Below are 56,103 nucleotides of genomic sequence, written 5' to 3'. Positions count from 1 at the left end.
ACGAGGCGCCCGACCGCTGCGATGCGCAGCGGGCCCTCGTGGGGCGCGGGCGCGCGATACGGGAAGCGGTCGAGCTCGACCGCGTTCGGCACGAGGTGGATGCGCTCCGCGTACTCGGGCGCGAGCCTGCCCAGGAAGCGAGCGTTGAAGCGGCTCACGGTCGCCACGTAGCGGGCGCCGGCGATCTTGCAGCGCAGCATTTCGAGGTCGACGTCGTCGTGGAAGATGTCTTTCGCGTGGGCGGTGAAGGAGTAGGGGATGCCGGTGAGGAGGCTCGCGAGACGCGCTACGGTCGTCGCGCCGCTCGCGAAGTGCGCGTGCAGGTGCTCGAGACCCGCGCGGCGGGCGTGCGCGGCGAGGGCGACGGCCTGCACGGCCTCGTCGGCATCGGCCTCGAGCAGTTCGGGCAGCGTCCTGCCGATGGCCGCCGCGAGATGGGAGTCGGCGGCGGCCGTGCGGATCGTCTCCCAGAACGCCGACGGCCGTGTCGGTCGCGGCAGGTACGTGACGGGGGCGGCGACCCTCGCGAGCTCGGGGTGGAACCGGGGGTCATCGGACGGGCGCAGCGCGAACACCTCGAAGGTCTCTCCGGCGGTTTCGCGCGCGATGAGCTCGGAGACGATGAAGGTCTCCGAGAAGCGGGGGTAGACCTTCACCACGTATCCGATGCGTGCGCGGTTCGGCGCGAATTCAGACGGCAACTCGTTCGCCTCCTCTGCGCACACGCTCCCGGTTCCCCTCGAGCAGGGCGGTCGCGAGGTACGGGATGCGCGACAGGCCGTCGAGGGAGACGTTCTCCCGGGCCGCGGAACGGCCGACGTTGGCGGCGAGCCAGTCACCGATGCTGCCGGGGTCGATCCGGCTCGCATCGATCGTCTGGATCGCACCCGCGGCGGCGAGTGCGGCCGCTCGTATCCGCTGCTCGGCCCGTCGCCGGGTGCGCGGAGCGACGAGCGCCGGGGTGCTGGTGCTCATCACCTCGCAGATCGTGTTGTACCCGCCCATGCAGATCACCGCGGAGGCGCTCCGCATGAGCGGCAGAGCGTCGGGCACCCTGCGCACGACCGAGGCCTCGGGCCGAGCAGCGGCCGCGACGCGGGTACGGTCGGCCGTCGACATCTGGGGGCCCGTGACGACGAGGTGCCGGTGCCCGGAAGGCACGGGAGCTGCGGCTGCGGCGAGCGCCAGTTCGACGCCGTCGGATCCGCCACCGACGGTCGTGAGCACGAACGGCTCGTCGATCCGGTGGCGATGACCGGCGACTCTGCCGGTGGCGAGGTACCCGGTGTGGGTCACGAGGTCGCGCAGTCCGGCGGGCAGCTCGCCGTCGGCCGTGAGGTCGTGGATCCGCGGATCCCCGTACACCCACACGGCATCGAGCAGCGGTCGCAGGGCAGCGCTGCCGCCGAGTGCGCTCCATTCTGCGGCAGCGGCGGCCGGCGAGTCGAGCACCTCCCGCAGCCCCAGAACGATGCGGCAGTCCGGCTGCTCAGTCCGCAGCATGCGGAGTGCGGGCTCGAGCTCTCGCGCCACGCCGAGTGGATGACGATCGATGACGAGCAGATCGGGGTGGAAGGCGTGCACCGCGGCCCGGAACACGGATCCGCGCAGCGCCGCCGCGGTCTCGATGTCCACGTCGAGCGCGCGAGACGCGTAGCCGCCCGGTGCGTGCCGTACGCCCGGCAACACGAGCCAGTCCCAGCCGTCGGGGAGCGGGAAGCGCGTCGCCTCGGGGCGCCCCGCGACGAGCATCCCGGTCACCGGCTCGCCGCCGACTCCCGCGGTCAGCGCGCCCGCGAGCGCGAGGTTGCGGCGGATATGGCCGAGTCCCGCTGAATCGTGCGAGTACAGGACGATTCGGATCGACATGTCGGGCCCCTCCCGCACCGCGACTGAGGAGCACGATGCTCAGTCTCTACGATCCGGGGCGGGAGGGAGGCCGGCATGAGCGGCGGATGAGAGCTTTCTCATCGTCGCGCAGGATGACGGGCGGGTCGGCGCTCGCGCAGGATGACGAGCACCTCATAGTTGCGGCCGCTCATCCGACCAGACGGTACCCGACGCCGCGCACGGTCTCGATGCGCTGCTCGCCGAGCTTCGTACGCAGGTATCGCACGTAGACGTCGACGACGTTCGAACCGGGATCGAAGTCGTAGCCCCACACGCGGCTGAGGAGCTGCTCCCGGCTGAGCACCTGGTCCGGGTGCCGCATGAACTCCTCTGCGAGTGCGAACTCGCGGGCCGACAGCTCGACCTCCCGGCCCTCCACCGTCGCGCGCCGCGTGCGGAGATCGAGATCGATTCCGTTGACGGACGGCGTCGTGATCTCCGCCGGGCGCGAGGTGTCGCGGAGGCGCACACGCACGCGCGCGAGCAGCTCATCGACGCGAAAGGGCTTGACGATGTAGTCGTCGGCCCCGTCGTCGAGTCCCCGCACGGTGTCTTCCAGCGCGCCCCGGGCCGTGAGCATGACGACCGGAAGGTTGTTACCGGTCGCGCGCAGGTGGTTCAGCACCTCGAACCCGTCGATGCCCGGCAAGCCGACATCGAGGATCACGAGTGCGAACTCGGAAGATTCGACGAGGGCGAGCCCCTCTTCGCCGCTGGCCGCGATCTCGGCCGCGTGGCCGGCTGCGCGCAGCGCCTTCCCGATGAAGCTCGCGATGCGCTGCTCGTCCTCGATGATGAGGATCCTGCTCATCCGCCGCTCCTCTCGTCTTCCTGTCCCTCCGGTTCCTCCTGCGACGCGCCCGCGTTCCGAGGAAGCATGAGTGCGAAGACCGACCCCCGCCCCACTTCGGTGTCGAGCCCGATCCTACCTCCGTGGGCTTTCACGATCGCCCCGGCGATCGACAGGCCGAGACCCGATCCGGCGGTGCCGCGGCTGGACTCCGCCCGGCCGAACCGCTCGAAGATCCTGGCGCGCGCCGACTCGGGGATCCCGGGTCCGCTGTCTGCGACCCAGCAGCGAAGCTCGTCGCCCGCGAGAGCACTGCCGACCTCGATCGGCGCGCCCGAGGGCGAATACTTCGCGGAGTTGTCGGCGAGTTGCAGCCACGCCTGGGTGATCTGCGAGGGATCGATGAAGACCAGCCCCTCGGCGACGGAGTCGAGTCGCCACTCGTGGTCGCCGATGACCCGGGCCTTCTCGAAGACGGCACGGGTGAGGTCGCCGATATCGACCCACCGGGGCCTGTGCGCGGTGGTGCGCTCGGCGTCGGCGAGGTGCGCGATCTGCGCGATGAGGGCGGACATGCGGTTCAGCTCGTCGGTGACGATCGCGAGGCTCTGCCTGACGTCGTCGGGGTCGAGCGGATCGATGAGCTCCACGTGGCCGCGGATGATCGTCACCGGGGTGGCGAGCTCATGCCGTACATCGTTGACGATGCGACGCTGGCCGACGAACGCCTCCTCCAGTCGGCCGATCATCGCGTTGATGGTCTCAGTGAGCTCGGAGAGGTCGTCGTTGCCCCGCACCGGGATGCGCTCGTCGAGGGCGCCCGCCGAGATCCGGGCGGCGGTGCGCTGCAGACTGCGCAGCGGGTGCAGGAGACGCCCCGCCACGAACCACCCGACGACGCCGACGAGCAGCACGACGGCGGCCGCGACCCAGGCGTAGACGAGCATGGTCGATCTCAGATCGTCCAGGCGGGCGTCGACATCGATGGCGGCGACGAAGACCCCCTCGGAAGCGGATCCCTCCACACGCAGAGGGATTGCGAGGTAGCGCAGTTCCGCGCTGTCGAGCGAGACGGTGTCGAGCACGGTCGTCCCCGTCGTCGTCGCCGTGGAGATCTCATCGATGAAGGCGCGCGAGTCGAGACGAAGAGGGGTCGTGAAGCCGGGGGTGAAGCGAGCTTCGCCGTCGACGATGCCGAGCGTGCCGCCGCCGAGCGGGGGTGTGACCACGCGGACGGCCTCGTAGACGAGGTCGTCCGTCGTGGCGAAGGAGGTGTCGACCTGCGCCGCCTCGGGCGCTGCCGAGCCATCCTGAGGATCGTTCGGACTCCGACCCTCGACCAGCGCCCGCACCGTGGCGAACTCCTGCCGGAGCTCATCGTCGATCGAGGATGCGATGCGATTCTGCTGCAGTGCGAAGGCGATGCCGCCTGCGGCGAGGAGTCCCAGGGCGGTCACGGCGAGGATCGCCGCGAGGATGCGCACGCGTACCGGGTAGGCGCGTCTCGCCCGTGCACGCCCTTCTCCCCGCCCCGAAGTCATGCGCCCAGCCTAAGAGGTCGCGCCTCTCAAACCTGATCGCCTCGGAAGGCACCGCCTTTAACCCGCGCTCTGCATGGAGTCAACGGGTAGTTCTCCCCCGGGCGCGCGCGTAGCGTGGGCCGCCAGGACAGAGGAGGTTGAGATTGACATGACGGAGTCAGACAAGAACGAGATTCACCAGGAAACCCCGACGGAGGCCAGCAACGGGAAGGGCACCGCGACATCTCCGCCGAAGGGGGGTACGCAGGATCGTCCGATCCTCGATGGGGCCACCGTCGATTACGGGCGCGAGGGCAAGATCGATAACCCCCGTCACGGAATGGAGGATCCCGGACTGGTCCGACACCCGGAAACGGGCGAGAAGACTCCTACACCCGACGAGGAAGACTGAGGGAATCGGCGGGCTGTAGTTCTAGAGTTGAGGGGCGGGTCGCGGATCGCGATCCGCCCCTCCAGTTCATTCGACCAGCAAGGAACCCCGTGGCCGGTAGCTTCTTCGCCCTCCTCGACGACATCGCCGTGCTCGCGCGGGCCGCGGCTGCATCCGTCGACGACGTCGTCGCCGGAGCCGCCAAGGCCTCGGCGAAATCCGCGGGTGTGGTCATCGACGACGCCGCGGTCTCTCCGCAGTACGTGCAGGGGATCAGCCCGAAGCGCGAGCTGCCCGTGGTGTGGAAGATCACGCGCGGGTCGCTGATCAACAAGGCCGGCATCATCGTCGGCATCATGCTGCTCAGCGTGTGGGCGCCGTGGGTGTTCCCGTGGTTGCTGCTGGTGGGCGGCACCTATCTCGCGTACGAGGGCGCGGAGAAGGTGTGGCACTGGATCGGTACCCTGCGCGGGCACGGGCACGAACCCACTGTCGAGGAGGTCGTCGAGCGCACCGAGACCGACGAGAAGCAGATCGTGTCGAGCGCGGTGCGCACCGATCTCGTGCTCTCGATCGAGATCATGCTGATCTCGCTCGCCAACATCGATGAGGATTCCTGGCTGATGCGGCTCGCGATCCTCGTGGTCGTCGGCGTGCTCATGACGGTGGCCGTCTACGGCACGGTCGCGCTGCTCGTGAAGATGGACGACGCGGGGTTCTGGATGCGCCGGCGGCGTCCGCGCTGGGTGAAGGTGCTCGGCACGTGGCTCGTGAAGGCGATGCCGGTGGTCTTCCGGCTGCTGAGCATCGTCGGCGTCGTGGCCATGCTGTGGGTGGGCGGTCACATCCTGCTCGCCAACCTCGCCGAGGTGAGGGTGCCGTGGCCCTACGGAGTGCTGCACTCGATCACGCACGCGGTGCACGGCCCCGGCATCGTCACCTGGCTGATCGACAGCGGTCTCTCGGCGGTGTTCGGCCTGATCTGGGGTGCGGCGGTCGTCGCCGTGCTCGCGCTGATCGCACGGCTGCGGTTTAAGAGGCCCGTCGCGCGGTAGGCCTTTCTGCCGCGGACGACCGGCTCGATAGCATGACCGGGTGAGTGAGAACGCGACGAACCGGACCCCGCATCCCGAGCCGGCCTTCGACCGTGAGGCCCGGCACGCTCTGCTGGCCGAGCACTATCTTCCCGACGAACTGCTGACTCGCTTCCGCGAGCGCGCTGCGGTGCTCGACCGTGAGAATGGCTTCTGCGCCGACGACCTCGCCGAGCTGCGCGAGCGAGGCTACCTCGAGCTGTTCGTACCCGAGGAGTACGGCGGCCCGGGCCTCAGTCTGCACGAGGTATCGCGGTTGCAGCAGAGGCTCGCCGCCGCGGCACCGGGCACCGCGCTCGCGATCAACATGCACCTCATGTGCACGGGCGTGGCGCACGCCATGTTCGCTCGCGGCGACCGCTCGCTCGCTCGAGTGTTCGAGGAGGCGAAGGCGGGCGAGATCTTCGCGTTCGGCATCAGCGAGCCGGGGAATGACTGGGTGCTGCAGGGATCGGGCACGAGGGCCGAACCGGACGGCGGAGGCGGTTACCTCTTCACCGGGATCAAGATCTTCACCTCGCTCTCCCCGGCCTGGACCCGGCTCATCGTGCACGGACTCGACGAGAGCGATGCCGAGCAGCCCGCGCTCGTCTACGGCTTCCTCGATCGTGAGGGCGGCGGCGTCGCGGTGTCGGATCGCTGGAACGTGCTCGGCATGCGGGCCTCGCACAGCCGGGCGACCGTGCTCGAGAGCGCGCCGATGCCCGCCGATCGCGTGGTGCGGCGCATTCCGGCGGGGGATCACCCCGACCTCCTGACCTTCGCGATCGCCGGCAACTTCCAGCTGCTGGTCGCCTCCGTCTACGCCGGGGTGGCGAGGCGCGCGCTCGAGGTGGCCGCGCAGGGGCTCGAGCAGCGCCGATCCGCCCGTCGTGACACGAGCCTCGCCGAGATACCCGAGCACCGAGCCCGCCTCGCCGACGCCTACCGCGATTTCATGGCGGTGCCGGCGCAGCTCGACGCGACGACCCGCGACCTCGATGAGCTCGTCGACCACGGTGCGAGCTGGCCGCTCCGCTTCGTCAGCAGCCGGCTCAACGCGGGTGATGCGGCTCGGCGCTGCGCCGAGACCGCGCTCGTCTGCTGCGGCGGCGCGGGGTTCGACGCCGACCACGAGGCCGCCCGGCTCTACCGCGACGCGGCGGCGAGCCTGTTCCATCCGCCGGGCGCCGATGCCGCGAGGCCGATGTTCGCGGCCGCTCTGCTCGACACCTGATGCGTATGTGGGGCGGATCGCGGGGCAGAGAGCCCCGCCCCGTGCGATCGGAGAGCGGGAGTGTTACCGTGGGCGAGGATCAATCTGTCCGGAAACGGAAGTTGGGGGATATGGCGAGGAAGAACGCGGGGGCGTCGCGACGCGTTTTCGGCATCCTCGGCAGCTGCGTGATCGCTGCCGGACTGCTCGTCGGGGGGCAGGCCATAGCGACCCCGGCTTACGCGCTCGACCTTCCCACCTGGGAAGAGGTGCAGCAGGCGAAGAACAACGAGGCGGCAGCGGCCGCCAAGGTCGCCGAGATCGAGGGGCTCATCGCCGAGGGCGAGAAGGAGCTCGATCGCCTGCGCAACCTGCACGCGACAGCGTTCGAGGAGCTGCGAGTGGCCGAGGAGGAACTCGCCCGCGCCACTGAGAAGCTGCAGAACCTCGAGCGACAGGCCGAGGAGAGCCGCAAAGCGGCGGAGGAAGCGGCGGATCGCGCCGGCGTGATCGTCGCTCAGATGTACCGCTCCGGTGGGGTGGATCGCAGCATGGAGCTCTTCCTCGACTCCGACGGCAGCACGGCCGATGCGCTGCTCGAGCGCATGGCCTCGATGTCGAAGGCCACCGAGCGCAACACCCAGCTCTCCGAGGAGGCCGAACAGGCCGCCAATACCGCCGACGCGCTGAGCAAGCAAGCTGAGACCGCGCGTGCCGAGCGCGAGGTGCTGCGTCAGCAGCACGCCGAGAAGGAGAAGGCGGCGGCCGCCGCGGCGAGCTCGCAGGAGGAACTGGTGCGGGCTCAGGAGGCGCAGCAGCGCGACCTCGAGGTGAAGCTCGAAGCGTTGAAAGACGAGACCACCAAGACCGTCGAGGGCTATCAAGAGCGCCTCCGCATCGAGGAGGAGCAGCGCCGGAAGGCCGAGGAGGAGCGCCGCCGCGCCGAGGAGGAGGCGCGCAAGCGCGCCGAGGAAGAGGCGCGACGCAGGGCCAATGAGGGCGGCGGTGGCGGCGGAAGCACCGGTGGCGGTGGAGGCGGGGGCGGCGTCGTCGCGCCCCCGCCCCCCACGACCAGCAACGGCTGGGTGCTGCCGACCTCGGGCTACTACGTCTCCGAGGGGTTCCGCCCGCCCGGGCGCCCGGATCACACGGGCATCGACCTCGCGACCGGCTGTTGGACGCCGATCGTCGCGGCGGCACCGGGCACGGTGCAGATGTCGTACTGGGACGGCGGTGGCGGCGGCAACATGGTCAACATCAACCACCCGAACGGCTGGCAGACGCGGTACGCCCACATGATTCAGTGGGCGAGCGTGGGTGCCGGTCAGTGGGTCGAGGCCGGTCAGACCATCGGCTACGTCGGCAGCACCGGCGCGAGCACCGGCTGCCACCTCCACTTCGAGATGCGACCCAACCAGGACAGCGGCTGGTACGACTTCGTCAACCCCGCGTACTACATCAACTTCTAGGACGCGGGTACGAGAGAGGGGCTCGGGATCACGCGATCCCGAGCCCCTCTCTCGTGTTGCCGGCGGTGGAAACCGCCGCGAAGATCAGTGCCCCGCAGCCTGCAGGCGCTGCTGAGCTTCCACGATCAGCTGCTCGGCATCGGCGGCCGAGCCCCAGGCGTCGACCTTCACCCACTTGCCGGGCTCGAGATCCTTGTAGTGCTCGAAGAAGTGCTCGATCTCCTTGCGGGTGTACTCGGGGATGTCGGCGACGTCCTGGATGTGCTGCCAGCGCGGATCCTTGTGCTGCACCGCGATGACCTTGTCGTCGCCGCCGGCCTCGTCGCTCATCTTGAGCACGCCGACCGGGCGGACCTTCACGCCGACCCCGGGGAACACCGGGTAGTCGAGCAGCACGAGCACGTCGAGCGGATCGCCGTCCTCGCCCAGGGTCTCCTCGAAGAAGCCGTAGTCGGTGGGGTAGACGAAGCCCGTGTAGAGCACGCGGTCGAGGTAGACGCGACCGGTCTCGTGGTCGACCTCGTACTTGTTGCGGCTCCCCTTCGGGATCTCGATCACGGCGTCGAATGCTGCGGCCATGCGCTCCTCCGTTGCTTTCTGTCGCATGAGGCGGGGCATCCCGGCCTCGGTGTGTATTGCCGGTCTAAGGGTACCCGACGGGGTGCGGCCGTCCCGCGTCGTGGGGCGCCCTCAACGTCTCGACCCCGTGCTCGAGATGACGCAGGAGGTCTTTCGCGGGTGCCGGGTTGGCGGGGCGCGACCCCACGCCGCAGCGCGGTAGCGTTGGGGCATGGTGCAGCGCGCGATCCTCGAGACCAGGGCGGCGGTGCGGCGAGCGCTCGAGCATTGGCTCGCGGGTCCGGGGTCTGCGAGGCTCGAGGCGCCCGCGTCTCCGCTCGTGCTCGTGGCGCTCTCGGGCGGGGCCGACTCTCTGGCTCTCGCGGCCGCGACCGCCTACGAGGCGCCGCGCTCGGGTCTGCGCGCGGGGGCCGTGGTGGTGGATCACGGCCTGCAGTCCGGTTCCGAGACGGTCGCGGCGCGCGCGGCCGAGCGGGCCGCGGCCCTGGGACTCGACCCCGTGATCGTCGAGCGGGTGACCGTGAGCGGCGAGGGCGGCGACGGACCCGAGGCGGCCGCGCGATCCGCTCGGTACGCGGTTTTCGCCCGGTCGGCTGAGCGGACGGGGGCCGCCGCGATCCTGACCGCGCACACGCGCGATGATCAGGCGGAGCAGGTGCTGCTCGCCCTGGTCAGGGGGTCCGGATCGCGCAGCCTCTCGGGGATCCCGGCCAGGCGCGCGCTCGACGCCGGCGGCTCGGAGAGAGCCGTGATCCTGCGTCCCTTCCTGGGGGAGCAGCCGGCCGTGACCCGCGCTATCACCGAGGCGGCGTGCGCCGAGCTCGGGATCGAGCCGTGGCGAGACCCGCACAACGACGACGACGCGTACACCCGGGTGCGGGTGCGGCGGAGCGTGCTTCCCGCGCTCGAACGCGAGCTGGGGCCCGGGATCGCGGGAGCCCTCGCCCGCACGGCCGACCTCGCGCGCGAGGACGCCGACGCGCTCGACGCCCTCGCCGAGGAGACCCTCGAGGAGATCGTGGAGCACGCCGAGGCCGGCATCGCGGTGTCGGTCGCAGCGCTCGCCGCGAACCCGCCGGCGCTCAGGCACCGGATCATCAGACTCGTCGCGCGCGCCGAGTTCGGCGCCCAGCTCAGCCGGGAGCACACCCGCGCGGTCGCGCGATTGGTGACCGACTGGCGCGGGCAGGGCCCCGTCGACGTGCCGGGCGCCTCGGTGCGGCGCGAGGCCGGGCGCCTCGTGTTCCGGGCGCGGTGAAGCCGAACCCGCGGCCTCTTGTCCTCTTTCCGCTGTGCACCTCCCTGGCGCGGAGTCCCGTTTTGCTGTGTCGGCCCGTGCCGAAGCGGCAAAACGGGACTCCGCGACGCGAGGGGTGCCGACACTACGCGGCGGCAGTGGGAGAATGGAGCGCATGGACGCGAAACACCTGGGTGACGACCTCTCTGTCGTACTGCACACCGAAGCCGAACTGCACGACCGCCTCGCCGAGATGGCGCGCGAGATCGAGGCCGATTACGCGGACACTCCGCCGCTGCTGGTGGGCGTGCTGAAGGGCGCGGTCATGGTGATGGCGGATCTGGCGCGCGAACTGCGGTTCCACGCGCAGATGGACTGGATGGCCGTCTCGTCGTACGGTGCGAGCACGAAGTCGAGCGGCGTCGTGAAGATCCTGAAGGATCTCGACAGCGACATCACCGGGCGCGACGTGCTGATCGTCGAGGACATCATCGACTCCGGGCTCACGCTCGCGTGGCTCAAGGAGAATCTCGAGAGCCGCGGCGCGAAGTCGGTGCGGATCTGCACGATGCTGCGCAAGCCCGAGGCCCTCAAGGTGCAGGTCGACGTCGCCTACGTGGGCTTCGATATCCCGGTCGAGTTCGTGGTCGGCTACGGACTCGACTACGCCGAGGACTACCGCAACCTGCGCGATGTGGCGGTTCTCGCTCCGCACGTGTACGGCGGGGAGGCCGAGGCGCTCGACAGCGAGGTGAATCGCCGCTGAGCCGGGTTCGCGCGGGTCGCTGTGCTGCGAGGCCCGTGCGGCGCTCTGCGCCGTGAGCGTACAAACGCGCCCGACGCAGGTCGATGTCAGAGGTATTGGTTACGCTTGCAGCAGCGACCCGCACCGCCCGTCTCGAAAGGCCTTGACTTGGCAGAGAAACCAACGAAGAGCACGTCGAAGAGCCGCAAGCTCTTCCGCGGCCCGCTGCTCTATCTGATCGTCGCGCCGCTCATCGTGCTGCTCGGCTGGTCGCTGCTGTCGGGCGGCGACACCCGCGAGGTCACGACCGAGCGCGGGCTCGAGATGATATCGGACGGCCAGGTGAAGCAGGCCGAGATCATCGACGGCGACCAGCGCGTCAACCTCTCGCTCGAGAAGGTCGATAAGAAGGCCGGCACCGACGAGGTGTTCTTCTACTACGTGTCGCAGCGCGGCGAGGCCGTGGTCGACGCGGTGAACAAGGCCGATCTGAAGGACGGCTTCACCGACAAGGTGCCGCAGCCCAACCCCCTCTGGTCGCTGCTCGGATTCCTCCTGCCGCTGCTGCTCATCGGCCTGCTGATCTGGTGGATGCTGTCGTCCATGCAGGGCGGCGGCCGCGGCGTGATGCAGTTCGGCAAGAACAAGGCGAAGCTCGTCTCGAAGGACATGCCGCAGGTCACCTTCGCCGATGTTGCGGGCGCCGACGAGGCGGTCGAGGAGCTGCACGAGATCAAGGACTTCCTGCAAGACGCGTCGCGATTCCAAGCGGTGGGGGCGCGCATCCCGAAGGGCGTGCTGCTGTACGGCCCTCCCGGCACCGGTAAGACGCTGCTCGCCCGTGCGGTGGCCGGCGAGGCCGGGGTGCCGTTCTACTCCATCTCGGGATCCGACTTCGTCGAGATGTTCGTGGGCGTGGGCGCGAGCCGCGTGCGCGACCTGTTCAAGGAGGCCAAGGCCAACGCGCCCGCCATCATCTTCGTCGACGAGATCGACGCCGTGGGGCAGCGGCGCGGTCAGGGTATGGGCGGGGGCCATGACGAGCGCGAGCAGACGCTGAACCAGCTGCTCGTCGAGATGGACGGCTTCGATCCGAAGACCAACGTCATCATGATCGCGGCGACGAACCGCCCGGACATGCTCGATCCCGCGCTCCTGCGCCCCGGGCGCTTCGACCGGCAGATCGGCGTCGATGCTCCCGATATGCCGGGCAGGCTCAAGATCCTGCAGGTGCACGCGAAGGGCAAGCCGCTCTCGCAGAATGTCGACCTCGAGATCGTGGCTCGCAAGACCCCCGGTTTCTCGGGCGCCGATCTCGCGAACGTGCTCAACGAGGCCGCGCTGCTCACGGCCCGCTCGAACGCGCAGCTCATCGACAACCGGGCGCTCGACGAGGCGATCGATCGTGTCATCGCCGGCCCGCAGCGGCGCACGCGGGTGATGAAGGACCGAGAGAAGCTCATCACGGCCTATCACGAGGGCGGCCACGCTCTCGTGGCAGCCGGTCTCAACCACACCGATCCGGTGACCAAGATCACTATCCTGCCGCGCGGCCGCGCCCTCGGCTACACGATGGTGATCCCGCTCGAGGACAAGTACTCGGTGACGCGCAACGAGCTGCAGGATCAGCTCGCCTACGCGCTCGGCGGGCGCGTGGCCGAGGAGCTCGTGTTCCACGATCCCACGACCGGCGCGGGCAACGACATCGAGAAGGCGACCGGCACCGCGCGCAAGATGGTCACCGACTACGGCATGTCGGCCTCGGTCGGCCCGGTGAAGCTGGGGCAGGCGCAGCCCGGAGCCTTCCTCGGAGAGTTCGGCCAGAGCCGCGATTACTCCGAGGGGGTCGCGGTGTCGATCGACACCGAGGTGCGCGCCCTGCTCGAGCAGGCGCACAACGAGGCGTACGAGATCCTCGTGAAGAATCGGGATATCCTCGACGCGCTCGCCCGCGAACTGCTCGAGAAGGAGACGCTCGATCACCTGCAGATCGCCGAGATCTTCCGCGATGTCCAGAAGCTGCCCGAGCGGCCGACCTGGCTGTCGAACGACCAGCGCCCCGTCTCGGATCGGCCGCCCATCGAGGTTCCCGCAGAGGTGCGCACCGACGACCGGCACCCGGGCGATGTCGTCGAGGGCGATCCCGCTTCGGGTACTGCGGTTTCGCCAGAGGGTGGTTCCGGTGCTTCGCCCGACGCCGGCGCGCAGAGCTCGGCCGACGACTCGTCGGACCGGGCCGGCGGCCATGAGGCGGGCGAGCCGCAGGCTTCGGGCCAGGACGTCCCGCCGCGCGACGCCCCGCCTCGATCCGTTCCTGAGCAGGGTCCCCTCGCTCCGGGGGAGACGAGCCGTCCGCCCCGCAATCTCGGAGTCCGCGGCCCGTCCGACGACGACCGCGACGACCGGTAAAGCGCATGGCCGAGACCGTCGATCGTGAGCGCATCGCCGCGGCGGTGCGCGAACTGCTGCGCGCGATCGGATCCGACCCCGACAGCGCCGAGCTCTCGAGCACACCGTTCCGGGTCGCCGACGCCTACTCGGAGTTCTTCTCGGGGGTCGGGCAGGATCCGATGCAGCACCTCGTCGACTCGGTTCCGGTCGGCGACGAGACCGGCGAACTCGTGATGCTGCGCGACATCGAGCTGCGATCGGTGTGCGAGCACCACCTCCTGCCATTCCGGGGCCGGGCGCATATCGCCTACCGGCCGGGCGACCGCATTGTCGGGCTCAGCGCCCTGCCGAAGGTCGTCGAGACGCTCGCGGCGCGTCCGCAGGTGCAGGAGCGGCTCGGGCAGCAGATCGTAGAGGCCCTCGAATCGGGGCTCGCACCCGAGGGGGTGCTCGTCGTGCTCGAGGCGAGCCACGGTTGTGTGGCCGATCGCGGCGTGCGCCAGACCGAGGCCGTGACCGTGACCGTGGCATCGAGCGGAGCGCTCGCGCAGCCCGCCGCTCGGAGCGAGGTCATGGCGCTGATCGGGGGCGCTGCCGGGAAACACTCTTCGGGAGCCGACCGATGACCGGTTCCCCGCTGGTGATGGGGGTGCTCAACGTCACGCCCGATTCGTTCAGCGACGGCGGCCGCTTCTCCGCCGGCGACGCCGCGATCGCCAGGGGCCGCGAGCTCGTCGCTCACGGCGCCGACATCGTGGATGTCGGCGGCGAGTCGACGCGCCCCGGCGCGACGCCCGTGGCGCGCGAAGAGGAGCAGCGGCGCGTGCTTCCGGTGATCCGCGCGCTCTCCGCCGACGGTATCCAGACCTCGATCGACACGCTCCACGCCGAGACCGCGCAGCTCGCCGTCGCCGCGGGCGCGCGCTTCATCAATGACGTCTCGGGCGGCACTCACGACCCCGCGATGCTCGAAGCCGCGGCCTGGGCGAGCGCCGAGCACGGGGCGAGGTTCGTCATCGGGCACTGGAGAGGAGTACCGGATCCCGAGCATCAGCGGTCCGACTACACGGACGTCGTCGCCGAGGTGTGCGCGGCCCTCGCGGAGCAGGCGGAGGCGGCCCTGCGCGCGGGCGTCGACCGCTCTCACATCGTGCTCGATCCCGGTCTCGGGTTCGACAAGACCGGCGAGCAGTGCTGGCGCCTGCTCGCGCACCTCGGTGAGCTGACCTCGCTCGGCTATCCGGTGCTGGTCGGCGCCTCGCGCAAGCGCATGCTCGCCGAGGCGCTGGCGTCGCCGACGGGTGCCAACCGATCCACGACTCCCGAGCAGCGCGATCTCGCCACCTCGGTGGTCACCGCACTCTCCGCTCGTGCGGGGGCGTGGGGTGTGCGGGTGCACGACGTCGCCGGCAGCGTCGAGGCGCTCGCCGTGACGCGCGCCTGGAGCCGTGAGGAGAGCGGGGCCGCCGGGCCGGATGGGGGTGTTTCCCTGGCAGCCATCCGTATGGGATCTGCCGAAGATATGCCGGTAGCGGGCGGATCCGCCATACCTTTGGCCGATCCCATACCTACGGGAGGGTTCGGTGGGGACGACCCCGGGGGTGGGGACCAGGATCGGGCCGGGGCGGCCGACCGTATCGTGCTCACGGGGCTCGAGGTCTACGCCCATCACGGGGTATTCGATTTCGAGCGCGAGCAGGGGCAGCGCTTCATCGTCGACGTCGAAGTCTCGGTCGACCTTCGCGCCGCCGCCGCGGGCGACGCGCTCGAGCGGACCGTGCACTACGGCGAACTCGCGGAGGCGATCGTCGCGGCGGTCGAACGCGACCCGGTCGACCTCATCGAGACCGTGGCAGAGCGTGTCGCCGCGGTCGCTCTCGGCTTCTCGGGCGTGCATGCTGCGCGGGTGACGGTGCACAAGCCGGATGCTCCGATCGCCGCGACCTTCTCCGACGTGTCCGTGACGGTGGTGCGGCCGTGATCGCGCAGATCGTGCCGGTGCTGTTCGCCTTCGGCGCCAACCTCGGCGATCGCGGCGAGACGATCCGCGCCGCCCAGCGTGAACTCGCTGAAGCCAAGGGGATCCGCGACCTGCGCGCTTCCCCGCTGCGCGAGACGATCGCGCTCACTGCGCACGGGCCCGACCCCGACGCCCCCCGCTATCTGAACGGCGTCGCGATCGCCGAGACCGCCCTGCGGCCCCACGTGCTGCTCGACCTCATTCAGAGCATCGAAGCGCGGCACGGTCGTGTGCGCGACGAGCGGTGGGGGGATCGCACGCTCGACATCGATCTGATCCTCTACGGCGGGCGCGTGATCTCCGACGAGCGCCTCACGGTGCCCCACCCGCGCGCCCACGAGCGGGACTTCGTGCTCGCTCCCTGGCTCGCCCTCGATCCGGGGGCGGTGCTGATGGGGCATGGCCGGGTCTCGGATCTGCTGCTGCGTGTGGGCGATACCACACGACCCTTCGACGAGGCGGGAGCGGGCGATCATGCCGAGGGGTGAGCGCCCCGGCCTGGGCGCCCTCGCGGCCGCGGCGATCATGGGTGCGGCTGCCGGCCTGCTTGTGCAGTTCGCGCTCTCGAACCGCGGTCAGTCGCCGATGGTGCCCCCGCTGTCGCTTCCGCTGACGCTCGTGCTCGTGGCGGCGGTGCTGATCGTGTTCGCGCTCAGGCTGCGGCGCGCGCTGAAGAAGGGGCCGGGCGCCGTCAATCCCTTCCAAGCGGTGCGGCTGCTCGCCGCGTCGCGAGCCGGGCAGCTGGTCGGCGGCCTGCTCGGCGGGTTCGGCGGCGGTCTGGCGCTCTCGCTGCTCGGTCGCAGCGTGCCGGCCCCGACCGCGACGTGGCTGCCGATGCTGCTCACCCTCGTCGCCGGCGCGGTGCTGACGGGCTGCGCTCTGTACGCTGAGCACTGCTGCCGGCTGCCCCCGGGCGATGACGACCCGGAGTCGGGAGGCGCGGATCCCGCACCCGGTCAGGGCGCGGCCGACCAGGCGGCGTTCCGCGAGCGCTGAGCGGTCGACCGCACGCTTCCTGCGTGTCGGAGGCGGCCTCTACACTTGAGGGCGTGAACGACGAACAGCGAATCAGCAGTGACCTCCGGTGGCCGAACGGCGAGTTCGAGTGGCAGCGGGTCTCGCCGAAGTATGCCGTGGCCGATCTCGTGCTGAATCTGCTGCTCGACGCGGTGGTGCTGATCGTGCTCTTGGTGCTCCTCGTGGTCGTGAACGAGCAGCCACCGGTATTTGTCACCGTCGGCCTGAGCGTGCTCTTCGTGCTGCTGCTCGTCAATTCGCTGCTCGCGTTCCGCCGCGTGAAGGCGATCGGGTATATCCTCCGCGAAGACGATCTGCTGTTCCGCAGGGGCATCATGTTCGAGCGTGTGATCGCGGTGCCCTACGGGCGCCTGCAGATGGTCGATGTGACCCGCGGCCCGCTGCTGCGCTCGCTCGGACTGGCCACGCTCAAGTTCGTCACGGCCTCCGCCGCGACCGGCGTCAACCTGCCGGGGCTGCGCTTCGAGGACGCCGAGGCGCTGCGCGATCGCCTGGTCGAGCTCGCCGAGACGCGGAGGTCGGGGCTGTGACCGACGCGCACCCCGAAGACGGAGCGCCGGCCCAGGTCACGGTGCCCGGCGACTCGGTGCTGCCGGGCACCGCCGACGCCAAGGGCTGGCGCCGCCTGCACCCGCTCTCCCCGCTGCTGCGGGGCGGCCTGGTGCTGCTGGTGATCGCGGGTATCGTGATCGCGAACTTCCGGGATCGCCTCGTGGAGCTGTTCTTCGCCGACCGCGTGTGGAGCCGAGACGGCGTCGAGGTCGACCTGTCGCAGGAGGGCGGCGACATCGTCGACCTCTTCGAGTACCTCGTGGAGCAGGGCCTGCTGCTGCTCGTGCTGGGCGGCGTGCTCGGCGTCATCCTGCTCATCGTGCTGTTCTCGTGGATCGCGTGGCGCTTCCACACCTACCGCATCGGCGCCGAGGCCGTCGAGGAGCAGAGCGGCGTGCTCTTCCGCAAGCATCGCAGGGCTCCGCTCGAACGGATCCAGAGCGTCAATCTGCAGCGCCCTCTGCTCGCGCGCGCCCTCGGACTCACCAAGATCGAGGTGCTCACGGGCGGCCAGGGCGGCAAGGTCGAGCTGTCGTACCTCAGCCACCGCGACGCGAAGACGGTGCGCGAGCAGATCCTGCGTCTTGCGGCGGCGAAGCGCTCCGGCGCCACGTTGCGGCTGCCGGGAGACGCTCCCGTCGCTCCGGAGGCCATCGTCGCGCCGTCCCCGGTGGGCCCCGACGGGTACGTCTTCGACGGATCGAGCAGCGGGCTGACGGCGCGCGCTCAGGACTTCGTCGACGCCGACGTCGACCCCGAGGCCCTCGCCGCCCAGACACTCGTGAAGGTGCCCGTCGGGCGCCTCATCGGCAGCATCGCGCTCAGCTGGGAAGCGGTGATCACGCTGGTCATCATCGTGGGTGTCGTGGTCGGTGCGGCCGTGTTCGAACCCGCCGTCATCCTCGGTGTCATCCCGCTGATCATCGTCATGGCCGGTATCGTCTTCGGGCAGTTCAACAAGGGCTTCAACTTCACGCTCTCGCGCTCGGCCGAAGCCGTCCGCACCGGCGCGGGGCTCACCGCGACCGTCACCGAGACGATCCCATTCGGGCGCATCCACGCCGTCGAGGCGAGACAACCGCTCATGTGGCGCCCCTTCGGCTGGTGGAAGGTGCGCATCACGACCGCCGGCCACTCCGTGTCCCAGGGCGGGCAGAACACCATGCAGAACGTGGTGCTGCCGGTGGGAGGCGAGGAGGACGTGCTGCGGGTGATCGACACGCTCCTGCCGGGGGTCGGCGACGATGAGAGCGAGATAGCCGAGCTGCGCAACGGTCTGTCGGGCCGGGCCGAGGGCTACCTCGGGGCCGGGCCGAGGGGAGCCGCTGTGCTGCTCTGGGGCCGGGCGCGGGCCGGAATGCGGATCGCCGACGCCGGAGACGCCGAGGCGACGCTGCGCATCCGCCGCGGCGCGCTCACCCGTTCGTTCGCCGTGATGCCGGTGGTGCGCGCGCAGTCGGTGCAGTTCCGCAGGCCGCTGCTCCACAGACTCCTCGGCCTCGCCTCCATTCAGGCGCATACCGTGTTGGGGCCCGTGCGCGTGGAGATGCGCGGCATCGAGCTGCGCGCCGCGGAACGCGCCTTCGATCTGCTCGCGGCGACGGTGCTCCGGGTGCAGGGGGCGGAGTCGGTTCATCGCGCGGTTCCGGAGGAAGCCCCTGACGGCTCGCCTCGGCCCCGGCACGGGGAGTCGCTCGAGCAGGCCGCGGCTCCGGTCGAGTCGGATCGGGATCCCCGACCGTGAGCGCGGGGCAGCAGGCATCACGACTCGGCGTCGGCGTGGTCGGAGCCGGCCGCGTCGGCCCGGTGCTCGCTCGTGCCCTGGCCGGAGCGGGCCACGCGATCACCGGAATTTCGGCGATCAGCGATGAGAGCCGCGAGCGGGCCGAGACGATGCTGCCCGGTGTTCCGATCCTGGAGGTCGGCGAGGTGGTGCGCCGATCCGAACTGGTGCTGTTCGCGATTCCGGGGTCCGAGCTCCCCGACCTCGCCGCCGGCCTCGCGGCGACGGGTGCCTGGCAGCCGGGCCAGCTCGTCGTCCACACGGCGCCCGAGCACGGGTACGGCGTGTTCGGTCCGGCCCTCGCCGCGGGCGCGATCCCGCTCGCGCTGCACCCGGCCGTCGTCTTCACCGGCACGAGCCTCGACCTCACACGTCTCGTCGGCGCCACGATCGCGGTGACGGCTCCGGCTCCCGTGCTGCCGATCGGGCAGGCGCTGGCGGTCGAGATGGGAGCCGAGCCGGTGATCGTGGAGGAGCGGGATCGTGCGGCGTACGCGGAGGCCGTCGGCGCGGCTGCCGAGTTCTCGCGAGCGGTGGTGCGTCAGGCCGCGGGTGCGCTCCGCGAGATCGGCGTGGAAGGGCCCGACCGCCTCATCGGAGGGATCGTGCGCGCCGCGGTCGAGGAGGAGCTGCGCGTCGCCGGCGCCGATCCCGGTTCCGACCCCCTCCCCTGACGGATGCCGGGTAGGATGGATCGGTGCGCCGGAAACACCCGTGTTCGGCGTGCTTCGAGCCGACACCACGGAGGACCCGCCCCATGAGCGACCAGCCCGCAGCCAACGCGCCCCTCGAGACCGAGGAGGAGCTCTTCGAGCAGAAGCGCGTGCGCCTGGAGAAGCGGGACCGGCTGAACGCCGGCGCCGAACTCGGCGGCGGGGCGTACCCCGTGGAGGTGCCCGTCACGGCGACGATCCCCGAAGTACGCGCCAGGTGGGCCCACCTGGAGGAGACCCCCGACAGCCTCTCAGGCGAGATCGCGGGTGTGGCCGGGCGAGTGGTCTTCCAGCGCAATACGGGCAAGCTGTGCTTCGCGTCGCTGCAGGCGGGTGACGGCACTCGCATCCAGGCGATGGTGAGCCTCGCGGAGGTGGGCGAGGAATCGCTGGCCTCTTACAAGGAGCTCGTCGACCTCGGCGACCACCTCTTCGTGAGCGGCGAGGTCGTTTCGAGCCGACGCGGCGAGCTGTCGATCATGGTGCGGGAGTGGCGGATCGCGGCGAAGGCGCTCGCCCCGCTGCCGAACATGTACGCGGAGCTCAGCGAGGAATCGCGGGTGCGGCAGCGCTACCTCGATCTGATCCAGCGCGAACAGGCGCGCACGAACGTCGTGACCCGCGCGCGCACCATGGCGAGCCTGCGGCGCACCTTCGCCGAGAACGGCTTCATCGAGGTCGAGACCCCGATGCTGCAGACCATGCACGGGGGCGCCTCGGCGCGCCCGTTCGTCACGCATTCGAACGCGTTCGACACCGAACTCTATCTGCGCATCGCGCCCGAGCTGTACCTGAAGCGCGCGGTCGTCGGTGGCTTGGAGCGGGTGTTCGAGATCAACCGCAACTTCCGCAACGAGGGCGCCGATTCGACGCACAGCCCCGAGTTCGCGATGCTCGAGTCCTACCAGGCGTACACCGACTACAACGGGATCGCCGACCTCACCCAGCTGCTCATCCAGAACGCGGCCCTGGCCGTGAACGAGGGCACCGATCGCGAGGGCACCCACGTGGTGCGCTGGGCCGACGGCACGCTCTTCGATCTGGGCGGAGACTGGGACCGCATCTCGATGTACGGAACGCTCTCGGAGGCCGCGGGCCGTGAGATCACCCCCGAGACCTCCGTCGAAGAGCTGCAGGCCATCGCAGACGCCGAGGGCGTCGAGGTGAAGCTGCCGAACCACGGCAAGCTCGTCGAGGAGCTGTGGGAGCATTTCGTGAAGGACGGTCTCACGCGCCCCACCTTCGTCATGGACTTCCCCGTCGAGACGAGCCCGCTCACGCGTCATCACCGCTCGATCCCCGGGGTGGTCGAGAAGTGGGATCTCTACGTGCGCGGCTTCGAACTGGCGACCGGCTACTCGGAGCTCGTCGATCCGGTCGTGCAGCGCGAGCGCTTCGTGCAGCAGGCCGCAGAGGGAGCCCGAGGCGATGACGAGGCGATGCCCATCGACGAGGAGTTCCTGCGCGCTCTCGAGCACGGCATGCCCCCCTCGGGCGGCATGGGGATGGGCATGGACCGTCTGCTCATGGCTCTGACGGGGCTCGGGATCCGCGAGACGATCCTCTTCCCCCTTGTGAAGTAGCCTGCGCAGCGGGACTCAGGAAGAACCGGGGGAGGGCCGGTACTCTGGTGCACATGGACAACTGGTGGATGAACGCGATCTGGTCGCTGATCCCGACCGTGCTCATCGGAATCTTCTTCTGGCTGGTGATGCGCCTGATCCTGCGCGCCGACCGCACCGAGCGTCGCATCTACCAGCAGATCGAGAATGAGGAGCGCGCGAAGGCCGGCCTGCCGCTGCGCGATGATTCCTGAAGCCGCCTGATCAAGGCCGGGAGCGAACTCGGACCCGGCTCCGGGCGGCCCTCTCACTCGATAGAGTGTTCTCACTGGGGTGAGAACATCCCTGTGATGCGCAGGGAAGGCGGCGTGCATGGATCTGAGCTGGTCCGGGTTCAACTGGCCCTACCTGTGGACCCTCGCAGCGCTGATCGTCGACATCATCATCAGGATCGTGGCGCTGTTCGTCGTGCCGCGCAATCGGCGCCCGACAGCGGGGATGGCCTGGCTGCTCGCGATCTTTCTGCTGCCGGTACCGGGCCTGCTGCTCTTCCTCATCATCGGCAGCAAGCGGCTCCCCAAAAAGCGCGAGCGCAAGCAGGAGGCGGTCAACCAGTTCGTCGCCGAGGTCTCGAGCCGCGAGGACAACGGCCTTGTGACGCCCGAGACGGAGCTGCCGCCCGGCGTGGACAACGCGGTGAAGCTCGGCCGCTCGCTCGGCGCGCAGCCCATGCTGCTCGGCAATACGGCCTCGATCTGCATCGACTACGAGGAGTCGCTCGAGCGCATGGCCGAGGCGATCCGCGAGGCGCGCGACTACGTGCACGTGGAGTTCTACATCCTCGTGCACGACCCCACGACGGACTGCGTCTTCACCGCGCTGCGCGAAGCCATCGAGCGGGGGGTCAAGGTGCGCGTGCTGCTCGACCATATCTCGGCCGTGCGCAACCCGGGCGCGGCGCGGACCAGGCGGAGCCTCACCGAGATGGGGGCGGAGTGGGTCTACATGCTGCCGGTGCGTCCGTGGCGCGGCGAGTACCAGAGGCCGGATCTGCGGAACCACCGCAAGCTCATCGTGGTCGACGGCCGAGTCGGGTTCATGGGCTCCCAGAACCTCGTCGACTCGAGTTATAACAAGCCGTCGAACCGGCGCAGGGGGCTGCACTGGAAAGACCTGATGGTGCGGGTCGAGGGGCCGATCGTGCTCGGTCTCGAGGCGGTGTTCCAGGGGGACTGGTACCTCGAGACGGGGCAGTATCTCACCAACATCGCCGAGGGGTCGCTCGAGGTGGAGCGCCCCGGGGGGCTCGACTGCCAGATCGTGCCGAGCGGCCCCGGCTACGGGGCCGAGAACAACCTGCAGGTGTTCGTGTCGCTGCTCTACGCCGCGCACCGGCGCATCAGCATCACGAGCCCCTACTTCGTGCCCGACGGCTCGATCATGAACGCGTTGCGCGCGGCGACGGCGCGCGGAGTCGCGGTCGAGCTCTTCGTGTCCGAGATCGGGGATCAGGCCGTGGTCTACCACGCGCAGCGCTCCTACTACGAGGAGCTGTTGCGCGCCGGTGTGCGGATCTGGATGTTCCGGCCGCCGTACATCCTGCACTCGAAGCACTTCACCATCGACGGCGACGTCGCCGTCGTGGGCTCCTCGAACATGGACCAGCGATCCTTCGGCCTCAACATGGAGATCTCGATGGTGGTGCACGGCGCTGATTTCGTGCGGGATCTCGACGACGTCAACGACTACTACCGCGCGAATGCGCGCGAGCTGACCCTCGAGGAGTGGGAGCAGCAGCCGCTGCCCTCGCAGCTGCTCGACGGGCTCGCGCGTCTCACCTCGGCACTGCAGTAATCCGGGCTTCCTCGCGTCGATGGCGCGCTCGGACGGGGCTCGTTTTGGAATTCCGTCTCGGGTGTGCAAGCATGCCACTACCGTATTCGACGGAAGGAAACGCAATGGCGCGTAAGGCTACTTCCCCCCTGTCCGAAAACACCCCCGCCGCGGTGGCAGCGAACGCCACGGCACCGGGTGAACAAGCTGTGGCGGAGACGCCGGCTGCCGTGAAGGCGCCGACGAAGACCGCCACCGCGAAGTCGAGCGCTGCGAAGGCCGCGTCTGCCAAGGCGGCAGCCAAGCCGAGCACCGCGAAGGCCGCGTCGAAGACGACGTCGGCGAAGACCGCCCCGGCGAAGGCCGCGGGCAAGGCCAAAGCAGCCGCGAAGCCCCGCTCCGCCGCCCAGACCTCGGCTGAGAGCACCCCCGCTCCCGCTGCGAAGGCGCAGGCGGCGGCGAAGAAGTCGCTCGTGCGCCGCAAGCGTCCGCGCAAGGCTCCCGTGACGGGTCCGGTTGCGATCGGCCGCAGCGGGTTCACGAAGCTCAAGAACATCTCCGAGATCCGCCACTACCTGCGCACGAGCGACACTCCGGTGTTCTTCGTGGGTGCGACCGCGTTCAACCTGCTCGGCCTCGACCGCTGGGTGCGCGGCTTCTCGTTCATCACCTACTACGACAGCTGGGACGGCAACCACCCGCGGGTGTTCACGCCGACCGAGAAGCCGTACATCGAGTTCGAGAGCGGCGAGGAGATCAACAACTGGCTGCTGCGCAACCACGAGGTGCGCGCTCACATCGAGCGCCGCACGCCTCCCGGCGCGCGTCCGCAGATCGTCATGGTGTTCTTCAACGAGGAGACCGAGCGCATCTGCGAAGAGCTCGACTACGAACTGATCCTGCCGAGCCACGAGCTGCGCGAGCGGCTCGACTCCAAGATCGTCACCACCCAGATCGCCGACTCCGTGGGGGTGCCGAGCGTGCCGAACGCGCTCACCACGGTCAAAGACTGGGATGAGCTGGTCGAGGTCACCGAGAAAGCGGGGCTGGGGCAGGATCTGGTGATCCAGACCGCCTACGGCGACTCCGGCAAGACCACCTACTTCGTGACCAGCGAGGCGGAATTCGCCGCGATCGCGGATGAGGTCACCGACGTCGAGATCAAGGTGATGAAGCGGATCAACAATCGCCCGATCGCGATCGAGGCCGTACTGACCCGGCAGGGCACGGTGGTCGGCCCCTGCATGACAGAGATCACGGGGCACGCAGACCTGACTCCGTACCGAGGGGGCTGGGCGGGCAACGAGATGTTCCCGACGGTGCTCGACGACGAGAGCCGGCACGCGGCGATCGAACTCGTGCGCAGGCTCGGCGACCGGTTGGGCAAGGAGGGCTACCGAGGCTTCTTCGAGGTCGACGTGCTGCTCGACACCGACACCGGCGACGTGTATCTCGGGGAGCTGAACCCCCGGATCAGCGGGGCCTCGGCGATCACGAACGTCACGGCCGGCGCCTACGCCGACGTGCCGCTCTTCGCGTTCCACCTGCTCGAGTATTCGGGCGTCGACTTCGAGATCGATGTCGAGGAGATCAACCTCCGCTGGGAGGAGCTGGCCTCCGAGGACGAGTGGAGCCACATGGTGATCAAGCACACGAGCAGCACCGTGGAGCGCATCGACGCGGCGCCGCGCACCGGCCGGTACTCGCTCGACCACTACGGCAACCTCGTCTACACGCACCACGACTACGACTGGCACCTGCTCGGCAACGAGTCCGACGCGTTCTACCTGCGCATCTACCAGGAGGGCGACTACCGCTGGAAGGGCGCGGATCTCGGGATCCTTGTGACGAAGGCCCACCTCGAGGCGAGCCATGGTGGCCTCACGCTGCACGCGAAGTACCTGATCGATGCGATCCGCGGCATGTATCGCACGACCGTGGTCGAGGGCGACGAGCCCGCTCCGAGGCCGGCCCCCGCCAAGGGGAAGTGATCGGCGTGGGATACTGAAAGGATGAGCGCTGAGACTGGATACGGTTTGAACGGCCCTGCGCCGGGGTACATCGACGTCGTTCCGCCACTCGACCAGTGGCAATTCGCGCCCTACCTGCAGTGGTCGATGCAGAACATTCAGTCCTTTCTGCCGGTGCACGGGATTCGCCGAGGAGGGCGTGCCACGGAGTTCGCTCTCCGGCCGTCGGATCTCGGTGCGCTCAGCGTGCCGCACCCCTGGGACGATCGCAGCGCCACCTTCACGGAGGTCATGGGGGCGACCCATACCGACGGCTGGATGGTGACGCACCGGGGCGCGATCGTGGGCGAGCAGTACCTGGGCACCCTCGCTCCCGCGGGCATGCACCTGTTGATGTCGGTGTCGAAATCGCTCACCGCGACGACCGCGGGCCTGCTGTCGGCGAGCGGCGAGCTGAATCTCGAAGCTCCCGTCACCGACTACGTGCCGCAGCTCGCGGGGTCCGGCTATGAGGGCGCCCTGGTACGGCACCTCGTCGACATGCGCACGGGCGTGCACTTCTCGGAGGAGTACCTCAACGAGGACGCCGAGGTGCGGTTGCTCGAGGAGGCCATCGGCTGGGCGCCGAAGAAGCATCCCGAGGTGCCCGATTCGCTGCTGGGATTCCTCAGCACGCTCGGGCAGGACGGGCCGCACGGCGGACCCTTCGACTACAAATCGTGCGAGACGGATGCGCTCGGGTTCGTGATCCAGGGGGCGGCGGGGCGTCATGCCGCCGACGTGATGTCGGAGCGGCTGTGGCAGCCGATGGGGGCCGAGTTCGACGCTCACGTGGGGATCGACAGTGTGGGCGGCGGCATGTTCGACGGCGGCGTCTCGGCGGCGATGCGGGATCTCGCGCGCTTCGGCAACCTCTACGTCAACAGGGGCTACGCGCTCGACGGCGTCGCTGTGCTTCCGGAGTGGTGGGTCGAGGATACGTATGCGGGCGGCCCGGACTCTCGCGAGGCCTTCGCGAGTTCCGAGGACTCCGCCTATATGAGCGGCGGCATGTACCGCAACGGCTTCTGGTTCCCGGGCGAGAGCGGCGACGTGATGCTCGCGCTCGGGATCCACGGCCAGATGATCTACATGAACCGTCTCACGGGAGTGGTCGGAGTGAAGATGTCGAGCTGGCCCGCTCCGCAGGACGCCGAGAAGCTGTTCTGGACGGTGCGCGCCTTCGAGGTCGCCTCCTGGGCGCTCAATCGCGGAGAAGTGTAGGCCGACGATCCTGCACCGGGCCGGGGGCTGCGAACCGTTCGACGCGGGGCGCGGCCCCCGACTCGTGATCCCGGCTGAGCATCCAGATCTCGCCGTTGAGCACCCGGGGGAGCGGCGATCCCGCGATGCGCGAGAGGCTCCAGCGGATGAGTGCTCCGTGCGACACGACGACGCTGCCGGGGGCGGTCTCGAGCAGGCGCAGCAGCGCGGCCGCCCCGCGCTCGCTCATGTCTTCGAGCGGTTCCGACTCCGGGATGCCGCGGAGGCCCGGCCAGCGCGCGTCGGCGTCCGCGAAGTGCATGCCCTCGGCGAGACCGAAGTTGCGCTCCCAGATGCCCTCGTCGATCGTGGGCGCGGTGCGATCGATCGTGGATCCGATGATCTCCGCAGTCTCGACCGCTCTGCCGAGGGGCGAGCTGACGAGTCCCGCCCAGCTGCCGTGCGAGGCGAGCAGTCGCCCGGTCTGGGCAGCCTGCGCTCTGCCGGTGTCGTTGAGCGCGATGTCGGTGCGGCCCTGGATACGGCCGGCCAGGTTCCAATCGGTTTCGCCGTGGCGCACGAGCGCGATCGTATTCTCAGTGGAGAAACTCATGCCCTCACCCTAGGACGTGCGGGCTGAGCCTCTCCTGCTGCTGTCCCGTACCGTCCCTGCGAGGGCTGCGAGGAATCCTCCGCGCCTCGTCTCCCGGCCCCGATCCCGTATGTGCTCCCGGACCGCCGCTCGACGGCAGCCGAGGGGTAGACGATCGCGCGCTCGACCTCCACGCGCACCCGCGCGCCCGACGCGCAGCGGATCCCGCGCCCACGGCTGCGCAGCCGCAGTCCGTTCCAGTCGACGACGAGGTCGTCGCCGTCTCTGCCGAACAGCGAGGAGGCCACCGTGGCGGGCCCATCGGGATCGGCTGCGACGCGCACGTGCTCGGGGAGCACCGCCAGCTCGACAGGGCAGCTAGGCGAAGGTGAGCCGGATCCGGTCGTGGCCTCCGCGGCGCCGAAACGGGACGATGACGCCCCGGCTTCGCCCTCGATCCGCTCCGCAGGCACCTGGAGTGCGGAGTCGCGAGCTCGGAACCCGCGCGCGTCGAGGGCGCCCTCGATCACGGTCGCATCGGCGATGAAGCCCGCGACGAAGGCGGAGGCCGGGCGCTGCAGAAGCTCCGCGGGGGTGCCCTGCTGCTGGATGCGCCCGCCATCGAGCACCATGACGCGATCGGCGAGCGTCAGTGCCTCGCTGCGGTCGTGCGTCACGTGCAGCACGGTGAGGCCCAGCTCCCGTGTCAGCAGCCGGAGTTCGAGCCGAAGCCGGTCGCGCAGCGGCTCGTCGAGCGCCGAGAGCGCCTCGTCGAGCAGCAGCACCCGCGGTCGGGCGACGATGGCGCGGGCGATCGCCACCCGCTGCCGCTGCCCGCCCGAGAGCGTCGCCGGGTTGCGGCGCTCGGTGCCGGCGAGGCCGACGAGTTCGAGCGCTTCCGAGACGCGTCGTGCCCGCTCGGCGCGTGCGACGCCGGCGCGCCTGAGCGGGTACTCGATGTTGCGGCCCACGTTCCAGTGGGGCCACACCGCGTGCTGCTGGAACACCATGCCGAGACCGCGGCGCTCCGGCTCCACGCAGCGATCCGCGTCGGCGACGACGGCGTCGCCGATCCTCACCGAGCCCGCGGTGGGTCGTGCGAAGCCCGCGACGGTGCGCAGCAGCGTCGTCTTGCCCGAGCCGGAGGGGCCGATGAGCGCGACGAACTCGCCGTCGCCGACGTGCAGGTCGACGTCGGCGAGGCCGAGATGACCGCCCGGGTAGGCGAGGCTGACCGAGGTGAGGGAGACCGAAGACATGGGGATTCCTAACGGGAGCTGCGCGCCGTGATGCCGAGGCCGGCGAGGCCGACGAGCGCGACGATGAGTGAGAGGGCGGAGGAGGCGTTGTAGGCGCCGGCCTGCTGCAGATTGAAGATGACCACGCCGAGGGTCTGCGAGCCGGGGGAGAGCAGCAGCACAGAGAGGGTGAGCTCGCGCACCGCGGTGAGCGCGACGAGAACCGCCCCCGACAGCGCCGCGGGCACGGCCATGCGGCATGAGATATCCCACAGCGCCCGCAACCGCGAGGCTCCGGCCACCCGGGCGGCCTCTTCGGCAGTGCCGGGCGTCGCGGTGAGCGGTGCGCTCACCGACTGCACGACCAGCGCGAGGAACGAGGTGAGGTAGGCGCAGAGGATGATCCATGGCGTGTTGTAGAGCCCGATGCTCGGGGCGATCACCAGCCAGGCGACCGCGATGACGAGTCCAGGGATCGCCTGCGGCAGCAGTGCGAACCCGAGCAGACCCGCATTGTCGCGGGCCTGGGTGCGGGTGACGAGGGTGCCGATCGCGAGCCCGAGCAGCCCGCAGATGACGGCCGCCGAGACGGCGAGCATCATCGAGTTGCCGATGCCCGTGAGCGTGCCAGACGCGGTCAGCGCGCGTTCGAAGCTGGCGAGGGTGATGTTCTCGGGTGTGAAAGGCACACCGGGAGCGGGCAGCAATGACTGGGCGGTGAGGGTGACGAGGGGCAGTACGGTGATCGCCAGCACGAGTGCGGCGGTGGCGATCCCCGCCGTGATGCGCACCCGGCCGAGCGGCAGCCGATCCGGTGCAGCGGCCTGCCCGTCGAGCTCGACGCGCGTGCGCGAGCGAAGCAGGTCGATGACCACGCCGAGCAGAGCGAGCACCAGCAGCACGAAGCCGATGGCGGCGACCACCGCGAGCGGGTCGTCGACCGTGCCGGACTGGAGATATCGGTAGACGAGGGTGGACAGGGTGACGTAGCGCTCGGGCAGGCCGATGATCGAGGGGATGCCGAAGTCTGCGAGGTTCGAGACGGCGATGAGCGTGAACGACGAGAGCATGGCGGGGCGCAGGAGCGGCAGCGTCACCGCCAGCATCGCGCGCCCGGCTGAGGATCCGGCGATCCGCGCCGCCTGCTCGAGGTCGGCCGGCACGCGCCGCAGTGCCGCGGTGACGATCATCATGGCCACGGGGTAGCCGTGGACCGCGAGCAGGAAGACGACACCATCGCCGCCGTAGAGATTCCAGAGGGGCGCGCCGAAGCGGGCCGACCACCAGACGTTCACCGGTGAGCTCGGCCCGAGCAGGCTCAGCCACGCGATCGCCCCGACGAAGGGCGGCATGAGCAGCGGGCTCAGAGCGAGGAGGCGCAGCGCCCGGCGACCCGGCAGGTCGGTGCGCTCGAGCAGTAGAGCGAGGGCGGTGCCCATGGCTACGGCGAGCGCTCCGGACAGCGCCGCCGAGACGAGCGAGTTCGCCGCCGCGTCGAGCACGGCGGGGTCGGCGAGCTGCGCCCAGCCCCCGCCCGTCGCGGCGAGCGCCACGATCGCCGCGATCGGCAGCAGCACGAGCGCGCCGACCACGACCCACAGCGCGCCGCGAACGGTGCCGAGACCGTCGAGGCGCACGATGCGTCTGCGGGGCCGGCCGGCGACGACCGGACCCGCAGGCGCGAGCGGGCTACTGGAAGAGGCCATTGAAGGTCTCGACCGCGGAGGCCTGGGTGGCCCGGATCTTCTCGAGCTCGGGGTTCAGCAGCACGATGTCCGAGATCTCGGGAGCGCCCTCGGGGCTCTGTACATCTTCGCGGATCGGCAGGTAGGACTGGGTGACGGCGATCTCCTGGCCCTGCTTGCTGATCAGGAAGTCGACGAGCAGCTTCGCGGCCTCGGGCTGCTCGGTGTCGGCGAAGATGCCGACGGGCTGCGAGACGAAGGGCACGCCCTCCTCGGGGTAGACGGCCTCGATCGGCGATCCGGCGGCGGCGAGATCGCGCACGAGCGAGTCGACCACGATGCCCACCGGGCTGCTGCCCTCGGCGACCGCCTGCGACACGGGACCGTTGCTTTCGGCGATCAGAGGCTGGTTCGCGGCGAGGCCTTCGAGCCAGCTCTGGCCGAGTTTCGGCTCGTCGAGCCAGACGGCCGCGTTGTAGGCCGCCGCGCCCGACACATCGGGGTTGGGCATGGCGATCTTGCCGGCGTAGGCGGGATCGGTGAGATCGTTCCACGACGTCGGCGCGTCGGTGATCGTGTTCGTGTTGATCGCAATGACCGTCGGCAGCAGGCGCGTGCCCACGTAGAAGTGCTCCGGGTCGATGAGATCCTGCTGAATGCTCGCGGCCTCGGGCGACTCGTACTCGAGCAGCAGGTCGCGCTCGGCGTAGTCCTCGAAGGTCGGGGCGTCGGCTGCGAGCAGCAGATCGGCGCCGATGTTGCCGGCCTTCTCCTCCGCGGCGATACGGGCCGTGAGGTCGCCGGTGCCGGCGCGGAACACCTCGACGTCGATCTCGGGGTGCTGCTCGGTGAAGGCGGCGATGAGCTCGTCGATCTTCTCCTGAGGCTCGGAGGTGTAGAGGGTGAGGCTCGCGGTCTCCGCCTCGGTGGCGTCTGCGGGGGTGTCGGCCGCCGGCGCCGAGCAGGCGGTGAGCGCGAGGGCCGCGAGGGAGAGCGCCGCGACGGCGCCGAGTGAACGGTTACGAGACATGATCTGCTTTCTCTGATGGTGCTGAGGAGTGGGTGAGTGGTCGGGAGAAGATGGGTTGCGGCGGTTGGAGACCGATCGCCGCGGCTCTCACCCCGTGAGCGGTGAACTGCACGAGCGAGAACATGGGGGCATCGTGGCCCGCGACGGTGTCCGGTCCGGCGTCCATCACCTGGTGATAGGCGAGCGAGGGACCGACGAACACGGGGATGCCGCCGAGCGAGGCCGCGAGCGAGTGATGGAAGTGGCCGGCGAGGATCGCGCGGGTATCGGATCCCTCGAGCACGCTCAGCAACCCGTGCGCATCTGCGAGCCCCTGCTTGCTGAGCGAGGGGAGTGGGGACTCGACCGGAGCGTGGTGCAGTGCGATGATGCTGCCGGCTTCGGAGGGTTCGCGCAGCGTGTCGGCGAGCCAGGCCAGCTGCTCCGGGCCGAGAGAGCCCGTGCTCGAGTCGAGGCGCACGATGCGGTACCCCTCGACGTGCTCGACGCCGTAGTGGCGCTCGCCGTGACCGGCGAGCGCCACGGCGGCGGTCGGATCGTCGTGGTTGCCGAGCACCGTGAAGACGGGGGCACCCACGACCTCGGCCAGCTGAGCGCAGGCACGGGACACCGACTCGTACGCGCCGGGGTGGCCGCGCTGCACGAGATCGCCCGTGATGATGACGGCCTCCGGCGTCATTCCCACCGAGCGCGCGTACTCGCCCACCCACTCGAGCCGTCCGACGCCGTCCACGGTGCCGTAGAGCAGTCCGTCCTCGGTGGCGTGCACGTCGCTGACGTGCAGCACGGTGAATCGTCCGGTAGCCGAGCTCATCGCGCGGGCTCCGGATCGGATGCGAACCGCGTCGCAGCGGCGAGTCCGGCGCCGGCGATCGTCGCCGCCGACGCCCGCCGGGCCAGCGCGGCGAGGTGCTCGGGGCGGGCGCCGTGGCGCGCCAGATAAGCGCTCGGCCCGCCCTGCTGCTCGACGAGGTCGAGGGCGGCGGCGAGGGCCTCGGCGGGGCTGTCGAGGTGCAGCCGCTCGGCGTCGGCTCGAGGCCCGTCGGCGAGGCCGAGCGCGTCGAGCTGCCCGGCGACGAGGGCGCGGCGGGCGGGGCGCACCGAGATCCCGGAACGGCTGTAGTCGTCGATCACGTCGTCGCGTCGTTCGCCGGCCGCGAGTCTCGCGAGTGCGACGACGAGGCCGGTGCGATCCTTGCCGGCGGTGCAGTGCACGATCGCGGTGCCCGGGTGCTCGGCGATCGCGATCACGGCGGTGGCGAGCCGCGGTCCTCGGTCGCGGATCAGGCCCCGGTAGATCGATTCGAGCGTGCCGCTCGCCGGAGGTCGCTCGCCGTAGACGGGGAGCGAGCGCACGGCGAGGGAGTGGTTGCGGGCGCGATGCTCCGACGGCTCGCGCAGGTCGATCACGAGGTCGACGCCGCGCTCGCGCAGGGTGCGTTCGCCGTCGGCCGTCAGCTCGTCGAGAGCGGCGGATCGCACGAGCCACGGGGCGGTCTCGTCGCCGATGCCGCGGGCGTTGTAGCTGCCGTCGAGCGGGAATTCGAACACGGGGCTCCTCGAGTGACGCGGCGAGTGTTTCGCCTTGTTCCAGGATTTCTGGAATGTGTTACATCATCACTATCGAGGTGTCGGGTGACCGGAGGATGAACGGCGGGGGAATCCCGCGCGAAGAGTCCGAGAAGCAGGAGCTGGTGGATCGGCCCCCGGCCTACTCGCCGGCGTCGGCGAGGGCGCGGGCGACGACCGAGCGCATCGCCTGCGAGGCGGTGGCATCTGCCTCGTCGAGATGCTCGACGACCGCTGCGAGCAGCGCGTGCAGCAGCACGGAGTGGTTGAGGCGCACGAAGAAGGGATCCACCGAGTGCTGAGGGCCCACCGCGCCGGTCGAGACCACGACCTCCGCGAGCTCGGGGATGGGGGCGCGGGTGTAGCTGCACAGCACGATCACGCTCGCACCGCGCTGCTTCGCCGCGCGGCAGGTCGCGAGCGTGTGGGCATTCGCACCCGAGTGGCTGAGTGCCAGGCAGACGTCTCCCGGTCCCAGGGTGTGGGCGGCGAACTGCTGGGCGAGGATGTCGATCGGCGCCTCGACCGCGCGGCCGACGGTCGCGAAGCGCATGGCGGCGTCCTGCAGCGGCGGAGCCGAAAAGCCGTTGGCCGTGAAGAACACTCGCCCCGCCGCGGCGATGAGAGCGGCGGCGGTGGTGAGCGCCTCCCGGTCGATCGCGTCCCGCCCGAGCAGCAGGGCCTCGCGGGCATTCTCGAATACGCGGCCGACCCCGTCGCCCGAGGCGGCGTCGGTGGGAGCGCCCTCGCGGGCCAATTCGAGCCGCAGATGCTGAAAACCCGTGAATCCGAGCCGCTGACACGCGCGGATCACCGTCGCCGCCGAGGTGCCGGCAGCAGCTGCGAGCTGTTGTGTGGACCACTGCGGTACCTCGGCAGCGCGGTCGAGCACGGCCCTCGCGACCGCTCCCTCGCTCGGTCCGAGCGACGCGGCGTAGGCTCTGATGCGCATGAGGATCGAACTCTCGCCGATCTCGACGGCGGGCGGTGCGGGGTGCGACGGCATGGGCACAGGGTAGTGCACGCGGGTGTCGGCTGAGTGAAGGAGCCGGCTCAGGGCCTCCTAGTCACGGAGTTCGCCGGGGGAGGCGTCACGGAACTGCGGGAGATCTCGAGCTCGCCGTCGACGAAGACCGCCGCCACCGCCGGTACGTTCCCGCTCCGCATTGCTTCCAGCGCGTCCGGGGTCTCAGAGCCGAGCGGAGTGTCCAGAATCACGAGGTCGGCGATGCCTCCCTCCGCGATTCGACCGAGCGGACTGCCCGGGGCGGGCGCGTCCGGTGAGCCGGTCCGTTCCGGGAGCGCGGAGGCGCCGGATCGGGGAACGAGCCCGTACCGGCTCGCCGTGCTCCCCGTTGCGGCGCAGATCATGACCGCCGGGTCTACGCCTCCGAGCGCCGCCATCTCGGTGACCACGCGCAGGAGCCCGATCGGTACGACTCCCGTGCCGGAGGGCGTATCGGTGCCGAACTGCAGCCGGTGCATCTCGTTTCGTTCCGACAGCCGGCGCACGATCTCCACCCCCGTCCGGGTGTTCCCGGCGAAGACCAGTTCGATCGCGGCGTCGCCATGATCGATCAGGTGGAGCACCTCCTCGACCGGCCGTGCGGTGGGCCCCCCGTTGGCGTGGCTGATCACATTCGGATCGAGGGCCATAGCGAGATCGAGCCCGACCACGCTCGACCCGGGAACGGAGGCTCCGCCGAAGTGCAGCGGGGCGACCCACCCGAGCCGTCGCGCGTAAGCGACGAGCTCGGCGAGCCGGAAGGGATCCTTCTCGGACCCGAGCCCGATCTCGCCCAACATGCGCACCCCCAGAGCATGGAGTTCGTCGAGGTGCCGCTCGGTGATGCCCGAATCGAGCAGCAGCGCGCCGCCGAACACGCGGGCGCTGCCGGGTGAGCGCCCGCGGGAGGTGAGGTGCGCCGCGCCGCAGATCGCGGCGGCCTCGGGGCCGTCCTTGCGCCGTCCCGGCCAGTGCGTCTCTCCGGCGGAGACCAGTGAGGTCACCCCTCCGTGCAGGGCGCGACTCGTCCAGCCCAGCGCGGTCTGACGCGGCGTGAAATCCCCGATCACCGGGTGGGAGTGGGCGTCGACGAGACCGGGGGCGACGGTAGCGCCCCCGACTTCCACGACGGCGTCACCCGGCTCCGCGATCAGTCCGGTCCCCAACTCCGCGATGCGGCCCTCCGCGAGCAGGATGGAGTCGGCCTCGACGAAGGGCTGCGCGACATCGCCGGAGATGATCCTGCCGCAGCCGATCAGCAGCGTCCGACCGCTCAATTCACACCGTCCTCGCCGATCGCATCGGCCTCCGTCAATCCGCCCATGCGGGGGTGGGGTCGCGGGCCGTCGGTGACGGCGAGCAGCAGCAGGAGCTCGTGGCTGAGCGGTGCGTCTGCGATCGACACCGTGATCGAGTCGAAGTAATCGCGAATCTTCATAGCGGTCTTGTGGTGGACCGGCACGTCCACCGTGCAACCGGTGTGGCCGCGCTTCTTGACGCTGGGCAGCAGCGAGACGCCTCCCACGAGGCGGCGCGTGGGACCGCCGAAGCGCGGGTGCAGCAGGGCGGCGACGTGCTCGAGTTCGCCCCGCTCGCCGACCACGCCCGCTTTGCCATACGCTTTCACCTCTCCATCGAGCAGTCGGATCGCCTCCGACATCGCCCAGTCTCCGAAGACCTCTCCGGCTTCCTGCAGCAGCGGCAGCTCCTCGTCGTAGTGATCTGCGTAGGGGTTCTCGAGCACGGCGCCGACGACTGCGCGGTGAATCGCGCGTTCCGTCTGCCGGCCGGCGTCGCTGTGGACGCTCTCGAGATGGTGGATGGTCTTGCGGACGGGGATCTCGCCGGAGGAGACGACGATCGATCGCAGTTCTGTCATGGTGTGTTGGCCTCCTGAGTGCTGGTGTTCGGGGGATCAGACGAGCTGGCGGGCGACATCTTCGACCGTCAGCACCTCGCCGAAATGGGTTTCGATGTCGTAGCGCGTCGACTCGTGCTCGCGCGGACCGGTCGCCTGGCAGGCGTCTTCGACGACGAAGACGTCGTAGCCGTTGAAGAAGGCGTCGTGCACGGTGCTGCGCACGCAGATGTTCAATGCCACGCCGCACACGAGTGTGGAGCGGATGCGATGCTCCCGGAGGTACATGTCGAGGTCCGTACCGAAGAACGACGAGTAGCGGCGTTTCTTGATGAGCTTCTCGCCCTCGGCCGGCTCGAGGGCGGCGTGGATCTGGGCTCCGCGGCTCTCGCCGAGGGCGTGCGGGATCCTGATTCGGAACAGGCCGTCCGCGGCCTCCTCGTGTCCCGGCCGGACCCAGATGACGGTGCCGCCTGCGTTGCGGCACACCTCGACGAGCCTTCGCGTGGCCTCGATCACAGGTTCCGGGTGGGAGACCGGCATCTCGCCGTCGGGCTCGAGGTAGGCGTTCACCATGTCGACGACGATGAGGGCGAACGCCTTCCGGTCGATCGTCGGCGGGACGCGATCTGCCATCTTCGACGAGAACCCGTCGAGTGCTTGTGATTCTGTCACTGGTCCGTTCCTTTCACGTAGTACTTGCCCTTGGTGGCCTTGGCGAGGATCACCTGCATGATCACGGCGATGCCGAACCCGATGTAGGCGGCGAAGCTGCTGATCGCTCCGACCCCGGGTGTGAAGAGCAGGACGGACCCCACGATCACGGCGGTGACGAGCGCAATGGGACCCACCGGGTTGAAGGTGCGGATCAGGCTCCGTTCGAAGACGAGCTCCCGCGGCACGATGCCGAGCAGGCGTCGCACGAGCACGAGGTCTGCCACGACGCAGCCCACCCAGGCCATCAGGAATACCCCGTTGAACGCGAGGAACGGCAGGATGTACTGCACGATGTCGATCGCCATGAGCGGGATCGCCGCGATGCAGATGACCGCGGTCCAGATCCTGCGCGCGAGGGGCGAGGGTTTGAACCGGTTGCTCACGCTGGTCAGAGCGATCGATCCCAGGTGAATGTTGGTGAGGTTGATGCGGATCTGCGAGATCCACGCCAGCACGACGGCGAGCAGCGGTCCGAGCAGGAGCGCGAACGTCCCCGCCGGGTTGGTGCTGCCGGTCGCGGCCGCGAAGAACATGCCGAGCGGCATCGCGAAGAAGAACATGAGCGTGTACGGCAGCACGAGCGACACCCAGAACGAGCGCTTGAACTTGTGCGGGTGGATGTACCGGTTGTAGTCGGCGGCCTCGATCGGGTTGAGGCCGATGGTGCCGGCCAGACCGGCGAGCACGCCCGAGAGCGCGAAGCCCGCCGTGAGGCCGCCGGGAGCCTCCGCTGTGAAGATCTGCGTGGGGAAGCCGCCGTTCAGCTGCAGCGCGTTGACGATCGCGATGGTGATCAGGATCACGTAGACCGGAACAGTCAGCCACATGAGCCAGGTGAGTTGGCTGGTCCCCTTCCAGAGGAGAGGGATGAACATCAGGCCGGCGATGATGTACCAGACGAGGGGCGGGAGAGGGATCAGGTGGGCGGCGGCGTCCGCGAGGATCTGCCCCTCGATGGCCGTGTAGAAGATGAAGGTCACCGCGTAGATGAGCGAGGTGAGGACCGTTCCCGCGTATCCGAAGCCGCAGGCCCGCGTGATGAGCTCGGCCGTGAGTCCCTCTCGGGAAGCGGCTCTCGAGATGACGAACGCGAGGAGCAGCAGGATCACGAAGCCCATCGCCAGGCCGCTCCACGTGGCGATCGCCCCGTAGGAATCGAAATAGGAGCCGCCGGTGGCGAGGAAGAAGAATGCCGTGACGATGCCGAACAGGATCATGAAGATAGACGAGTGGCCCCGCCGTTCGGTGAGCGGGATACGGACGGAGGCGAAGTCGTCGGCTCTGTCGCTGCGATGGATATCGGTATGGGCGTCGTCGGCCATGCGAACTCCTCTGGTGATCGGGCGGTGGGGAAGGTTCCAGGCCGAAGCTCTCACGACTCCTCGCCGCGCGCCAGGGGGAGCGCGGGAACATGCGCAGGAGGAGGACGGAGACTTCGCATTCTGGACGCCGTTCGAATCCTGCGAATCCTGTTCGAGTATGCCGAACGCCTCGGGTCGCTCCTCCCCGTCCGCCCCGCGCTCGGGGAGGCTCTGCAATACTCGTGGCATGCCGTCGAACAGGGAAGCTCGACCTCGGGTGCTGTCATCGTCGCTCAAGTGCCTCCAACTGCTGACGACGCTCTCAGAACAGATGATTCCGATGTCCCTCGGCACGCTGAGCGAGCTGACGGGACAACCGAAGGGCACCGTGCATCAGCAGCTGAGAACGCTGATCGAAGCGGGTTACGTCGTTCAGAACAGCGGAGGCAGCTATCAGGTCTCGCTGCTGACCATCGGGCTCGGCTCCGCGGCGCTCGAGCAGGAGCGGATCGGCTCTCGTGTGGCCGCGGGCATCGCCGCGCTCGCCGCACGCTCCGGCGAGACCGCCAGCCTCTCGGTGCTCGCGAACCCGGACGAGATATTCCTGCTCTACCGCGTGAGCACCGACAGCTCGTTGCTCACCGACCTCGCGCCGGGCAGCCGCATGCCCGCTGGGTCGTCGGCCTCGGGGCGGGTGCTGCGCGCCTTCTCGGTCTCCGACGACGAGCCGCAGGCGGACGCCTCCGTCATCGAGATCCGGCAGCGCGGGTTCGCCGTGAGCGCGGACGAGTTCTTGATCGGGATGACGACGATCGCGGTGCCCGTGAAGCTTCCCGGTGTCGGGCTCGCCGCCCTGTCCTTGGCAGCGCCGACGGTCCGGTTCGAGCAGGACAAGCTGCTGACGTTGCTGACCCGCTCGCGCGTTCTCTGATCCCGATCGATGAGCAGAGCGACTCGCCGGACTGACCGATCAGCGGTCAGTCAGCGCGCGTCGGAGTCGGCGACTGTGAGCAGTTCACCCACCTCGCAGTCGAGCGCTCGGCAGATCGCGGTGAGCGTGGAGAACCGGATCGCCCGGGCCCGGTCGTTCTTCAGCACCGAAAGATTGACGAGGCTCACCCCCACGCGCTCGCTGAGCTGCGTGAGGGTCATACCCCGCTCGGCGAGCAGCTCGTCGAGGCGGCAGTGGATCGCGTGCCCCTCCCCGGGCTCGGCGGGGCTCATACGAGCCCTTCCGTGTCGCGCTGCAGGCGGATGGCCCGGCCGAGCAGCGCGGTGATCAGGCCGAGCACGATACCGATCAGGAACATCGGCCAATCGAGATCCTGGAGGAAGTCGAAGCTCATCGGAACAACCCACGCCTGGGAATCGACGTCCGAGACCGCATCGCCACTGGTCGGTAGTCCCAGCTCGGCGACCGCCAATTCGCCGGCCAGCATGCGAAACCACGGCACCACCACTGCGCTGACCAGGGTGAGCAGGCTGAGGCCGCCGAGCGTCCACTGCAGCGGGTCGCTGAACGGACGTTGCTTCGCCAGCCTCGCGGCGAGCACGAGGACTCCGAGGCATCCGACCATCACGATGGCGAACGGCAGAGCTGTCGCGATACCGAGGAGTACACGGGAGGCCACGACCGGATGCAGGATGCGCAGCCCCGGCTCACCGGGTGACACTGTTATCCGATCGGTGGTGAACTGGGTTTCGATCAGATGGAGGGGCGCTCCGGTTTCCTCCGGCAGCACCACGGACACGTCGAAGGAGACGCCTCCATCCGTCGGGCCGCTCACTGTCCAAGAGGTGACGAGCAGGCAGTAGAAAGCGGTGACCAGGCCGATCGCCGTAGCGATGATGGTCAGGATCCGGAGCCCCGCCTTGCCCATGCGCGGCGCGACGCGGTCGAAGCTGGTGGCCATGACTTCCTCTATTTATCGAATATCGATATTATCGCTTTTCGATAATGTATCGAGCGCCGCTGAAACTGTCAATCGCCCATTACGCCCAGATCGAACAGGCCCCCACGATCCCGCATCACCCCGTAGCCTGGATGCATCAGCGGTCCCCGACCGTTCTGGGAACCGCAAGGAGGTTATTGATGTTCGAGAGATTCACCGATCGCGCCCGCCGGGTGGTTGTGCTCGCCCAGGAAGAGGCGAAGATGCTCAACCACAACTACATCGGCACCGAGCACATCCTGCTCGGCCTCATTCATGAGGGCGAGGGCGTCGCGGCCAAGGCGCTGGAGCAGCTCGATATCTCGCTCGACGCCGTGCGCGCGCAGGTGACCGACATCATCGGCACGGGGCAGCAGCCCCCGCAGGGGCACATCCCGTTCACGCCGCGCGCGAAGAAGGTGCTCGAGCTCAGCCTGCGCGAGGCGCTGCAGCTCGGCCACAACTACATCGGCACCGAGCACATCCTGCTCGGCCTGATCCGCGAGGGCGAGGGCGTCGCGGCCCAGGTGCTCGTGAAGCTGGGAGCCGACCTCAACCGCGTCCGCCAGACCGTGATCCAGCTGCTCTCCGGTTACCAGGCGGGCAAGGAGAGCGCCACGGTGGGCGCGCCCGAGCAGCAGAGCGACGCCAAGGGCTCGCAGGTGCTCGACCAGTTCGGTCGCAACCTGACCCAGGCCGCCCGCGAGGGCAAGCTCGATCCGGTGATCGGCCGCGAGAAGGAGGTCGAGCGGGTCATGCAGATCCTCTCGCGCCGCTCGAAGAACAACCCGGTGCTGATCGGCGAACCCGGCGTCGGCAAGACGGCCGTTGTCGAGGGACTCGCCCAGGCGATCGTCAAGGGCGAGGTGCCCGAGACGCTGAAGGACAAGCAGGTCTACGTGCTCGACCTGGGCTCGATGATCGCCGGCAGCCGTTACCGCGGCGACTTCGAGGAGCGCCTGAAGAAGGTCACGAAGGAGATCCGCAACCGCGGCGACATCATCATCTTCATCGACGAGATCCACACCCTCGTAGGTGCCGGCGCGGCCGAGGGCGCGATCGACGCTGCGAACATCCTCAAGCCGATGCTCGCGCGCGGCGAGCTGCAGACCATCGGCGCGACCACGCTCGACGAGTTCCGCAAGCACTTCGAGAAGGACGCTGCGCTTGAGCGCCGCTTCCAGTCGATCATGGTGAACGAGCCCTCGCTGCCGCACTCGATCAACATCCTGAAGGGCCTGCGCGACCGCTACGAGGCGCACCACAAGGTGTCGATCACTGACGGCGCGATCGTGGCCGCCGTGAATCTCGCGGACCGCTACGTGCAGGATCGCTACCTGCCCGACAAGGCGATCGACCTGATCGACGAGGCCGGTGCTCGGTTGCGCCTCTCGATCCTGTCGAGCCCGCCCGAGCTGCGCGAGTTCGACGAGAAGATCGCGGTCGTGCGCGCCGACAAGGAGCAGGCGATCGAGGCGCAGGACTTCGAGGCCGCCGCGAACAAGCGCGATGAGGAGAAGAAGCTCATCGCCGAGCGGTTGCGGCTCGAGAAGCAGTGGCGCTCGGGCGATGTCGCCACCCAGGCGGAGGTCGACGAGGGTCTGATCGCCGAGGTGCTCGCGCAGGCCACCGGCATCCCGGTGTTCAAGCTCACCGAGGAGGAGACCTCGCGTCTGCGCTTCATGGAGGAGGCCCTCCACCAGCGTGTCATCGGCCAGAACGAGGCCATCGCGGCGCTTGCCAAGACGATCCGTCGTCAGCGCGCCGGCCTCAAGGACCCGAAGCGCCCCTCGGGCTCGTTCATCTTCGCCGGCCCCACCGGCGTCGGCAAGACCGAGCTCGCGAAGGCCCTCGCGGAGTTCCTGTTCGACGACGAGGACGCACTGATCTCGCTCGACATGTCCGAGTACGGCGAGAAGCACACCGTCTCCCGCCTGTTCGGTGCACCCCCCGGATTCGTGGGCTTCGAGGAGGGCGGTCAGCTCACCGAGAAGGTGCGCCGCAAGCCGTTCTCGGTGGTGCTCTTCGACGAGATCGAGAAGGCACACCCCGATATCTTCAACTCGCTGCTGCAGATCCTCGAGGAGGGGCGCCTCACCGACGGCCAGGGCCGCGTGATCGACTTCAAGAACACGGTCATCATCATGACGACCAACCTGGGGTCGAGCGCGATCGCGGGCGGCCCGGTGGGCTTCCAGATCGAGGGCGACAGCTCGGTGGGCTACGAGTCGATGAAGGGCAAGGTCAACGAGGAGCTGAAGAAGCACTTCAAGCCCGAGTTCTTGAACCGCGTCGACGACACCATCGTGTTCCCCCAGCTCACCAAGCCCGAGCTGCTGCAGATCGTCGACCTGTTCGTGAAGCAGCTGAAGGATCGCCTGCTCGACCGCGATATGCACATCGAGGTCTCGCAGGCGGCGCGCGAGCGTCTGGCCGAGCTCGGCTACGATCCCGCACTGGGCGCGCGGCCGCTGCGCCGCGCGATGCAGCGGGAGATCGAGGATCGCCTCTCCGAGCGCATTCTCGGCGCCGAACTGCTGGCGGGCGACCTCGTGAAGGTCGGCTTCGAGAACGGCGAGTTCACGTTCGAGACCGACCGCAACTCCGATAAGGCGCACGGAGACACCTCGGCCTCGGCGGCCGCGGCCGTCGCCTCCACGGCCGCGACGCCCGGCACCGCCGAGTAACGTCACGACCCGGATGGGAAGGGGCTCGCTGCTTCGGCAGCGGGCCCCTTCTTCGTTCCTGTCCTCGGCTCCGAGCGGTCGAAAGGCCCTTCGCTCAGGCAGGAGATCGCGTTTCAGGCGGGTCCATTCGGCGAGAACACCCGAATGTGACGCGATCCCCGGTGCGAACTGCGGTGTCGCGGTTGCCCGGCCGGGCCCGCACTAAGCTGGAGGGATGACCGCAGAGATCCTCATCCGCAGCGCACGCACTGACGATGTGCCCCGCATGGCCGAGCTGATGGAGCCGCTCGTCGCGCGACGAATCCTGCTGGGAAAGGATCTGGTCGATCTGTACGCCGCGGTTCCGGAGTTCCTGGTAGCGACCGACGCCGAGGATCGGGTGGTCGGCTACGGGGCGGTGCACGTCATGTGGGAGCGGCTGGGCGAGGTGCGCACGCTCGGCGTCTCCCAGGACTGGCTGGGGCGCGGGGTCGGCCACCGTCTGCTTGAGGCACTCGAGTTGCGCGCGCGCGACCTGGGGCTGGCGCAGCTGTTCTGCCTGACCTTCGAGACCGACTTCTTCGGGCGTCACGGGTTCGAAGAAGTGAGCGAGAACGCCGAGCTGGTCGCGGCCGACGTCTACGCCGAGCTGCTGCGCTCGAACGACGAGGGCGTGGCCGAGTTTCTCGATCTCGCCCGAGTGAAGCCGAACACGCTCGGCAACACGCGCATGCTGAAGCGGCTGTAGCGGCGCGTTCGAGGCTACGCTGTCGCTATGTCGACGCTGCGTGATCCTGTGGGGCCGAAGGACCGGAAGGTCTACATCCGCCGCCGGATCCTCGTGCTCGCCGCTCTGCTCGCGGTGGTCGCCGTCGTGGTGCTCGTGTTCGTGAAGCCGGGCTCGAACAGCGATATTCAGAATGCTCGCGAGGTCGAGGTGCCGAGCGATCTGGCCGAGGAAGAGGCCGATTCGGCCGGCGCCGACGGGGAGCCGGCCGCCTGCAATCCGGGGCAGCTGCAGGTCACTCCGATGACGGATAAGGGCGACTACGCCGAGGGAGAGCTACCTCAGCTCTCGCTCACCGTTGAGAACACGGGCCAGGAGGCCTGCTCGGCCGACCTCGGCACTGCGACGATGGAGTTCGCCGTGTCGAGCGGCGACGACCAGGTCTGGCGCTCGGTCGACTGCCAGGAGGATGGTGACCACCGAGCGGTGATCCTCGACCCCGGTAAGCCGCTCGAGACCGAGGCCCTTGAATGGGATCGCACCCGATCCAGCCCGGAGACCTGCGACATCACCCGCGATCCCGTGGCCGCCGGGGGAGCCTCGTACCACCTGCGCGTCACCGCTGCGGGCGTCGACGGTTCGGGCACGGCGCAATTCCTGCTGTACTGAGCACTGCCCGCGCTTCTCACGATTCCGTGAAAGGAGTTCCCGGACTCCCCGAATCGGAGGTACAGTGAGGCATGGACAAGAAAAAGGCATCAGAGTCGGGCATTCGTGTGGAGATCGTGCAGGGAACCGACGAAGCCGTCGCGGTCGACGAGCTCATCGATGACCTGCTGCACGGCGATATCCAGGGTGCGCTGCACGCTTTGCACGAACCGCACGGCGAATCGAGGGCCGGCGGCCCGGCGGTCGAACCGAGCGTCTAGCGCGGGATTCAGCCGCTGAGCGCCTCGAGCCCCTCCAGTCGGAGCGCGATCCAGAGTTCCGCACGGTCGTCGGCCTCCGCGAGGGAGCGACCGGTGAGCCTTTCGATGCGCGCCACCCGATCGCGCAGTGTGTTGCGGTGGATGCCGAGCGCCGCGGCAGCCGGTCCCCGCTGCCCGTCGGCCTCGAAGACCGCGTGCAGGGTGTCTCGCAGCAGGGCGCGGTCGGGGTCGCCGAGGGCCTCCGAGTGCAGCGAGAGCGGCCCGAGCACGCTCGCGCTGAGCATCCGACGGGCGCGGCGAGCGGCCTCGGACCGAGCGTTCTCGCCGGAGCCCGCGTACGGTGCGGCGGGCAGTGCGGGGTCCGCCGCCCCCAGCGACAGCAGGGCCTCGATCAGCGGGGTGTCGCGATCCGCCCACACGGCCTGAGGCACGCGCGGTGCCGCGTAGAGCGGCGCGGTCGTGGAGAGCGAGCGCAGGCGGGCCTCTGCGGATCGCCGACTGAGCGGGATCTCCCCGATCTCCGCGGGGCGGCCCACGACCGAGTCGAGGTCGTAGGCCGCGGCCACCTCGAGGGATTGCTCGAGCGCGCCCTCGGAATCGGTGCACAGCTGCCACGCGAGAGCGAGGCCCGGCGCGGCGGCGCGTTCCGCGGCGGGCGCGATGAGCCGGTCGAGGCCGCTGCGCCTGTGCCTGCGCCACGCGGCCACGTCCTCGGCGCGGCCCTGCACCGCGATCGCGCGAACTCGCCGGGGCAGCTCGAGCGAGGGGGCGAGGATCGCCACGGCCTCGGGTGAGCCCCGCCCGGCGAGCAGCGCCGCCGTGAGTCGCTCCCAGCGCTCCCGCTCGCGCGTCTCCTCGGCGCGGTCGCCGCGCAGGCTCAGGGCGAGCACCATCGACCCGGCAGTGATCACGGCGTGCCCCTCGGGGCTGAGCGGTGCGTCGCCGGCGACGGCGAGGTGCAGTGCGGACTCCTGGTCCAGGGCGATGCGCTCGGCGCCGCCCGCCTCGTGCGCTGCCGCGAAGCCCGCGGTGCCGGCGAGCACCGCGCCGTCCGAGGCGACGAGCGCGAGGTGGCGTCCCGTCGCCTGGGCCACGCTGGCGAGCACCTCCGCCGGATCCTGCCCGCCTCTCGCCCCGTCGAGCAGCCGCTGCTGCGCCTGGAGCGCCCCGCGCGCGGCACGCAGCTCGTCGGCGCGGATGAGCGCAGCGATGGCCTTGCTCACCGCGATGAACGGCACGGGCAGCGGGATCTCGAAGAGTGCGACGCGGTAGGCGCTCGCCGCGGCGATGAGCGGTTGCGGCACACGGTCGTGGTTGACGCCGATGCCGAAGCCGATCGCCGCGACGCGGGCTCGGCTCAGGCTCGCCACGAAGTCTCTCCATCGTGCATCGTCGGGGCCGAGGGCGAGCCCGGTAGTCATGATGATCTCGCCGCCGTCGAGGTAGCTGCTGAGGTCGAGCAGCTCGGTGATCGAGCTCCAGCTGATCTCGGGGTCGCCGACGCCCGCCTGGATGAGGCGCAGCCCGAGATCCGGGAGAGCGAGCAGGTCTGAGAGCTGAGCCATGGGGCGATTCTTGCACAAGAGAAGGGTTGCTGCCTATGCAAGGTTGCATTCGAGTGTCGCCAGCGCATCCATAGACTGAAGGTGTGAATTACGACGCGCGCACGGAGCCGAATCGCAGCGAGACCGCCTTGAGCGGCAATGAGGGGCAGGAGAGGGCCGGATCCTCGTCCCCTCTGGGCGCGCTCTCCGGGATCCGCGTCGCCGACTTCTCCCGCGTGCTCGCCGGCCCGCACGCCACGATGATCCTCGCCGATCTCGGCGCCGACGTCATCAAGATCGAGAGCCCCGAGGGCGACGGCACCCGCGAGTGGCGTCCGCCGGTCAACGCCATCGGGCAGAGCACCTACTTCGCCGGCGTCAACCGAGGCAAGCGCTCGGTCGTGTGTGACCTGCGCGACCCCGAGGGGCTCGCCCGCGCCGCCGAACTCGCACGAACCGCCGACGTGGTCATCGAGAACTTCAAGCCGGGCACCATGGAGAAGTTCGGGCTCGGCTACGAGGCGATCGCCGCCGACAACCCCGGTGTGATCTACTGCTCGATCTCGGGCTTCGGCGACACCGCGGGGCGGGATCTGCCCGGGTACGATCTGCTGGTGCAGGCCGTCGGTGGCCTCATGAGCATCACCGGCCAGAGCGACGATGCCGGCGGAGAGCCTACGAAGGTGGGCGTCGCCCTCGTCGACATCCTCACCGGCCTCAACTCGGTCATCGGCATCCAGGCGGCACTGCGCGCGCGTGACGGCGGGTCGGGCCGTCCCGGGAGCGGCAGCGGCCAGCACGTCAAGGTGACGCTGCTCGGGTCACTGCTGTCTGCGCTCGCCAATCAGGCATCCTCAACGCTCGAGACCGGGGTGTCGCCCGGGCGCATGGGCAACGCCCACCCCTCGATCTCGCCGTACGAGACGCTGGAGGCCTCTGACCAGGCCATCGCTCTCGCGGTCGGCACCGACGGTCAGTTCAAGCGCCTCTGCGAAGTGCTCGGCGTACCGGAGCTCGGTGCGGATCCCCGCTTCGCGAGCAACCCCGACCGCGTGGCGCATCGCACCGAGTTGCGCGCCGCGCTCGAGGGCCCGCTGCGAACACGACCCGCCGCCGAGTGGATCGACGCCTTCACCGCGGCGAACATCCCCGCCGGGCGTGTGAACAGCATCGCCCAGGCGTTCGAGCTCGCGGAGTCGCTCGGGCTCGACCCGGTAGCCGAGACCCCCGCCACAGGCCCCGACGGCGCCCGGCACGTGCTGCGATCCGTCGCCACACCCATCAGTCTCTCGGAGACGCCCGCCCGCTACGAGGCTCCGCCGCCCGGCGTGGGCGAGCACCAGCACGCCGCCTGGCTGCCGCGCTAGCGGCGATCCGGCCCGATCCCGAGTCCGTCATTCTGCGCGAACGCAGCGAGGCGCAGAAGCCAGTTCACCGAATACCCCGCGATCCGCCTTGCTCACGCAGGACGTCTCCTCGAAAGGACGCACCATGACCACCACCATCGACCAACTGTTCGACGTCTCCGACTTCGTCACCGAGGAGGAGCGCGACTGGCAGCTGCGCGCCCGCGAGTTCGCGCAGACCAGGATCCGGCCGATCATCGATCAGGCCTTCGAGGACCGCCGCCTGCCTACCGAGTTGCTGCCCGAGGTGGGCGAGTTCGGCGCCTTCGGCATGTACATGAACGGCTACGGCCTCAAGGGCGCCTCGTCGGTGGCCTACGGTCTCGTCGCGATGGAGTTCGAGGCGGTCGACTCCGGCTTCCGCACCGCACTCTCGGTGCAGGGCTCGCTCGCCATGGGCGCGATCTACAAGTTCGGCTCGGAGGAGCAGAAGCAGCAGTGGCTGCCCGCCATGGGACGCGGCGAGGCGATCGGCTTCTTCGGGCTCACCGAGCCGCAGGGCGGATCCGACCCCAACACCATGATCACGACCGCCCGCCGCGAGGGCGACGAATGGGTGCTCAACGGTAAGAAGCGCTGGATCGGCCTCGCGACCATCGCGCAGGTCGGCGTGATCTGGGCGAAGGACGAGGAGGGGATCGTGCGCGGCTTCGTCGTGCCGACCGATACCCCCGGCTTCAAGGCCACCGCGATCGAGAACAAGCTGTCGATGCGGGCCTCGCTGCAGACCGAGATCGAGCTGACCGACGTGCGCCTGCCCGCGGACGCGATCCTGCCCGGCTCGAAGGGCCTGTCGTCGCCGTTCAAGTGCCTCAATGAGGCCCGCTACGGCATCGTCTGGGGTGTAATGGGCGCCGCGCGCTCGTGCCTCGAGGCGGCCGTGTCTCGCTCGCAGGAGCGCGAGGTGTTCGGCTCGCCGATCGGCGGCAAGCAGATCATCCAGGCGAAGCTGGCCGACATGTTCGTCGAGTACGAGAAGGGGCTGCTGCTCGCGCTGCACCTCGGCCGGCTGAAGGATGCGGGCAACCTGTCGTACGGTCAGATCTCGGTGGGCAAGCTCAACAACGTTCGCGAGGCCATCAAGATCGCGGGCACCGCGCGCGCGATCCTCGGCGGCGACGGCATCACCAGCGACTTCCCCGTCATGCGCCACATGGCCAACCTCGAGTCGGTGCGCACCTACGAGGGCACCGACGAGGTGCACCAGCTGGTGATCGGCCGCGAGCTGACCGGCATCGCCGCTTTCTGAGGGGCGCCTCGCCCGACGAGGTGAACGCGGAGTCCCGAATTGCCGCTTCCGTCCCCGGCGAAGCGGCAATTCGGGACTCCGCATTTCAAGGAGGGCAGGAGAGGCGACGGGTGTCGCGCGAATAGTTCTACTTCGGGTAGAGTTATCGGTATGCTGATCCGGATCGACGAGGCCAGCGAGCGGCCCATCTACGCGCAGATAGCCGACTCGGTGAGGTCGGACGTGGCGAGCGGGAGGATCGGGCCCGGCGCGTCCCTGCCTCCGGCGAGGGAGGTCGCGACCGGGCTCGGGATCAACGTGCACACGGTGCTGCGCGCCTATCAGCAGCTGCGCGACGAGGGGCTGATCGACCTCAAGCGGCGCCGGGGCGCGGTGGTGACACCCGCTGCGGCCGGGCTCGCCGAGCTGCGCGACGAGGTGCGGGCGCTCGTCGAGCGCGCTGCCGAGTTGGGGATCCGCCCCGCTCTGCTCGCGGCGGTGGTCGCCGAGACACCGACCGACCCGCCCCCGCCGCTCGAGATCGTGTCTGACGGGGCAGCAGCGTGAACCGGCACCTGCGCGCCGTCGGAGCCGCGCACCAGGATTCGGGATCGGACGGAGCGCTCTCTGCCCAGCAGGCGCGAGCGCTGCGGCGGGCGAAGCGCCTGGCGCGGTTCATCGGTCTGATCCTGCCGCTGTTCCTCACCGTCGTGGGCGCGATCATCATGCTGGTGTGGTTGCCGCGGATGCCCGATCCCGCCGCCATCCACTGGAACGGGGCGGGGGAGCCCGACGGCTTCGACTCGCCCTGGGTGAATCTCGTGATGCTCACCGCGGTGAGCCTGGTCCTGACCGCTCTGTACTTCATGCAGGGGCTGCAGTCGCTGCAGGCGAGGATGAAGCAGGAAGCCGCTCCGCGGTGGTCGTCGATGAACCGGCTGCTTCCCGCGATAGTACTGGGCACGGTGACGCTCAACCAGGTGATGGCCGTCGGCACGAGCGCTTCGCAGCTCGACGCGGCCGACGCCCGCGAGACGGGGCCGATCCTGGGCGTGCTGATCGGCAGCTTCGTCGCGGGCGTCGCGGTCGCGGTGCTGGCGTTCTTCGCGCAGCCGAAGCTGCGGATCGATGCGCCTTCCGGCGAGCCGCAGCCCGCGCTCGAGCTCGGCGAGACCGAGCGCGCCGTCTGGATCCGAGAGGTGGGGCTGGGCCGCAGGAACCCGCTCGGCTGGGTGACGGTCGCCACGCTGGTGCCGCTCGCGGCGCTCACCGCGTGGACCTTCACCGTCGATTCGGTGGCCGGGTGGATCACCCTCGCGTGCACACTGCTCGTGCTGGTCGCGCTTGCGACCTGCCTGCGGTTCCGCGTGCGCATCGACTCAGCCGGCCTCGAGGTGCGCTCGGTGCTGGGCTGGCCCGTGTTCCGGGTGGCCGCCGATGACGTGCGGAGCGTGACGGTGGCGCAGATCGAGCCGTTCGCCGAGTATGGCGGGTGGGGATGGCGGATCATGCCCGACCGCACCGGAGTCGTGATGCGTCGCGGCGAGGGCATCGTCGTCACGCGACGCAGCGGTCGGATCTTCGGGGTGACGGTCGATGATGCCGAGAGCGGGGCCGCCGTACTGGCGGCGGTGACCCGGGCGGGGGCTGCAGAGGGACCTGCACGGTCTCACGGAGATGAGGGAGAGAACGTATGAGCGATCTGCAGAACCCCGGTGGCACGGCTGGACCCGCCGTTCCGGGTGGCCCCGACGAGGCTGTCGCCGATCCCGCGGCACCGATCGCTCCCGCGGCACCCGTCGGCCGCGCCGACAGGCTCGACCGCGTGCCGTGGGGCGCCGTGGCGCTCTTCGTCGTGCTCGCCATGGGTCTCGCATGGATCGCCGCGCTGCCGCTCTGGCTCATCGACCGGGAGAGCGCGGCGGCGCAGCTCGTCGCCTCCCTCACCCCCTGGGGCGTGATGCTCACCCCCGCGATCGCCGCGGTGGTGACGATGTTCGTCACCCGCACGCCGCGGCGCGAGCGTCTGCGCTTCCTCGGCATGTGGCCGCTGCGCCCCGCGAAGCGGGTCGTCTGGATGACGGTGCTCGCCCTCTTCGCGCCGCTGCTCGTCACCGGGCTCTCCATCGCCGTCGCCGCGCTGTTCGGCTGGGTGCGCCTCGACCTCCTGCACTTCTCGGGGTTCGTCGAGGCGCAGGAGGCCGCGCTGCCGGCCGGCGTCGACCCGGGCGTGCTGCTGCCGCCCGGCGTGCTCATCGCGATCCAACTCGCCCTGTTCCCGATCCTCGCCGTGATCCCGAACTCCATCCTCGGTTTCGGCGAGGAGCTCGGCTGGCGCGGCTGGCTGCTGCCTGCGCTGCGGCCGCTCGGGATCTGGCCGGCGCTGCTCGTGAGCGGCGCGATCTGGGGCGTGTGGCACGCTCCGCTGACCCTGCTCGGTCACAACTACGGACTGTTCGACTGGCGCGGCGTCGCCCTCATGACCGTCAACTGCATGATCTGGGGTGTGGTGTTCGGGTGGCTGCGCTTGCGCTCGGGGTCGGTGTGGCCCGCCGCCATCGGGCACGGCGCCTTCAACGGCACGGGCGGCATGATCCTGTGGTTCATCGCTTCGGGGGAGGTCGAGACGCTGAACATGGCTCTCGCGAGCGTCGCGGGTGTCGCTGGGTGGATCGTGTTCGCCGTCATCATCGCGGTGCTCGCCCTCTCCGGCCAGCTGAAGCGTGAGCCGGAGCTCGCCCCGCGACGATAGCTACTCGGCTGCGGCCGGGGTTCGTCGTTGCAGACTCGGTACTAGGAGCGCTCGGGGAGCCACCAGTCCGGGCCGATCACCATGACCGAGCGCAGCACCTCGTCACGATCCGAGGAGCCGCTCAGCAGCCAGGCCTTGATCGCGCCGACGAGGCCGTGGGCGAAGAATCGGGAGACGATCGAGCGATCCACATCGGGCAGCGGCGGGTCGAGTCGGGCGCGGGTATCGAGATACTGCGCAATGGTCTCGGTGAAGAGATCGGCGAGCAGATTCGGCACCGTGCCGTCCTGCGGGGAGTGGACAGACAACTCGTACAGGCTGCGATGCCGGTCGATATGGTCGAGCACCTCGTTCACGCTGTCGCGGAGGAACTCGATGGGATCGCCCTCGTGCGAGCCGTGGCCGTCGATGAAGCGCTTGCGCGTCTCGTCGAGATCGAGCGTGAGTGCGGCGCCGAGAGCCTCCGCGGGGGTGGTGAAGTGCTTGTAGAAAGTGACGCGGTTGATCCCGGCCTCCGCCGCGAGTTCGGAGACGGTGATGCTGGGAACGGCCTTCTCCGTCGCGAGGTCGATGATGGCGCGATTCAGCGCGGCCCTGGTGCGGACGATTCTCGCGTCGGTCATACGACTACCTTAGCCGGCCGACCCCGAAGAAGTGTCTGAAACCTCCCGTGTCAATTGTGAAATGCGTTCGGCCGCCTCGGGATAGCGCTGCTGCAGTTCACGGCGTTCGCCGAGCTCGAAACCCTCCCAGGAGAACGGGGGCGCCATGGTGGTGCCGACGAGCGACCATGCGCCGAGAGATGAGGATCCCTGCATCACACCGGGCGGCACGACCGCCTGCGGCAGCTGACCGGCGTCGGGGTCGGGGCCGAGCAGGCGCTCTTCGGATCGGCCGTCGGGGTGCAGCAGCAGCAAGCGCAGCGGCGATCCCGCGTACCAGTGATAGACCTCGACGGAGTCGAGGGAGTGGAGCGCCGAGAAATCGGGGTCGGCGAGCAGATAGTAGATCGCGCTGGAGTGCTCGTCGAGGTGCATGCGGCGGAAGAGCCCGCCCTCGTGCTCGAGCGGCTCGAGGCCGAGTCGCTCGACCCAGCGCGCGGCCTCGGGCGGGAGCCGGGGATCCGCGTTCACGCGAGCGCCGCTTCCCGGGTCTTGCGGAACCGCTTGCTCATGAGCACGAGTACGAGCAGGGTGACCACGTAGGGTCCGGCGTCGGTGAGCTGCTGGGGCAGCCCGAACGACTGCAGACGGAACCCGATCGCGTCGGCGAAGCCGAACAGCAGGGCTGCGCCGAGCACGCCGACGGGATGCGCACGGGCGAGCATGACGGCCACGACCGCGATCCAGCCGCGGCCGGCCGACATGTTCTCGGTGAACTGCACGACGTTGCCGAGCGCGAGCTGCGCGCCGCCGAGGCCCGCGAGCGCGCCCGACGCGATGACCGCGCCCAGCTGGTACCGCTGCGGGTCGACGCCCATGGTCGCCGCCGCGAGGGGCCGCTCGCCGACGCCGCGCAGCCGCAGGCCGAGCGGGGTGCGGAAGAGCACGATCCACAGGGCGGGCACGAGCAGCAGCGCGAGGTAGCCGAGCGGGGTGAGCGCGAACAGCGCCCCGACCACGGGGATATCGGCGAGGATCGGGATCCGCCATACCGGGATGCCGTCGATACCCGGATCCTGGAACACGCCCTGCACGTCGAAGATCGCGACCAGCAGGAAGCTCGTCATGCCCACCGCGAGGATGTTCATGGCGATCGCCAGCACGATCGGGTCGCCCTTGCGGTAGACGGAGCCGTAGCCGAGGATCAGCGAGAACAGTGCGCCGGAGATCATTGCGACGACCACTCCGACGATCCAGTTGTGCGTGAAGAACGAGGCGGCGACCCCGCTGAACGCGCCGACGAGGATCATGCCCTCGAGGCCGATGTTGAAGATGCCGACGCGCTCGGCGAGCATGCCGCCGAGGGCCGCCAGCAGGATCGGGATCAGCGAGCGCAGCACCGACGAGAAGAGATCCTGATCGAACAGGTCGAGGAAGTTCATCGTGCCGACTCCTTCTCGTCTGCGGGGGTGCCGGCGTCTGCCGAGTCGGCGGTGCCGGTAAGCGCCGGCTGCGGTTCGCCCGGCTGCGGGAGGGGCGGGGGAGCGCCGGTCGCGGCTTCGGCCTCCGGGGCGCGCCCCCGGCGCCGGAAGCGGGGCAGCGCGACCCGGAACGCGAGCAGGATGATGACGAGCGCCTGGATGACGGCCGCGATCTGCGGCGACAGGCTGAGCTCGCGGCCCATCGCGTCGCTGCCGACCATGATCGCGGCGAAGAAGGTGCCCGCGACCACGATGCCGACGGGCCGGTACAGGGCGAGCAGCGTGACGAGCAGCGCGGTCCAGGCGTAGTTGGTCTGCACGAAGTAGCCCTCGATGAGGCGCGTGTTGGGTGCGCCGATCACGAGCATGAGGCCGAACAGGCCGGCGAGGCCGCCCGAGAGCGTCATGGTGCGCAGCACGAGGGGGCCGGGCTTCACGCCGCCGTAGCGCACGAATTCGGCGTTCTGGCCGCTGAGCCCTGACTCGAAGCCGTAGCGTGTGCGGCGGTTCATGAAGATCGTGGCGACGACCACGAGGATCAGCACGATCAGCGACCAGTTGACGCCGGTCAGCACCATGGTCACCGGGTTCGTCGGGCCCAGGCTGTTGCGCAGGGTCTCGGCGAAGCCCGAATCCCGGCCCACGATCATCGACAGCTGCACCTCGGGCCTGACCTGCTCGCTGGCCACCTGATCCGAGCTCGACTCGTCGAGGCGGTAGCGGATCAGCCACGACGAGAAGTAGCGCGCCGGGTAATTGAGCAGCAGGGTGGAGAGCAGGATCGGCACGCCGAGCAGGTTCTGCAGCACGGCCGCGATGAGACCCCAGGCGGCGCCCACGGCGATCGCGGTGATCACGGCGAGCAGCAGCACGAGCGGGCCGGGACCGGGCACGTAGATGGCCACGATGCCGCCCGCGAGGGCGCCGAGGCCGGCCTGCCCCTCGGTGCCGAGGTTGAGCACGCCGGCGCGGAACGCGATCCCGATCGCGATGCCGATGCCGATGATGGGCACGGCCCGCTGCAGGGTGTTGGCGAGACCTGGGCCGGTGCCGAAGGACCCCTGCAGCATCGCCGCGTAGCCGCTGAGCGGGTCGACGCCGGCGATCAGCATGAAGCAGGCTCCGATGAGGAAGGCCAGCACGATCGAGACGGGGATCGGCCCCGCGAGCCAGCGGCCGAGTTTCTGCAGAGCGCTCACAGCGCGGTTCCCTTCTCGTTGAGCGCCGAGCCCGTGGCTGCGGGCGTCGAGCTCGTCGCGCCCGCCGCGGCGCCCAGGGCCGCGGCGAAGGCGCCGGGCCGGTGCCGCTCCTCGGGCTCGTGCCCGGCCATGTAGAGGCCGAGCAGCGCCTCGTTCGCCTCGGACTTCGGCACCTCGGCCACGATCCGCCCCTCGAACATCACGAGGATGCGCGACGACAGCGACATGATCTCGCTGAGCTCGGCGGAGATCAGCAGCAGCGCCCCGCCAGCGTCGCGGTACTCGCAGAGTTCGCGGTGGATCGCCTCGATCGCCCCGATGTCGACGCCGCGCGTGGGCTGCTCGGCGATGAGCAGCGGCGAGCGGTAGTCGAGCTCGCGGGCCACGACCACCTTCTGCAGGTTGCCGCCCGAGAGCGTGCCGACGGGAGTGGCGGGCCCCGCGATCTTCACGCCGAAACGCTGGATGAGCCGCTTCGCGTGGTCGAGCATGGCGCCGCGCGACAGCAGCCCGCGCTGCAGCAGCGGGGCGCGGCGGTGGTGGCCGAGGGCTAGGTTGTCGATCGCGTCGGCGGTGCCGGCGCTGCCGACCGCGTGGCGATCCTCGGGGATGTAGGCGATGCCGCCGTCGCGCCGCTGGGCGATGGTCGCGCGGCTGAGGTCGGATCCCGCCACTGTCACGGTGCCCGCGCCGACCTGGCGCATGCCGATGATCGCCTCGGCGAGCTCGACCTGGCCGTTGCCGGCGACGCCTGCGATGCCGACGACCTCGCCCGCGCGCACGAACAGCTCGGCCTCGGAGACGGCGGGACGCTCGCCGGCTCCCGGCACGGTCAGGCCGCGCACGTCGAGCACGACGTCGCCCGGGGTATGCGCGGGCGGTGGCGTGGTGAGGTCGACGTCGCGGCCCGTCATGTGCCGCGTGATCTCGGCGGGGGAGCTCTCGGCGGTGACGAGCTGGGCGACGTTGCGGCCGTCGCGCAGCACCGTGACGCGGTCCGAGATGGCCATGACCTCGTTCAGCTTGTGCGTGATGATGATGATCGTGCGGCCGTCGGCCTTGAGGGCGCGCAGCACGTCGAAGAGGCGCTCGGTCTCCTGCGGGGTGAGCACGGCGGTGGGCTCGTCGAGGATGAGGACGCGGGCCTCGCGGTAGAGGGCCTTCACGATCTCGACGCGCTGCAGCACGCCGACCGGCACCGAGTCGACCCGGGCATCGGGATCGAGCGAGAGGCCGTAGCGTTCGGCGATCTCGGCCACCTGGCGGCTCGCGGCCCGGCGGTCGATGAGGCCGCGCCTCGTGGGCTCGGCGCGGAACACCACGTTCTCGGCGATCGTGAGCGAGGGGAAGAGCTTGAACGACTGGAAGACCATGCCGATCCCGGCATCGATCGCATCGAGTGGGGAAGACAGGGTGCGGCGCTCGCCGCGGATGAGGATCTCGCCCTCGTCGGGCTGGTAGACGCCTGCGAGCATCGACATCAGGATCGACTTGCCCGCGCCGTTCTCGCCCATGAGGGCGTGGATCTCGCCGGCCTCGACCTCGAAGTCGACGTTGTCGTCGGCGAGCACGCCGGGAAACCGCTTGGTGATGCCGCGCATCGAGATCTCGGCGACCAACATCAGCTCCTTCGGGTCGGTGGTGTGGGGAGGTGCGAGGATCCCGAGCTCCTCCCACCTCGCGCAGGATGACGAATCCGAGCCGTCATCCTGCGCGAGCGGAGCGAGTCGCAGGATCCCGTGGGGCCTTACGCGGTGGGGTCCTTGACCTCGATCTTGCCGCTGACGATGTCGTCGCGCACCTGCGTGACCTGCTCGAGCACCTCGGGGTTCTCCATCACGGTGCACTGCGAGTCGGCGGCGTCCTCGGTGAGGCTGACGATGTTCATGCCCTCCTCCTTGAGGCCGAACGAGGTGGTCGCCTCGGCCGAGCTCTTGCCGTCCATGATCTCGCCGACCAGGGTCTCGACGACCTTGTCGACCGCCTTGATGGTGCCGTCGACCACGAAGCCGGGGGCCATCGGGCACTGGTTGGCGTCGACGCCGTAGGCCGAGAAGCCCTGCTCGGCTGCGGCTTCCATGATGCCGCCGTTCGACGCCGCGCCCACGGCGAAGACCTGATCGACGCCGGTGCCGGCGAACGCGATCGCCTGCTCCTTGGCGCGGGCCGTGTCGGCGAACGGGTTGTCGCCGCCGATCACCTGCGGGGCGACCGTGTCGACCTCGGCGTTGACGCTCTTCGCGCCCTCGGCGAAGCCCTCGGAGTACTTCTTGAGCAGCGGGTTGTCGACCGAGATGATCGAGCCGACCTTGTTCGCCTCGGTCAGCAGGCCGGCCTCGACGCCGAGCAGGTACGAGGGCTCCTGCTCGCGGAAGGTCGCCTGGTAGAGGTTCTCGGGGGCGCCCTCGACGAAGGTGTCGATGAGCACGAACTTCTGCTGCGGGTTCTGCTCGGCGAGCTCCGCGGCGATGTCGCCGAACTGGAAGCCGAGCATCACGATGACCTCGGGGGCCTCGGCGATCGCGGCCTCGAGGTTGGAGCGGCGCTGCGCGTCGTCCTTCGACTCGAAGGTCTTGGCCTCGCCCTCGAACTCCTCGGCCACCTTGTCGATGCCGACCTTGCCCGACT

At 69.6% G+C, this 56,103-nt stretch carries 54 protein-coding genes (2 of these 54 cut by a window edge); 29 read left to right on the top strand and 25 right to left on the bottom strand.

Translation table 11 applies throughout. From position 1 onward, the window contains the following. The 4 genes from AC0KXF_RS09740 to AC0KXF_RS09725 all read right to left on the bottom strand — a co-directional run. Positions 1–701, bottom strand: the 5' portion of a protein-coding gene (locus AC0KXF_RS09740) for a glycosyltransferase (protein ID WP_473108992.1). It extends 544 nt beyond the left edge of the window; 701 of the gene's 1,245 nt are visible here — the first part of the coding sequence; the start codon lies at positions 699–701; the stop codon falls past the left edge of the window. Beyond that, entirely contained in the window at positions 691–1,869 is a 1,179-nt protein-coding gene (locus AC0KXF_RS09735) for a glycosyltransferase family protein (RefSeq protein ID WP_473108991.1), read from the bottom strand. Before AC0KXF_RS09735 ends, AC0KXF_RS09740 begins: the two co-directional genes overlap by 11 nt. Positions 1,870–2,038: 169 nt before the next feature. Beyond that, complete coding sequence (locus tag AC0KXF_RS09730) at positions 2,039–2,701, bottom strand: response regulator transcription factor (RefSeq protein ID WP_473108990.1); 663 nt, start codon at positions 2,699–2,701, stop codon at positions 2,039–2,041. Beyond that, positions 2,698–4,221: a sensor histidine kinase gene (locus AC0KXF_RS09725; protein WP_473108989.1), complete on the bottom strand. Its 1,524-nt coding sequence runs from the start codon at positions 4,219–4,221 to the stop codon at positions 2,698–2,700. The genes AC0KXF_RS09730 and AC0KXF_RS09725 overlap by 4 nt, the downstream gene beginning before the upstream one ends. Positions 4,222–4,369: 148 nt before the next feature. Between AC0KXF_RS09725 and AC0KXF_RS09720 the strand changes: the two genes are divergently transcribed. From AC0KXF_RS09720 to AC0KXF_RS09705, 4 genes are all read left to right on the top strand, one after another. Next, positions 4,370–4,612 carry a hypothetical protein gene (locus AC0KXF_RS09720; RefSeq protein ID WP_473108988.1) on the top strand — a complete coding sequence of 81 codons (243 nt, stop codon included), beginning with the start codon at positions 4,370–4,372 and terminating at the stop codon, positions 4,610–4,612. 89 nt (positions 4,613–4,701) lie between these two features. After that, a complete protein-coding gene (locus AC0KXF_RS09715) occupies positions 4,702–5,646 on the top strand; it encodes a DUF808 domain-containing protein (RefSeq protein ID WP_473108987.1) in 945 nt (314 codons plus the stop codon). Positions 5,647–5,686: 40 nt separating this feature from the next. After that, complete coding sequence (locus AC0KXF_RS09710) at positions 5,687–6,901, top strand: acyl-CoA dehydrogenase family protein (RefSeq protein ID WP_473108986.1); 1,215 nt, start codon at positions 5,687–5,689, stop codon at positions 6,899–6,901. A 110-nt stretch (positions 6,902–7,011) separates the two neighbouring features. Beyond that, positions 7,012–8,349, top strand: coding sequence for a peptidoglycan DD-metalloendopeptidase family protein (locus AC0KXF_RS09705; protein ID WP_473108985.1), 1,338 nt, complete (start codon positions 7,012–7,014; stop codon positions 8,347–8,349). Positions 8,350–8,433: 84 nt separating this feature from the next. On the opposite strand, the gene ppa is transcribed toward AC0KXF_RS09705, so the two are convergent. Next, positions 8,434–8,928, bottom strand: a complete 495-nt coding sequence (gene ppa, locus AC0KXF_RS09700; protein WP_473108984.1) for an inorganic diphosphatase — start codon at positions 8,926–8,928, stop codon at positions 8,434–8,436. Between the two features lie 211 nt (positions 8,929–9,139). Here ppa and tilS point away from each other — a divergent pair, with 211 nt between their 5' ends. From tilS to AC0KXF_RS09625, 15 genes are all read left to right on the top strand, one after another. Then, positions 9,140–10,186 (top strand): tRNA lysidine(34) synthetase TilS, encoded by a 1,047-nt coding sequence (gene tilS / locus AC0KXF_RS09695; protein ID WP_473108983.1) that lies wholly within the window; start codon positions 9,140–9,142, stop codon positions 10,184–10,186. 154 nt (positions 10,187–10,340) lie between these two features. Further along, on the top strand, positions 10,341–10,931 hold the full coding sequence (gene hpt, locus AC0KXF_RS09690; RefSeq protein ID WP_473108982.1) for a hypoxanthine phosphoribosyltransferase: 591 nt from the start codon (positions 10,341–10,343) through the stop codon (positions 10,929–10,931). Positions 10,932–11,078: 147 nt separating this feature from the next. Next, a complete protein-coding gene (ftsH, locus tag AC0KXF_RS09685; protein ID WP_473108981.1) occupies positions 11,079–13,319 on the top strand; it encodes an ATP-dependent zinc metalloprotease FtsH in 2,241 nt (746 codons plus the stop codon). 5 nt (positions 13,320–13,324) lie between these two features. Continuing rightward, a complete protein-coding gene (gene folE / locus AC0KXF_RS09680) occupies positions 13,325–13,927 on the top strand; it encodes a GTP cyclohydrolase I FolE (protein ID WP_473108980.1) in 603 nt (200 codons plus the stop codon). After that, positions 13,924–15,282, top strand: coding sequence for a dihydropteroate synthase (gene folP / locus AC0KXF_RS09675; protein ID WP_473108979.1), 1,359 nt, complete (start codon positions 13,924–13,926; stop codon positions 15,280–15,282). The genes folE and folP overlap by 4 nt, the downstream gene beginning before the upstream one ends. Then, positions 15,279–15,809, top strand: coding sequence for a 2-amino-4-hydroxy-6-hydroxymethyldihydropteridine diphosphokinase (gene folK, locus AC0KXF_RS09670; RefSeq protein WP_473108978.1), 531 nt, complete (start codon positions 15,279–15,281; stop codon positions 15,807–15,809). Before folP ends, folK begins: the two co-directional genes overlap by 4 nt. Then, positions 15,796–16,317 carry a DUF3180 domain-containing protein gene (locus AC0KXF_RS09665; RefSeq protein ID WP_473108977.1) on the top strand — a complete coding sequence of 174 codons (522 nt, stop codon included), beginning with the start codon at positions 15,796–15,798 and terminating at the stop codon, positions 16,315–16,317. Before folK ends, AC0KXF_RS09665 begins: the two co-directional genes overlap by 14 nt. 53 nt (positions 16,318–16,370) lie before the next feature. Then, positions 16,371–16,889 (top strand): PH domain-containing protein, encoded by a 519-nt coding sequence (locus AC0KXF_RS09660; RefSeq protein ID WP_473108976.1) that lies wholly within the window; start codon positions 16,371–16,373, stop codon positions 16,887–16,889. Then, positions 16,886–18,655, top strand: coding sequence for a PH domain-containing protein (locus AC0KXF_RS09655; protein WP_473108975.1), 1,770 nt, complete (start codon positions 16,886–16,888; stop codon positions 18,653–18,655). The genes AC0KXF_RS09660 and AC0KXF_RS09655 overlap by 4 nt, the downstream gene beginning before the upstream one ends. Next, positions 18,652–19,368, top strand: coding sequence for a DUF2520 domain-containing protein (locus AC0KXF_RS09650; RefSeq protein WP_473108974.1), 717 nt, complete (start codon positions 18,652–18,654; stop codon positions 19,366–19,368). Before AC0KXF_RS09655 ends, AC0KXF_RS09650 begins: the two co-directional genes overlap by 4 nt. Positions 19,369–19,451: 83 nt before the next feature. Then, entirely contained in the window at positions 19,452–20,990 is a 1,539-nt protein-coding gene (gene lysS / locus AC0KXF_RS09645) for a lysine--tRNA ligase (RefSeq protein ID WP_473108973.1), read from the top strand. Between the two features lie 53 nt (positions 20,991–21,043). After that, the gene (locus tag AC0KXF_RS09640; RefSeq protein ID WP_473108972.1) at positions 21,044–21,223 is read left to right on the top strand and encodes a hypothetical protein; all 180 of its coding nucleotides are present in this window, start codon (positions 21,044–21,046) and stop codon (positions 21,221–21,223) included. Between the two features lie 118 nt (positions 21,224–21,341). Continuing rightward, complete coding sequence (gene cls / locus AC0KXF_RS09635) at positions 21,342–22,823, top strand: cardiolipin synthase (RefSeq protein WP_473108971.1); 1,482 nt, start codon at positions 21,342–21,344, stop codon at positions 22,821–22,823. A 188-nt stretch (positions 22,824–23,011) separates the two neighbouring features. Further along, the gene (locus tag AC0KXF_RS09630; protein ID WP_473108970.1) at positions 23,012–24,793 is read left to right on the top strand and encodes a biotin carboxylase; all 1,782 of its coding nucleotides are present in this window, start codon (positions 23,012–23,014) and stop codon (positions 24,791–24,793) included. Between the two features lie 21 nt (positions 24,794–24,814). Next, entirely contained in the window at positions 24,815–26,035 is a 1,221-nt protein-coding gene (locus tag AC0KXF_RS09625) for a serine hydrolase domain-containing protein (RefSeq protein WP_473108969.1), read from the top strand. Here the strand turns inward: AC0KXF_RS09625 and AC0KXF_RS09620 are convergent. From AC0KXF_RS09620 to AC0KXF_RS09570, 11 genes are all read right to left on the bottom strand, one after another. Next, positions 26,016–26,627 carry a histidine phosphatase family protein gene (locus AC0KXF_RS09620; protein WP_473108968.1) on the bottom strand — a complete coding sequence of 204 codons (612 nt, stop codon included), beginning with the start codon at positions 26,625–26,627 and terminating at the stop codon, positions 26,016–26,018. The two genes, AC0KXF_RS09625 and AC0KXF_RS09620, sit on opposite strands and share 20 nt — an antisense overlap. Next, positions 26,624–27,865 carry an ABC transporter ATP-binding protein gene (locus tag AC0KXF_RS09615; RefSeq protein WP_473108967.1) on the bottom strand — a complete coding sequence of 414 codons (1,242 nt, stop codon included), beginning with the start codon at positions 27,863–27,865 and terminating at the stop codon, positions 26,624–26,626. Before AC0KXF_RS09615 ends, AC0KXF_RS09620 begins: the two co-directional genes overlap by 4 nt. A gap of 8 nt (positions 27,866–27,873) precedes the next feature. After that, a complete protein-coding gene (locus AC0KXF_RS09610; protein ID WP_473108966.1) occupies positions 27,874–29,550 on the bottom strand; it encodes an ABC transporter permease in 1,677 nt (558 codons plus the stop codon). Further along, on the bottom strand, positions 29,534–30,559 hold the full coding sequence (locus AC0KXF_RS09605) for an ABC transporter substrate-binding protein (protein WP_473108965.1): 1,026 nt from the start codon (positions 30,557–30,559) through the stop codon (positions 29,534–29,536). The genes AC0KXF_RS09610 and AC0KXF_RS09605 overlap by 17 nt, the downstream gene beginning before the upstream one ends. After that, a complete protein-coding gene (locus AC0KXF_RS09600; protein WP_473108964.1) occupies positions 30,549–31,373 on the bottom strand; it encodes a metallophosphoesterase family protein in 825 nt (274 codons plus the stop codon). Before AC0KXF_RS09600 ends, AC0KXF_RS09605 begins: the two co-directional genes overlap by 11 nt. Then, on the bottom strand, positions 31,370–32,110 hold the full coding sequence (locus tag AC0KXF_RS09595; protein WP_473108963.1) for a tyrosine-protein phosphatase: 741 nt from the start codon (positions 32,108–32,110) through the stop codon (positions 31,370–31,372). Before AC0KXF_RS09595 ends, AC0KXF_RS09600 begins: the two co-directional genes overlap by 4 nt. A 160-nt stretch (positions 32,111–32,270) precedes the next feature. Beyond that, complete coding sequence (locus AC0KXF_RS09590) at positions 32,271–33,134, bottom strand: MurR/RpiR family transcriptional regulator (protein WP_473108962.1); 864 nt, start codon at positions 33,132–33,134, stop codon at positions 32,271–32,273. A gap of 47 nt (positions 33,135–33,181) precedes the next feature. Beyond that, positions 33,182–34,411, bottom strand: coding sequence for a hypothetical protein (locus AC0KXF_RS09585; RefSeq protein ID WP_473108961.1), 1,230 nt, complete (start codon positions 34,409–34,411; stop codon positions 33,182–33,184). Continuing rightward, positions 34,408–35,013 carry an amino acid synthesis family protein gene (locus AC0KXF_RS09580; protein ID WP_473108960.1) on the bottom strand — a complete coding sequence of 202 codons (606 nt, stop codon included), beginning with the start codon at positions 35,011–35,013 and terminating at the stop codon, positions 34,408–34,410. The genes AC0KXF_RS09585 and AC0KXF_RS09580 overlap by 4 nt, the downstream gene beginning before the upstream one ends. A 36-nt stretch (positions 35,014–35,049) precedes the next feature. After that, positions 35,050–35,667, bottom strand: coding sequence for a cysteine hydrolase family protein (locus tag AC0KXF_RS09575; protein WP_473108959.1), 618 nt, complete (start codon positions 35,665–35,667; stop codon positions 35,050–35,052). Further along, positions 35,664–37,031: a purine-cytosine permease family protein gene (locus AC0KXF_RS09570; protein WP_473109055.1), complete on the bottom strand. Its 1,368-nt coding sequence runs from the start codon at positions 37,029–37,031 to the stop codon at positions 35,664–35,666. The genes AC0KXF_RS09575 and AC0KXF_RS09570 overlap by 4 nt, the downstream gene beginning before the upstream one ends. On the opposite strand from AC0KXF_RS09570, the gene AC0KXF_RS09565 reads away from it, so the two are divergent. Then, complete coding sequence (locus AC0KXF_RS09565; RefSeq protein ID WP_473109051.1) at positions 36,925–37,941, top strand: IclR family transcriptional regulator; 1,017 nt, start codon at positions 36,925–36,927, stop codon at positions 37,939–37,941. The two genes, AC0KXF_RS09570 and AC0KXF_RS09565, sit on opposite strands and share 107 nt — an antisense overlap. Positions 37,942–37,991: 50 nt before the next feature. Here AC0KXF_RS09565 and AC0KXF_RS09560 read toward each other — a convergent pair whose 3' ends face one another. Further along, the gene (locus AC0KXF_RS09560) at positions 37,992–38,234 is read right to left on the bottom strand and encodes a helix-turn-helix domain-containing protein (protein WP_473108958.1); all 243 of its coding nucleotides are present in this window, start codon (positions 38,232–38,234) and stop codon (positions 37,992–37,994) included. After that, on the bottom strand, positions 38,231–38,923 hold the full coding sequence (locus AC0KXF_RS09555) for a hypothetical protein (protein ID WP_473108957.1): 693 nt from the start codon (positions 38,921–38,923) through the stop codon (positions 38,231–38,233). Before AC0KXF_RS09555 ends, AC0KXF_RS09560 begins: the two co-directional genes overlap by 4 nt. Positions 38,924–39,102: 179 nt before the next feature. On the opposite strand from AC0KXF_RS09555, the gene AC0KXF_RS09550 reads away from it, so the two are divergent. From AC0KXF_RS09550 to AC0KXF_RS09535, 4 genes are all read left to right on the top strand, one after another. Continuing rightward, a complete protein-coding gene (locus tag AC0KXF_RS09550) occupies positions 39,103–41,628 on the top strand; it encodes an ATP-dependent Clp protease ATP-binding subunit (RefSeq protein WP_473108956.1) in 2,526 nt (841 codons plus the stop codon). Positions 41,629–41,842: 214 nt separating this feature from the next. Next, positions 41,843–42,355: an amino-acid N-acetyltransferase gene (locus AC0KXF_RS09545; protein WP_473108955.1), complete on the top strand. Its 513-nt coding sequence runs from the start codon at positions 41,843–41,845 to the stop codon at positions 42,353–42,355. A gap of 27 nt (positions 42,356–42,382) precedes the next feature. Continuing rightward, positions 42,383–43,003 (top strand): hypothetical protein, encoded by a 621-nt coding sequence (locus AC0KXF_RS09540; RefSeq protein WP_473108954.1) that lies wholly within the window; start codon positions 42,383–42,385, stop codon positions 43,001–43,003. 71 nt (positions 43,004–43,074) lie between these two features. After that, positions 43,075–43,263, top strand: a complete 189-nt coding sequence (locus tag AC0KXF_RS09535; RefSeq protein ID WP_473108953.1) for a hypothetical protein — start codon at positions 43,075–43,077, stop codon at positions 43,261–43,263. An 8-nt stretch (positions 43,264–43,271) separates the two neighbouring features. Here AC0KXF_RS09535 and AC0KXF_RS09530 read toward each other — a convergent pair whose 3' ends face one another. Continuing rightward, positions 43,272–44,828 carry a PucR family transcriptional regulator gene (locus AC0KXF_RS09530; RefSeq protein WP_473108952.1) on the bottom strand — a complete coding sequence of 519 codons (1,557 nt, stop codon included), beginning with the start codon at positions 44,826–44,828 and terminating at the stop codon, positions 43,272–43,274. A gap of 83 nt (positions 44,829–44,911) precedes the next feature. On the opposite strand from AC0KXF_RS09530, the gene AC0KXF_RS09525 reads away from it, so the two are divergent. The 5 genes from AC0KXF_RS09525 (at position 44,912) to AC0KXF_RS09505 (ending at position 50,193) form a co-directional block, all read left to right on the top strand. Continuing rightward, positions 44,912–46,174 carry a CaiB/BaiF CoA transferase family protein gene (locus tag AC0KXF_RS09525; protein ID WP_473108951.1) on the top strand — a complete coding sequence of 421 codons (1,263 nt, stop codon included), beginning with the start codon at positions 44,912–44,914 and terminating at the stop codon, positions 46,172–46,174. Between the two features lie 124 nt (positions 46,175–46,298). Further along, positions 46,299–47,462 (top strand): acyl-CoA dehydrogenase family protein, encoded by a 1,164-nt coding sequence (locus tag AC0KXF_RS09520; protein ID WP_473108950.1) that lies wholly within the window; start codon positions 46,299–46,301, stop codon positions 47,460–47,462. Between the two features lie 150 nt (positions 47,463–47,612). Then, the gene (locus AC0KXF_RS09515) at positions 47,613–48,008 is read left to right on the top strand and encodes a GntR family transcriptional regulator (RefSeq protein WP_473108949.1); all 396 of its coding nucleotides are present in this window, start codon (positions 47,613–47,615) and stop codon (positions 48,006–48,008) included. After that, the gene (locus AC0KXF_RS09510; protein WP_473108948.1) at positions 48,005–49,138 is read left to right on the top strand and encodes a DUF1648 domain-containing protein; all 1,134 of its coding nucleotides are present in this window, start codon (positions 48,005–48,007) and stop codon (positions 49,136–49,138) included. The genes AC0KXF_RS09515 and AC0KXF_RS09510 overlap by 4 nt, the downstream gene beginning before the upstream one ends. Continuing rightward, a complete protein-coding gene (locus tag AC0KXF_RS09505) occupies positions 49,135–50,193 on the top strand; it encodes a CPBP family intramembrane glutamic endopeptidase (RefSeq protein ID WP_473108947.1) in 1,059 nt (352 codons plus the stop codon). The genes AC0KXF_RS09510 and AC0KXF_RS09505 overlap by 4 nt, the downstream gene beginning before the upstream one ends. 41 nt (positions 50,194–50,234) lie before the next feature. Here the strand turns inward: AC0KXF_RS09505 and AC0KXF_RS09500 are convergent, their stop codons facing one another. The 6 genes from AC0KXF_RS09500 to AC0KXF_RS09475 form a co-directional block, all read right to left on the bottom strand. Continuing rightward, positions 50,235–50,816: a TetR/AcrR family transcriptional regulator gene (locus tag AC0KXF_RS09500; protein WP_473108946.1), complete on the bottom strand. Its 582-nt coding sequence runs from the start codon at positions 50,814–50,816 to the stop codon at positions 50,235–50,237. A 9-nt stretch (positions 50,817–50,825) separates the two neighbouring features. Then, entirely contained in the window at positions 50,826–51,326 is a 501-nt protein-coding gene (locus AC0KXF_RS09495) for a cupin domain-containing protein (RefSeq protein ID WP_473108945.1), read from the bottom strand. Further along, entirely contained in the window at positions 51,323–52,237 is a 915-nt protein-coding gene (locus AC0KXF_RS09490; protein WP_473108944.1) for an ABC transporter permease, read from the bottom strand. Before AC0KXF_RS09490 ends, AC0KXF_RS09495 begins: the two co-directional genes overlap by 4 nt. Beyond that, complete coding sequence (locus AC0KXF_RS09485) at positions 52,234–53,475, bottom strand: ABC transporter permease (protein WP_473108943.1); 1,242 nt, start codon at positions 53,473–53,475, stop codon at positions 52,234–52,236. The genes AC0KXF_RS09490 and AC0KXF_RS09485 overlap by 4 nt, the downstream gene beginning before the upstream one ends. Continuing rightward, entirely contained in the window at positions 53,472–55,097 is a 1,626-nt protein-coding gene (locus AC0KXF_RS09480; RefSeq protein ID WP_473108942.1) for an ABC transporter ATP-binding protein, read from the bottom strand. The genes AC0KXF_RS09485 and AC0KXF_RS09480 overlap by 4 nt, the downstream gene beginning before the upstream one ends. Positions 55,098–55,222: 125 nt before the next feature. After that, a protein-coding gene (locus AC0KXF_RS09475; protein ID WP_473108941.1) for a BMP family ABC transporter substrate-binding protein crosses the window boundary here: on the bottom strand, positions 55,223–56,103 show its 3' portion. 181 nt of this gene lie beyond the right edge of the window; 881 of the gene's 1,062 nt are visible here — the last part of the coding sequence; its start codon lies off the right edge, out of view — the gene reads right to left on this strand; its stop codon occupies positions 55,223–55,225.

This window comes from Leucobacter holotrichiae, assembly GCF_055791005.1.
This window is presented reverse-complemented; position numbering and strand designations above follow the sequence as displayed.

Excerpts from the sequence above, each read along its gene's own strand:
- AC0KXF_RS09730 (WP_473108990.1), bottom strand. The coding sequence starts at position 2,701 with ATGAGCAGGATCCTCATCATCGAGGACGAGCAGCGCATCGCGAGCTTC.
- AC0KXF_RS09720 (WP_473108988.1), top strand. The coding sequence starts at position 4,370 with ATGACGGAGTCAGACAAGAACGAGATTCACCAGGAAACCCCGACGGAG.
- AC0KXF_RS09500 (WP_473108946.1), bottom strand. The coding sequence starts at position 50,816 with ATGACCGACGCGAGAATCGTCCGCACCAGGGCCGCGCTGAATCGCGCC.
- AC0KXF_RS09610 (WP_473108966.1), bottom strand. The coding sequence starts at position 29,550 with ATGGCCTCTTCCAGTAGCCCGCTCGCGCCTGCGGGTCCGGTCGTCGCC.
- ppa (WP_473108984.1), bottom strand. The coding sequence starts at position 8,928 with ATGGCCGCAGCATTCGACGCCGTGATCGAGATCCCGAAGGGGAGCCGC.
- folE (WP_473108980.1), top strand. The coding sequence starts at position 13,325 with ATGGCCGAGACCGTCGATCGTGAGCGCATCGCCGCGGCGGTGCGCGAA.
- lysS (WP_473108973.1), top strand. The coding sequence starts at position 19,452 with ATGAGCGACCAGCCCGCAGCCAACGCGCCCCTCGAGACCGAGGAGGAG.
- AC0KXF_RS09615 (WP_473108967.1), bottom strand. The coding sequence starts at position 27,865 with ATGTCTTCGGTCTCCCTCACCTCGGTCAGCCTCGCCTACCCGGGCGGT.
- AC0KXF_RS09705 (WP_473108985.1), top strand. The coding sequence starts at position 7,012 with ATGGCGAGGAAGAACGCGGGGGCGTCGCGACGCGTTTTCGGCATCCTC.
- AC0KXF_RS09535 (WP_473108953.1), top strand. The coding sequence starts at position 43,075 with ATGGACAAGAAAAAGGCATCAGAGTCGGGCATTCGTGTGGAGATCGTG.
- hpt (WP_473108982.1), top strand. The coding sequence starts at position 10,341 with ATGGACGCGAAACACCTGGGTGACGACCTCTCTGTCGTACTGCACACC.
- AC0KXF_RS09580 (WP_473108960.1), bottom strand. The coding sequence starts at position 35,013 with ATGACAGAACTGCGATCGATCGTCGTCTCCTCCGGCGAGATCCCCGTC.
- AC0KXF_RS09490 (WP_473108944.1), bottom strand. The coding sequence starts at position 52,237 with ATGAACTTCCTCGACCTGTTCGATCAGGATCTCTTCTCGTCGGTGCTG.
- cls (WP_473108971.1), top strand. The coding sequence starts at position 21,342 with ATGGATCTGAGCTGGTCCGGGTTCAACTGGCCCTACCTGTGGACCCTC.
- AC0KXF_RS09555 (WP_473108957.1), bottom strand. The coding sequence starts at position 38,923 with ATGGCCACCAGCTTCGACCGCGTCGCGCCGCGCATGGGCAAGGCGGGG.
- folP (WP_473108979.1), top strand. The coding sequence starts at position 13,924 with ATGACCGGTTCCCCGCTGGTGATGGGGGTGCTCAACGTCACGCCCGAT.
- AC0KXF_RS09560 (WP_473108958.1), bottom strand. The coding sequence starts at position 38,234 with ATGAGCCCCGCCGAGCCCGGGGAGGGGCACGCGATCCACTGCCGCCTC.
- AC0KXF_RS09505 (WP_473108947.1), top strand. The coding sequence starts at position 49,135 with ATGAGCGATCTGCAGAACCCCGGTGGCACGGCTGGACCCGCCGTTCCG.
- AC0KXF_RS09605 (WP_473108965.1), bottom strand. The coding sequence starts at position 30,559 with ATGTCTCGTAACCGTTCACTCGGCGCCGTCGCGGCGCTCTCCCTCGCG.
- AC0KXF_RS09565 (WP_473109051.1), top strand. The coding sequence starts at position 36,925 with ATGAAGATAGACGAGTGGCCCCGCCGTTCGGTGAGCGGGATACGGACG.
- AC0KXF_RS09665 (WP_473108977.1), top strand. The coding sequence starts at position 15,796 with ATGCCGAGGGGTGAGCGCCCCGGCCTGGGCGCCCTCGCGGCCGCGGCG.
- AC0KXF_RS09530 (WP_473108952.1), bottom strand. The coding sequence starts at position 44,828 with ATGGCTCAGCTCTCAGACCTGCTCGCTCTCCCGGATCTCGGGCTGCGC.
- AC0KXF_RS09545 (WP_473108955.1), top strand. The coding sequence starts at position 41,843 with ATGACCGCAGAGATCCTCATCCGCAGCGCACGCACTGACGATGTGCCC.
- AC0KXF_RS09550 (WP_473108956.1), top strand. The coding sequence starts at position 39,103 with ATGTTCGAGAGATTCACCGATCGCGCCCGCCGGGTGGTTGTGCTCGCC.
- AC0KXF_RS09520 (WP_473108950.1), top strand. The coding sequence starts at position 46,299 with ATGACCACCACCATCGACCAACTGTTCGACGTCTCCGACTTCGTCACC.
- tilS (WP_473108983.1), top strand. The coding sequence starts at position 9,140 with ATGGTGCAGCGCGCGATCCTCGAGACCAGGGCGGCGGTGCGGCGAGCG.
- AC0KXF_RS09480 (WP_473108942.1), bottom strand. The coding sequence starts at position 55,097 with ATGTTGGTCGCCGAGATCTCGATGCGCGGCATCACCAAGCGGTTTCCC.
- AC0KXF_RS09735 (WP_473108991.1), bottom strand. The coding sequence starts at position 1,869 with ATGTCGATCCGAATCGTCCTGTACTCGCACGATTCAGCGGGACTCGGC.
- AC0KXF_RS09640 (WP_473108972.1), top strand. The coding sequence starts at position 21,044 with ATGGACAACTGGTGGATGAACGCGATCTGGTCGCTGATCCCGACCGTG.
- AC0KXF_RS09600 (WP_473108964.1), bottom strand. The coding sequence starts at position 31,373 with ATGAGCTCGGCTACCGGACGATTCACCGTGCTGCACGTCAGCGACGTG.
- AC0KXF_RS09625 (WP_473108969.1), top strand. The coding sequence starts at position 24,815 with ATGAGCGCTGAGACTGGATACGGTTTGAACGGCCCTGCGCCGGGGTAC.
- AC0KXF_RS09590 (WP_473108962.1), bottom strand. The coding sequence starts at position 33,134 with ATGCCGTCGCACCCCGCACCGCCCGCCGTCGAGATCGGCGAGAGTTCG.
- AC0KXF_RS09515 (WP_473108949.1), top strand. The coding sequence starts at position 47,613 with ATGCTGATCCGGATCGACGAGGCCAGCGAGCGGCCCATCTACGCGCAG.
- AC0KXF_RS09570 (WP_473109055.1), bottom strand. The coding sequence starts at position 37,031 with ATGGCCGACGACGCCCATACCGATATCCATCGCAGCGACAGAGCCGAC.
- AC0KXF_RS09540 (WP_473108954.1), top strand. The coding sequence starts at position 42,383 with ATGTCGACGCTGCGTGATCCTGTGGGGCCGAAGGACCGGAAGGTCTAC.
- AC0KXF_RS09620 (WP_473108968.1), bottom strand. The coding sequence starts at position 26,627 with ATGAGTTTCTCCACTGAGAATACGATCGCGCTCGTGCGCCACGGCGAA.
- AC0KXF_RS09725 (WP_473108989.1), bottom strand. The coding sequence starts at position 4,221 with ATGACTTCGGGGCGGGGAGAAGGGCGTGCACGGGCGAGACGCGCCTAC.